31 protein-coding genes (2 of these 31 running past the window's edge) are annotated in these 57671 nt (G+C 74.0%); 11 read left to right on the top strand and 20 right to left on the bottom strand.

Annotation, left to right across the window (positions count from 1 at the left end):
- The 3 genes from ACFYXV_RS32835 to ACFYXV_RS32845 form a co-directional block, all read right to left on the bottom strand.
- On the bottom strand, positions 1 to 314 hold the 5' portion of the coding sequence (locus tag ACFYXV_RS32835; protein WP_389384910.1) for a papain-like cysteine protease family protein. Its footprint begins 250 nt before the window's first position; 314 of the gene's 564 nt are visible here — the first part of the coding sequence; the start codon lies at positions 312 to 314; its stop codon lies off the left edge, out of view.
- A 308-nt stretch (positions 315 to 622) separates the two neighbouring features.
- Positions 623 to 1417, bottom strand: coding sequence for a hypothetical protein (locus tag ACFYXV_RS32840; protein ID WP_389384911.1), 795 nt, complete (start codon positions 1415 to 1417; stop codon positions 623 to 625).
- 286 nt (positions 1418 to 1703) lie between these two features.
- Entirely contained in the window at positions 1704 to 2330 is a 627-nt protein-coding gene (locus tag ACFYXV_RS32845; protein WP_389384912.1) for a WG repeat-containing protein, read from the bottom strand.
- A gap of 228 nt (positions 2331 to 2558) precedes the next feature.
- On the opposite strand from ACFYXV_RS32845, the gene ACFYXV_RS32850 reads away from it, so the two are divergent.
- The 4 genes from ACFYXV_RS32850 to ACFYXV_RS32865 all read left to right on the top strand — a co-directional run bounded on the left by ACFYXV_RS32850 (position 2559) and on the right by ACFYXV_RS32865 (position 5719).
- Positions 2559 to 3077 carry a MarR family winged helix-turn-helix transcriptional regulator gene (locus ACFYXV_RS32850; RefSeq protein WP_389384913.1) on the top strand — a complete coding sequence of 173 codons (519 nt, stop codon included), beginning with the start codon at positions 2559 to 2561 and terminating at the stop codon, positions 3075 to 3077.
- A gap of 151 nt (positions 3078 to 3228) precedes the next feature.
- On the top strand, positions 3229 to 3702 hold the full coding sequence (locus ACFYXV_RS32855) for a hypothetical protein (protein ID WP_389384914.1): 474 nt from the start codon (positions 3229 to 3231) through the stop codon (positions 3700 to 3702).
- A 119-nt stretch (positions 3703 to 3821) separates the two neighbouring features.
- Positions 3822 to 4676 (top strand): NmrA family NAD(P)-binding protein, encoded by an 855-nt coding sequence (locus ACFYXV_RS32860; RefSeq protein ID WP_389384915.1) that lies wholly within the window; start codon positions 3822 to 3824, stop codon positions 4674 to 4676.
- Positions 4677 to 4903: 227 nt separating this feature from the next.
- Positions 4904 to 5719 (top strand): SAM-dependent methyltransferase, encoded by an 816-nt coding sequence (locus ACFYXV_RS32865; protein ID WP_385473957.1) that lies wholly within the window; start codon positions 4904 to 4906, stop codon positions 5717 to 5719.
- 114 nt (positions 5720 to 5833) lie between these two features.
- Here the strand turns inward: ACFYXV_RS32865 and ACFYXV_RS32870 are convergent, their stop codons facing one another.
- Positions 5834 to 6778: an alpha/beta fold hydrolase gene (locus ACFYXV_RS32870; protein ID WP_389384916.1), complete on the bottom strand. Its 945-nt coding sequence runs from the start codon at positions 6776 to 6778 to the stop codon at positions 5834 to 5836.
- Positions 6779 to 6868: 90 nt separating this feature from the next.
- Here ACFYXV_RS32870 and ACFYXV_RS32875 point away from each other — a divergent pair, with 90 nt between their 5' ends.
- Entirely contained in the window at positions 6869 to 7477 is a 609-nt protein-coding gene (locus ACFYXV_RS32875; RefSeq protein WP_389384917.1) for a TetR/AcrR family transcriptional regulator, read from the top strand.
- Between the two features lie 249 nt (positions 7478 to 7726).
- Here the strand turns inward: ACFYXV_RS32875 and ACFYXV_RS32880 are convergent, their stop codons facing one another.
- The 4 genes from ACFYXV_RS32880 to ACFYXV_RS32895 form a co-directional block, all read right to left on the bottom strand.
- Positions 7727 to 8863 carry a hypothetical protein gene (locus tag ACFYXV_RS32880; RefSeq protein WP_389384918.1) on the bottom strand — a complete coding sequence of 379 codons (1137 nt, stop codon included), beginning with the start codon at positions 8861 to 8863 and terminating at the stop codon, positions 7727 to 7729.
- Between the two features lie 48 nt (positions 8864 to 8911).
- A complete protein-coding gene (locus ACFYXV_RS32885) occupies positions 8912 to 9064 on the bottom strand; it encodes a hypothetical protein (protein WP_389384919.1) in 153 nt (50 codons plus the stop codon).
- Between the two features lie 43 nt (positions 9065 to 9107).
- Positions 9108 to 9812 carry a hypothetical protein gene (locus ACFYXV_RS32890; protein ID WP_389384920.1) on the bottom strand — a complete coding sequence of 235 codons (705 nt, stop codon included), beginning with the start codon at positions 9810 to 9812 and terminating at the stop codon, positions 9108 to 9110.
- 222 nt (positions 9813 to 10034) lie between these two features.
- Positions 10035 to 11405, bottom strand: coding sequence for an MFS transporter (locus ACFYXV_RS32895; protein ID WP_389384921.1), 1371 nt, complete (start codon positions 11403 to 11405; stop codon positions 10035 to 10037).
- Between the two features lie 427 nt (positions 11406 to 11832).
- On the opposite strand from ACFYXV_RS32895, the gene ACFYXV_RS32900 reads away from it, so the two are divergent.
- From ACFYXV_RS32900 to ACFYXV_RS32920, 5 genes are all read left to right on the top strand, one after another.
- A complete protein-coding gene (locus tag ACFYXV_RS32900) occupies positions 11833 to 19683 on the top strand; it encodes an amino acid adenylation domain-containing protein (RefSeq protein ID WP_389384922.1) in 7851 nt (2616 codons plus the stop codon).
- The gene (locus ACFYXV_RS32905) at positions 19680 to 30188 is read left to right on the top strand and encodes an amino acid adenylation domain-containing protein (RefSeq protein ID WP_389384923.1); all 10509 of its coding nucleotides are present in this window, start codon (positions 19680 to 19682) and stop codon (positions 30186 to 30188) included. Before ACFYXV_RS32900 ends, ACFYXV_RS32905 begins: the two co-directional genes overlap by 4 nt.
- A gap of 82 nt (positions 30189 to 30270) precedes the next feature.
- Positions 30271 to 30471: an MbtH family protein gene (locus ACFYXV_RS32910; RefSeq protein ID WP_389384924.1), complete on the top strand. Its 201-nt coding sequence runs from the start codon at positions 30271 to 30273 to the stop codon at positions 30469 to 30471.
- Between the two features lie 84 nt (positions 30472 to 30555).
- The gene (locus tag ACFYXV_RS32915; RefSeq protein ID WP_389384925.1) at positions 30556 to 31887 is read left to right on the top strand and encodes an MFS transporter; all 1332 of its coding nucleotides are present in this window, start codon (positions 30556 to 30558) and stop codon (positions 31885 to 31887) included.
- A gap of 175 nt (positions 31888 to 32062) precedes the next feature.
- Positions 32063 to 32311, top strand: a complete 249-nt coding sequence (locus ACFYXV_RS32920; RefSeq protein WP_385473976.1) for a hypothetical protein — start codon at positions 32063 to 32065, stop codon at positions 32309 to 32311.
- Between the two features lie 86 nt (positions 32312 to 32397).
- Here ACFYXV_RS32920 and ACFYXV_RS32925 read toward each other — a convergent pair whose 3' ends face one another.
- Together ACFYXV_RS32925 and ACFYXV_RS32930 are read right to left on the bottom strand one after the other, a co-directional pair.
- Positions 32398 to 32964: a hypothetical protein gene (locus ACFYXV_RS32925; RefSeq protein ID WP_389384926.1), complete on the bottom strand. Its 567-nt coding sequence runs from the start codon at positions 32962 to 32964 to the stop codon at positions 32398 to 32400.
- Positions 32965 to 33061: 97 nt separating this feature from the next.
- On the bottom strand, positions 33062 to 34096 hold the full coding sequence (locus tag ACFYXV_RS32930; RefSeq protein ID WP_389384927.1) for a LuxR C-terminal-related transcriptional regulator: 1035 nt from the start codon (positions 34094 to 34096) through the stop codon (positions 33062 to 33064).
- 244 nt (positions 34097 to 34340) lie between these two features.
- On the opposite strand from ACFYXV_RS32930, the gene ACFYXV_RS32935 reads away from it, so the two are divergent.
- Entirely contained in the window at positions 34341 to 34568 is a 228-nt protein-coding gene (locus tag ACFYXV_RS32935; RefSeq protein WP_385473715.1) for a response regulator transcription factor, read from the top strand.
- Here ACFYXV_RS32935 and ACFYXV_RS32940 read toward each other — a convergent pair.
- The 10 genes from ACFYXV_RS32940 to ACFYXV_RS32985 form a co-directional block, all read right to left on the bottom strand.
- Entirely contained in the window at positions 34562 to 35875 is a 1314-nt protein-coding gene (locus tag ACFYXV_RS32940; RefSeq protein WP_389384928.1) for an MFS transporter, read from the bottom strand. The two genes, ACFYXV_RS32935 and ACFYXV_RS32940, sit on opposite strands and share 7 nt — an antisense overlap.
- 47 nt (positions 35876 to 35922) lie before the next feature.
- The gene (locus ACFYXV_RS32945; RefSeq protein ID WP_385473711.1) at positions 35923 to 37464 is read right to left on the bottom strand and encodes an amino acid adenylation domain-containing protein; all 1542 of its coding nucleotides are present in this window, start codon (positions 37462 to 37464) and stop codon (positions 35923 to 35925) included.
- A 125-nt stretch (positions 37465 to 37589) separates the two neighbouring features.
- On the bottom strand, positions 37590 to 40832 hold the full coding sequence (locus ACFYXV_RS32950; RefSeq protein ID WP_389384929.1) for an amino acid adenylation domain-containing protein: 3243 nt from the start codon (positions 40830 to 40832) through the stop codon (positions 37590 to 37592).
- Between the two features lie 19 nt (positions 40833 to 40851).
- A complete protein-coding gene (locus ACFYXV_RS32955) occupies positions 40852 to 44061 on the bottom strand; it encodes an amino acid adenylation domain-containing protein (protein WP_389384930.1) in 3210 nt (1069 codons plus the stop codon).
- Entirely contained in the window at positions 44058 to 45866 is a 1809-nt protein-coding gene (locus tag ACFYXV_RS32960; protein WP_389384931.1) for a condensation domain-containing protein, read from the bottom strand. Before ACFYXV_RS32960 ends, ACFYXV_RS32955 begins: the two co-directional genes overlap by 4 nt.
- Entirely contained in the window at positions 45859 to 46083 is a 225-nt protein-coding gene (locus tag ACFYXV_RS32965; protein WP_383499449.1) for an MbtH family protein, read from the bottom strand. The genes ACFYXV_RS32960 and ACFYXV_RS32965 overlap by 8 nt, the downstream gene beginning before the upstream one ends.
- Positions 46084 to 46157: 74 nt before the next feature.
- Positions 46158 to 48425, bottom strand: coding sequence for a pyridoxal-phosphate dependent enzyme (locus ACFYXV_RS32970; protein WP_389384932.1), 2268 nt, complete (start codon positions 48423 to 48425; stop codon positions 46158 to 46160).
- A gap of 2 nt (positions 48426 to 48427) precedes the next feature.
- Positions 48428 to 49408, bottom strand: a complete 981-nt coding sequence (locus ACFYXV_RS32975; protein WP_389384933.1) for a kinase — start codon at positions 49406 to 49408, stop codon at positions 48428 to 48430.
- Positions 49374 to 50942, bottom strand: a complete 1569-nt coding sequence (locus ACFYXV_RS32980; RefSeq protein WP_389384934.1) for an argininosuccinate lyase — start codon at positions 50940 to 50942, stop codon at positions 49374 to 49376. Before ACFYXV_RS32980 ends, ACFYXV_RS32975 begins: the two co-directional genes overlap by 35 nt.
- Before the next feature lie 135 nt (positions 50943 to 51077).
- On the bottom strand, positions 51078 to 57671 hold the 3' portion of the coding sequence (locus ACFYXV_RS32985) for an amino acid adenylation domain-containing protein (protein WP_389384935.1). 792 nt of this gene lie beyond the right edge of the window; only the last 6594 of its 7386 coding nucleotides appear in the window; its start codon lies off the right edge, out of view; it ends in the stop codon at positions 51078 to 51080.

The following is a 57671-nucleotide window of genomic DNA, read 5'->3' on the forward strand; positions in this document are numbered from 1 at the left end:
AGGCCCGAGCCGGTGTGGGCCATGCCGAGGCTGCTCCAGCCCCTGGCCATGTCGTCGAGCGTGGCGGGCTGGTTGTTGCAGCCGTAGTAGGGCTGGGCCCGGTTGCAGAAGTCCGTCTGCGTGGAGCCTAAGCCCTGGAACTTGGCGATGGTCAACCCGGAGGCGACCCAGCACCACTGGGTCTTCTCCTGCTTCAGCATGCTGATGGCGTCCTGGCCCGCTTCGGCGTGAGCCGTGCCGGCCTCGGCCGCGAGCGATCCCAACGTGGCCAGCACGATGGCCGACGCCGCGGTGCCATACCTGGATTTGCCCATGTTCCTGCCTTCCCCCTGATGGGTGCAACGAGATGAGCGGAACGATCTGATGCGAATATGACAGCGCTGAATTCCGAAGGCATAGGAGCCCACTGTCAATTCAACCCGTACTGATTACTTGTCATGTAATCGTGCCAATAACGGCTGTTTCATTTGGGGCGGGCGCTGTCCCGTGATGCACGGCCGAGCGGAGTGCACGCCCGAGGTCTCCGGTGAGGACCGCTTTGGCCTGAGGGGTCCAGAGCCGGTCGATGTGGTCGTCCGGCAGGATCAGTGCGCGACGCGCGCGGACGCATCGGTCGATTCTGTTAGTGCGGTGCTGGGTCCGTGACGGCGGCGAGCCAGAGCTGGATCTCCACGTCCCCGTCGCCGCAGCGCAGGGACAGCTCGGCTCCGGGGAGCGGCTCACCGAAGCGGGCGGTGAGCCGGCCGGCCGCGTCCGTCTCGATCTCGCCGAACCGTTCGACCGCCCAGTCCTGGAGGAAGGAGAAGTCGTGCTGGTGCTCGGCGTAGAGGAAGGCCTCTGCGACCACGCTCATGGCACCCCACCAGGCGTCGTCGTCCGCCTCCGGATCGTCCTCCGGCTCGGCGGGCTCGTACGGGTCCTGCCTGGAGTCGAAGATCAGCGAGCAGGGCTCGAACCAACGGGGCTCGGCGGCCAGCAGCTCGACCGCGAGCTCGCCGATGTCCCGATGCGGGGCACCGGGATAGACCAGGTAGGAATGCGCCTCCCCGCAGTGGGCGGGGTCGACGCGCGGCTGGCTGCCTGCGGACGTGGTGGTTTCCCACAGGGTCTCTCCGGCCGGGTCCATCAGCCGCAGGGCGGCGCCGTCCGAGGCGGCCACGACCCGGCAGACGTCCCGGCGGTCGCGGTCCACGTGGGCGACGCCGCCGTCACGGGTGACGAAGGCGGCGAGTCCGGTCCCGGAGCCGAACCCGAGAACCCGGCCGTCGGCGTCGGTGAGGGGCTCCAAGTGGTGGACGGGGATGAACCGTTCGTCGGAGCGCAGAACGCCCCATGCCCGGCCGGAGGGACGGTCGGCGGCGGCAAGGGCCCCCTCGGAGCCCTCCTCCAGGTGCCAGGCAGTGGGCCACCGCGGCACCGGCGAAGTCGAAATCCTCCGCCCGTTCGTAGACACTGCGCGATGGCCTCCTCCCCGGTGGCGTCGAGGTAGCCGTGTGCGTAGCCGTCGTCGAAGCGGACCAGGCCGCACCGGAAGTCCTGCGCCAGCCGGTCCGCCGCCTTGATCACCACTTCGCCGCAGGCGTTCAGGAAGCCGCGGAAGTGGTTGCCGACAGAGCCGCCGAGGACGTAGGCGAGGCCGTTCTCGTCGAAGGGGCCCGGCATCGGGAAGGACGGTTCGACGATCCACGCGCCGTTCTCGCCGATCAGGCCCCACAGGTCGCCCACCCGCACGACTGCCGCCCCGTCGGGGCCGAAGGCTTCGCGCCGTCGAAACGCGGCCCGATGACCATACGGCCCGTGCGGTCGACGTATCCGCAGCGGCCGCCGTCCGCCATCCGCACGCCGGCGAGCCCGTTCGGCGCGAACGGGCCCGCCGCGGCGTACTGCGGGCGGATCACGAAGCCGCCCGAGGTGTCGATGAACCCGACCCCGTCCTCGGTACGGGCGGCGGCCACGCCCTCGCGGAACACGCCGGCCTTCGTCCAGGTCGCCGCGATGACGGGTATTCCGTCCGCCCCGGCGTACCCCCAGTGGCCGTCCGGAGCCTGGAAGCGGGACAGTCCGCCGTCCTCGAACGCGCCGGTGCACGCGAGCGCCGGTGCGCCCGGCCAAGCACCGCGGTGATCGACGTAGCCACAACGGCCCTCGTCATCGGCGGCGGGCGCGACGAATCCGCCCCGGCGATCCGGGTGGAGCGGCCCGACCGCGCTCAACTCCGGTGCCCGCACCAGCCGTCCGTCGGCGGACACGAGGGCGTACCGCTCCGCGGAGCCTGACGGCCCCGGGCAGGGGACGGCGTACGGCGGCGAAGCGGTGGTGCCGGCCGGCATGCTGCGGCCCCTCGCCGGGGGTCGCGGCGGCGTCGCCCGACCGGGACCGCGGATGATCAGGAACGGCCCATGCCAAAGGGTGTCGCAGAAGCCCTGGGGGCGTGGCATCCCTCGTACACGGTGGGGCGTTGCGGGGTCGAGTCGTGGCGGGCGGAGCGTTCAGCGGATGACGACGGCAGAGACCGAGGCGCCTTGACAGCCCAAGTGATTAGCCGCCATATTACTTACATGACGAGGGACGGCATCGACGGCGAGGCACCCACGCTGGACCAGGCCAGGCGGCAGGTCGAGCACTACGGCCTGGAGGTCGATCCACAAGCCGTACTGGTCGCGGTGCGGCTGATCTCGGCGGGCGCGAGGGTCGGCCGGGCGGCCGAGGCGCACTTCGCCAGGTTCGGCCTGTCGACCGGGCGTTACCGTCTGCTCGCCGACCTCGAAGACCACGGCGGGGAGAAGTCCCCCTCGCACCTCGCGGCCGATCTCGATGTCTCCAGGGCCACGGTCACCGGCCTGCTGGACGGCCTCGAACGCGAGGGCTTGATCGCCCGCCGCCCGTCCGCGGAGGACGGCCGGGGCACGGTGGCCGTTCTGACCGCGCGCGGTGCGCAGCGCTTGCACGACATGGCGCCCGAGCACTTCGGGCGGCTTGAGGCGATGGTGGGCGCGCTTTCCATCGAGGAGCGCGCGGTGTTCCTGGATCTGCTCGCCCGCGTCGTGCGCGGAAGTACTGCCCTGGTCGCCGACTGACCCGACTCTCAGCCGATGTGGCCCCACCTTCCAGGTAGGGCCCCATTTTTACGGTGTAGTAGTTAGCCACCTAATTACATTGGGGGGTAGGCCATGCCGTCTCCGCCGCGCCCCCCTTCGCTTCCCTGACACGCATGAGAAAGAGGCCAGCATGCCCGCAACGAAGGACAGGACCAGCCGAAACCGTGCAGCCTCCCGGACAACTCGACCGTTCACCTTGTGGCGCGAGGTGCTGACCGCCTACGCCGCCCCCGCGGTGATGGCCGGTACCGCCGGAGTGGTCACCGGGCAGCAGGACCTGGCCGTGGCCGCCTGCACCTCCATCGCCGGCACCTCCGCCGTGGTGGCGTTCCTGGTCGGCACCTGGCTGCGGCACGGCGGGCAGCCCCGACCGTGGACCACCGCCATGCCGCGCGTCGTCCTGACCGCCGCACTCGCCATCACCGCAGCCGGCTCGGCGGCACTGCTGGGATGGTTCACCGGCCAGTGGCTACCCGCCCACAGCCCGATCCCCGCAACCCCGTGGCTGGAGCGCCTGCGCATCGATCTGCCCGTCTCCGCGGCCCTCGCCACCACCGTCGTCACCCTGCGCTGGCGCAGCACCACCACAGCATCCCCGGCATAGCCCCTCCAGGCACCGGGCCCACCCGCCTCACGGGCCCGAGCCCGAATCCCACCACACCCACCCCGGCAGCACCCGCCGCCGTGAAGTCAGCAAGGAATGAGCACACGATGATCGTTGTCATGGGATCGACCGGAGCGACCGGAAACGCCCTGCTCCACAGCCTGCTCCCACTCGGCACACCCGTCCGCGCACTGACCCGCACCCCGCACAAGCCGATCCCCGGCATAACCGGTGCACGCCACACGCCCGTCGAGGTTCAGTACGCGGACGCCACCGATCCCCACTCCCTGCACGCCGCCTTCAAGGGCGCCGGCCAGCTCTTCCTCGCCATGGCCAACAGCCCCGCACAGGTCGAACTCGAAACCCGCGTCATGGACATCGCCGCCCACTCCGGCATCGGACACATCGTCAAGGTCTCCGCACCCGCCGCCGAACCCGACTCCCCCGTCGCCATCTCCCGCGGGCACCACGCCGTCGAGGAACACCTGAAGGCCGGCGGCCTCGCCCATACCGTTCTGCGCCCTTACGCGTTCATGCAGAACCTCCTGCGGCTGGCCCCCACCGTCACCCAAGGCGTCATCTTCGGCACGTCGGGCGACGCGCCTTTCAACCACATCGACTGCCGCGACATCGGCGACGTCGCCGCAGCCGCCCTCACCGACCCGGGCATCGCCGGCGGCACCTACGCACTGACCGGACCCGAAGCCGTCTCCTACCCCGAACTCGCCTCCAGGCTGACCACCCTGACCGGCCATCGGGTCCGTTACGTCAACCTCACCCCGAACGAACTGCGCGACCACCTCATCCACCGCGCCCACATGCCCAGCCGGCTCGCCGACCACGTGACGGAGATCCAGCAACTCGCCGTTGCCCGACCCGAAACGCCCACCACCACCGTGACCGACATCCTCGGGCGCCCGCCCCGCACCCTCGACGCCTTCCTGGACGAACACCACGCCCACTTCCGCCGATAGGGAGCCGCCTCGACGTCCGGGCGGAGGCCTGATCCTGCCGCGGCGGGGTCGGCCCAGGACGGGTGGGTCGGCGCGCCGCACAGCTCAGCCCCAAGGTTGGCGACCGTATTGGTCACACCATCGGCTGGATTCCGGTGCGTCATCGGAGTCGGTGCCCCGTTCGGCCTACCGGTCTCACTAGTGTCCGGTGGCCGACCGATCCCATCGAAACCGCCCGCGAGGCCCGCATGTCCAGTACAACGACCCAGATCGATCCGACGAAGCCCAGTATCGCCAGGGTGTACGACGCGTTCCTGGGTGGGACCGACAACTACGAGGTGGACCGCGAAGTGGTCCGGAGTGTGCAGAAGGCCGCTCCGGAGGCTGCGGACCTGGCGGTCGAGAACCGCGCCTTCTTGATCCGTGTCTGCCGCTTCCTCGCCGGCCAGGCCGGCATCACCCAGTACCTGGACTGCGGGTCGGGCCTGCCGACCGCCGAGAACACCCACCAGGTGGTACAGCGCGTCAACCCAGGCGCCCGCATCGTCTACGTGGACAACGACCCCCTGGTGCTGGCCCACAGCCGCGCGCTGTTGGACGGCAACGAGAGCGCCGTCATCACCGCCGAGGACATCTTCGAACCGGAGAGGCTGCTCGGCAACGAACTCGTACGGTCCCATCTGGACTGGGACCAGCCGATCGCGCTTCTCCACATGGGCACACTGCACCACCACAACGGCGAGGACACGCGCACGCGCACGGACATCATGCGCGCCTACCTCGACGCCCTTCCGTCCGGGTCGTACGTGGCGATCAGCCACTTCCTGGATCCCGAGGACGAATACAGTCCGACCGCCCGGAAGATGGAGGACATGTTCCTGCACAGCATGATGGGCAGCGGCACCTTCTCCACAAGGGCCGAACTGGAGGAGCTGTTCAACGGGTTGGAGATGGTCGACCCGGGCCTGGTGCGGTGCGCCGACTGGTGGCCGGACGGCCCGCGGCTCAAGTCTTTGAGCGCAGCCCAGCGGTGCATCGCCGGCGGCGTCGCCCACAAGCCGTAGTCCGCACGCACCACACCGCGCGGAGTCCGGCACACGCCGCCATGGGTTCCGCGCGGCCCCGCCCGGAAGTACTCGCGAACGGAGGTGGGTGGCCGCTGAGCAGCGCGTCGCGGACTACCCGACACGCTCGTGATCGATGAACGCGGTCAACGCGTCCACCGTTGCGTCGGGCTGCTCGTCGGGAATGAAGTGTCCGGCTTGCGGGATGACGACGCCGCTCGCGTTCTTGGCCCATGGACTCAGGGAGGCGGCCATGTCGGGGATCGAGCCATGGGAGCTGGAGATTCCCAGGACCGGGACGGTCAAGTGCCCCCGTTCGAGAGCGGCATGATTCTTGCGCGCCGATTCCGCGGCGTCGCGGTAGTAGGCGAGAGACGCCGAAAGCCCTCCCTCTGCCGCGATGGCGGCGGCGTAATGGCCGATCTCGGCGCCGTCGAAGGTGTTCGGTGACAGGGCCTTGACCTTCAAGAACCAGCCGACGTAGTCACGCTCGCGGCCGGCGAGCAGGGTCTCGGGCAGTTCCGGCACCAAGTGGAAGGCGAAGTGCCAGGTCTTCCAGGCCCGGTCGGGATCCGTTGGGATGGAGTCCGGGAGGCTGATTCCGGGGATGCCGGCGTCAAGCAGAGCGACACCATGCAGGCGCTCTTCGTACTCCAGGGCGAGCGAGAAGGCGACCCAGGCCCCGATGTCGTGGGCGACGAGCCAGTACTTCGGCACGTTGAGCGCGGTCAGCGCGGCCTGGACGCGCGAAGCGACGGTGTACGTGTCGTAGGCCCCTTGAGGGCGGTCGGAGTGGCCCTGGCCCGGCAGGTCGATCGCGATCACGTGGAATCGCTCGGCAAGACCCGGCATCACCTTTCGCCAAGCCCACCAGGTCTGTGGGAATCCGGCGAGCAGGACGACGGCAGGACCGGCCGGCCGGCCGCCTTCCACGGCATGGAGTCGGATTCCCTCCGCGTCGACCCAGCGGTGAGTGAAACCCGCCAGGTCGTACAGCGGCAACCCGGGGACCGGGTTCTGGTCGCCGGAGCGGTCCGGGGCCATGGCGTCGTCGGTCATGTTCGGGAGCCTACTGCATCTTGAACTGATCAGTTCAAGATAGGATGAGCAGGGCCCCGACGGCTGGTACGAGAACGAGGTGCACGCGTGATGGCCGGGAAGAAGCAGTTCGACGTGGACATCGTGCTCGACGCCGCGATGGTCCAGTTCTGGCGGGCCGGATACGCCGACACGTCTCTCGACGACCTCTCCAGGACGACCGGACTGAACCGCAGTTCCATCTACTCCTCGTTCGGCGACAAGGACGCGCTCTATCTGCGCTGTCTGGACCGGTACGCCGCGCGGTACGGAAACGAGTACGACCAGGCGCTTTCATGTGCGTCCGAGGAACCGCTCCAGGCGGTACGGGCGTTCTTCGAGGTCACCCTGCAGCGCATCGCCGACCCTGACGTACCTGATGGATGTCTGATCGCCCAGACCGCGATGGCGGCGCCGGCGCTCAGCCCCACCATCGCCGCACGCGCGATCGAAGCTCTGGACTCTCAGCACGCACGGCTGCGGACCGCCTTGAACGCCGCGCAGTTGACCGAAGGCGATGCCGACGACTTCGCGGTTCACATCACGGCGGTCAACCAGTCGCTGGCCGTGATGAGCAAGACCCGGGCGAGCCGGAAGCAGCTGCGCACGGTCGTCGACATCAGCATGAGTGCGCTCTCGCACGCCTTGCGCGCCCCGAGCCGGCCTCGCCGTTTCGCCTGAGTACGGCGGATGTTGGGGCGGAAACGCGAAGGCACCAGGTTTCCGCCGGTCGCCGAGCTGACCGTGCAGCTGCTGCGCGGCTTGGCGATCTCGATGTGCTCTACCGCGACCACACCGCCCAAGACGCCCTGACGGCGCGGGGCCGTCAACGCGCGACTGCGCCCCGGCGCCCGGCCCCTGTGCGGGGTCGGGCGGCGGGGCGCAGTCGTCGAAGGCGCTCCAGGAAGGCTTCGACGGCCGTGTCCGGTGTCAGCCGGACTTGGTCTTGGACTTGGACGTCGACGTGCCGACGAACGTGGCGTAGACGGAGCCGTTGCCGCCGGTGTTGCCGTTGGAGATCACCGGGACGCTCGTGATCGTGTCGGTGTTGGCAGCCGCCCAGCTGCCGCCACCGCCGCCGCCACCGCCGGTGATGGCCTCACCGCCGCCACCGCCGCCGCCCCCGCCACCCCAGCCACCGCCGCCGCCTCCGCCGCTGCCGTAGTTGGTGCCGTTGGTCCGCCACTCGCCCTCGCCGCCCTGCCCGGCGTTGCCGAACAGGAGGGAGGTGTTGTTCGTCCAGCTCGCCCCCGCGTTGGGGCCGTTGCTGGTGTGGACCGGGCCTCCCAGGCCGCCGATCCCGTCGATGCCGCTGGTACCGGCCTTGTGGTCCACACCGGAGCCGCCCCGGCCCCCGTCGCCACCGTCACCGTTGCTGCCACCGCTGCCGCCGGCACCGGTACGGGTGAGACCGGTGGTCGCCTTGCCGTTGCCGCCCTTGGATCCGGCCGAGATGATCTGCCCGGAGACCGCGGTGCCGCCGTTGCCGCCGGCGCCGCCGTTGCCGTTGGCGTTGCCCTGGCCACCGCCTCCGCCACCGGCGGCGTCGGCGAGCAGTGTGGTCGTGGTGCAGGTGCCGTAGCCGGAGATGCACGGGTTCTGGGTGGTCAGGTCCACGCCGGAGACCAGGGTCGAGGCGCCGCCGCGGCCGCCGGCGGAGGTCGCGCCGAGCTGCCCGACGTAGTAGTACAGCGTTTGTCCGAACGCCGATTGGAAGCTCGATACCGACGTCACGGTCTGCGCCTTGCCACCGTTGCCGCCGTCGCCGCCGCGGTAGAGGCCGCCGCCGTTGCTGCCGTACCGTCCGGCACCCCCGTAGGCGGTGATGACCAGGGGGGTGGTCGTGGACAGCGACGTCTCGGTCGCCGCCTGGGCGGCCGCCAGCAGGGCCGTGGTGTCGTACGAGGACGCACCGTCCGGCAGCAGGCAGGACACCACGCCGGTCTGGATCTCACCGCAGTCGATGTCGGTGGTCGTGGCCGAGGCGGTCGGTGCGGAGAGCGCCAGGACGGAGACCAGGCATGCGCCGGCCCCCAGGACCTTGACGGCCCTTTCCGATCTGAGCATGAAATTCCCTTCAGGGGCGGGCGGATGGGCCCGGCGTACGATCTACGATCACGAAGCGCATGGCGCGGCGGCCGCCACGATGGCGTTCGCCGTCGAGGTGTTCGGGACGGTGGCCGTCCGGCTGTCGAGGGTGCTGTCGGCGAGGCCGGCGGAGAACACGGTGACCTCCTCGCCGGGGCCGGAATCACGGGTCTGTGGCATGGGTCGGACCCGTCACTCACCACGGCGCGGCGGCGCAACCCGGTCAGTTCCGGTGGGGCTCCCCGTGCGAGTCCTCGTACGAGTCCTCAGGTGAGTCCTCGCGGGGTCCCTGTCCCTGCTCCTTGCGCGGATCCTGTGCCTGCTCCTCGCGGGGCCCCTGTCCCTGCTCCTTGCGCGGATCCTGTCCCTGCTCCTCGCGGGGTCCCTGCCCCTGCTCCTTGCGCGGATCCTGTCCCTGCTCCTCGCGGGGACGATGGCCGGGCTTCTTCCCGCCGCTGCCGTCCTCGGCCGCGATCACCCGGAACGCGATCGACTGCCACAGCTGGGAGCCGTGCCCGGCGAGCTCCAGCTGATACTCACCCCTGAGGAGGTGCCGGCCGTGCCGCTCGGGAACCCTGACCGTGCCGGAGACCTCTCCGTCGGCGTCGGCGAGGAGGATGGCCAGGGTCACGATGCGCCGGCCGGCACGCCAGTCTCCGTCCCCGTCGAATCCCTGCAGGGCGCGGGCATCATCGTCGGCACGCCCCCGCGGGACCAGCCGTACGTACACCTCCTCGTTCGGCCAGTAGCGACTCGCGGACACAGTGAAGCTCTCACCGTGTGCCACGGTGCTGCGGTCGACGACGATGGTGGAGTAGGGGGCCGGGTTGACCGCGGACGACGGCGCTGCCGACGCCACGGCCGAGCCCCCGCTCAGCACTGCGGCTCCCGCCGCCAAGGCGACGAGCCATCGCGGGTTTCTGGGCATGGTGGGAGATCTCCTTCAGAAGCGGAGGGTCACGCCGGCATGTCCTTCGAACACCGGCCCGCGATCCGTAGACATTTGCGCCACGAGCCAAACAACCACGCCGCACCATCCCCTGGACGGCGTCGGCCTTCCACCCGTACGGCCGACGTCGCGCACCACGTCCGACGCGGGAGCCGGTCGGGCCAGGTCCCCGGAACGCGCGAGAGCACGGCCGCAGGGGCTTCAGGAGGCCGTGCGGGGGTTCCGGTTCGGCGGGATGCAGTAGAGCGCGAGGACGGCCGCTGTCAGGTAGGCGGCCGCGCCGATGCCCATGCTGATGCGCAGTCCGGTGGTGAAGTCGGCGGTGGAGGCGAGCAGTGAGCCTCCCAGTGCGACGCCTGTGGCACTGCCGATCTGGCGGGTGGTGTTGAACAGGGCCGAGGCGGTACCGGAAAAGCCATGGGGTGCGGCTGCCATGACGGTGGTGGTCGAACCGGTGAGGGCGAAGGAGGTGCCGAAGCCCGCGGCCATCATGGGCGCGATGAGCAGCGGGTAGCCCGGGTCCGCTCCGGCGGCGGCCCAGCCTGCCAGGCCCGCTGCTCCCAGCAGCATGCCGGCGACCACCAGGGGGCGGTCTCCGGTGCGTCGTGCCAGTTTCCCGGACAGGACGGAGGCGAACATCGTCATCGCCACCGCGGGGAACAGGGCGAGCCCGGTGCGCAGGGCGCTCAGGCCGCGGTGCTGCTGGAAGTAGAGGCTGGCGGTGAAGACCATGCCGTAGAAGGCGAGGTTGAACAGCAAGCCGATCACGGCACCGCCGCTCAACGCACGGGAGCGCAGGAGCCGCAGCGGCAATACGGGTGCCGCGGCCAGGTGCTCGCGCAGGACGAACGCGGCGGCGGCCACAAGGCACAGGCCGGCTCCGGTCAGGATCAGGGGGTCTGTCCAGCCGCGCCGTCCGGCCTCGTTCAGGACGGCGGTCAGCAGGGCGACGGTGGCGACGACCGCGCACTGGGCGGGCCAGTCCAGTGAGCGGCCGGACTGCCGGGGTGAGGGGGCCACGTGGCGCAGGGTCAGCAGCAGGCAGGCGCATCCGATGGGCAGGTTGATGAAGAACACCCAGCGCCACCCGATGGTGGTGACGATGAGGCCGCCGAGGAGTGGGCCGGCTGAGGCTGCGATGCCGGCCATCGAGCCCCAGAGCCCGAAGGCGCGGGAGCGTTCGGCGGATGAGGGGTAGGCCTGCTGGAGGAGGGCGAGCGAGCCCGGCACGGTCAGCGCCGCTCCGGCCCCCTCCAGCAGCCGGGCAGCGATCAGGGTGCCGGTGTGCTGAGCCAGCCCGCATCCTGCCGAGGCCACGGTGAACACCACGACCCCGGTACAGAAGACCCGGCGGTTGCCCAGCCTGTCCCCGAGCGCGCCGCCGGTGAGGAGGAGGCCGGCGAAGGCCAGGGTGTACCCGTCGGTGATCCACTGGATCCCGGTGAGCGAAGCCGACAGCTCCCGTCCCACGACGGGAACGGCGACGTTGACGATGGTCACGTCCAGGATGACCATGAAGTAGCCCGCACAGACCGCGAGCAGCGGCACCAGGGACCGGGGTTCTGCCGGCATCTGCCCCCAACTCTCAGAGGCACCTTGGCCTGAGACGTCCTGCGGATCGTCCTTCATCAATGTTGTCAGGATCGCGGGACCAAGCCCTGCCGACACGACAAGGCTCACCTCCCCGGCCGCCACCGCTCCCGGTGTCGTTTGCGCCCGCCGACGCCCCGCGCGGCCCGTGCGGCCCGCGCGCATGCCTCGACGTCGATGTCAGGATCCGCGCCCGCACCGTCGGCCCCTCCCGGGTCCGCGGAGTGCGCAGCCGACCTCGTTGCCCGGATCCAGCTGTCACGGGATCGCGGTACCGAGGATTTCTCCGGGCTCATCGGGCGTCGTCAAGAGGCGTATTAGTGGGACTTTCGGGACCCTCCGGCCGTCGCGGACAGTGGCCTCACGTCGTCGTTGATCGACCGATCCGACTGAGGAGACTGACCACCGCATGGCCACTCACGACCGCGGGCCGCTGCCCCTGACCCCGCCGCAGAACGGCGTCTGGTTCGCGCAGCAGCTCGACCCCGCCCGCCTCGACTACACCATCGCCGAGTACCTGGAGATCCGCGGGGCGGTGGATCCGGAGCTGCTCGCCGAGGCGGTGCGCACGACGGTGGCCGAAACCGAGACGTTGTGCGTCCGCTTCGCCGAGGTGGACGCGGTGGTCCACCAGATACCCGCCGGGCCGCCGCCGCTGCGGATGGAGACGGTCGACGTCAGCGACCACCCGGACCCGGACGCCGAGTCCGAGCGGCTGATGCGCGCCGAGCTGGCCCGGCCGACGGACCTGGCGTCCGGGGACGTGTGCCGGCACCTCCTGGTGCGGACCGGTCCGGCGACCTACCGCTGGATGCAGGGCTACCACCACCTCGTCGCGGACGGGGTCACCGGCTCGATCCTCGCGCGGCGGACCGCGCAGGTGTACTCGGCGCTGGTCGCGGGCGAGCCCGTGCCGGCCGTCGAAAGCGCGCCGTGGCAGCGGATCGTGGCCGAGGAGGAGGAGTACGCGGGCTCCGAACGGTGCGCGAACGACCGGGAGTTCTGGCGGGCCCACCTGGACGGGGCTCCCGAGCCCGTCTCCTTCACCGGCAGCGTCCCGGCGCCCGCCTCGGGTACGACGGTGCGGGTGAGCGGCGACCTCGACCCCGCCGACGCCCGCACCCTGCGCGAGGCGGCGCGCCGGTACGGCACGCGCTGGTCGGCGCTGGTGATGGCCGCGGCCGCCGCCCACCTGCACCGCGCGGGCGGCACCGAGGACGTGGTGCTGGGGCTGCCGGTCACCGGCCGCACCACCCCGGACGCCCGCCGGACACCCGGCATGTTCTCCAAGGTGCTGCCGCTGAGGCTGACGGTCACCGCGGACACGACGGTCGGCGAACTGCTGCGCGGCACCTCGGCCGGCATCAAGGAGGCCCTGCGCCACCAGCGGTACCGCATCGAGGAGTTCACCGGGACCGGACCCCGGCTGTGGGACGCCGCCGTCAACCTCATGTCCTTCGACTACGAGCTGTCCTTCGCCGGCGCTCCCGCCTCCGCGCACAACCTCTCGGTCGGCCCGGTGGAGCACGTCTCCCTCAACGTCTACGACCGCGGCGGCGACAGCCCGCTGACCGTGCAGGCCGAGGGCGACGCCGCCGACCTCGATCGGATCGAACTCGACGCGCTGCGCGTGCGGTTCACCCGCTTCCTGGTCGCCCTCGCCTCGGCCGAGGACGAGGCTCCGGTCGGCTCGCTGCCCTTCCTGACCACCGAGGACGAGGAGCGGCTCGCCGCCTTCGCCGAGGGCGGCGTCGACCCCGTGGCAGGGGACGCGTCGCTGCACGCGCTCTTCGAGGAGGTGGCGGCGCGCACCCCCGAGCAGGCCGCCGTGATCTGCGCCGGCCAGGAGGTCACCTACCGGGAGCTCGACGCCTGGGCCGAGGACATCGCGGACCGGCTGCGGGCGGCCGTCGAACCGGGCACCCCGGTCGGCGTCTGCGTGGAGCGCTCCCCGTCGATGGTCGCGGCCCTGCTCGGCGTCCTGAAGGCGGGCGGCTGCTACGTACCGCTCGACCCCGGCCTGCCGCCCGAGCGCATCGCGTACATCGTGCGCGACGCCGGGCTGCGCACGGTCGTCGCCGGGCCGGGCAGCCGCGACCGGCTGCCGCACGACCTGCCGAGCGTGGTCGACGCGAGCGCGCCGGCCGCCGGCTCCGCCTTCGGCCGCAGGTCCGTACCGATGCCGGCCGCGTCCGCCGCGTACCTGCTGTACACCTCGGGCAGTACGGGCGAGCCGAAGGGCGTCGTCGTCCCGCACGCGGCGGCCGTCGACTTCGTACGCGGCCACCTCGCGCTGTGCGGCGCGGGCGACGGCCTCGGGTCCGGCGACGCCGGCGGTTCCGGTGGGTCCGGGCGCACGGAACGGTTCCTCGGGTTCGCCTCGCTGTCGTTCGACGTGTCGGTCCTGGACGTGTTCGGTTCTCTGCTGAGCGGTTCCACCCTGGTCCTCGCCACCGACGCCGAGCGGGTCGACGTCGACCGGCTCCAGGCGTTGCTCGCCGAGCACGCGGTGACGGTCGCCGACCTGCCGCCGGCGCTCCTGCCGCTGCTGGACCCGGCGGGACTGCCGGCGCTGCGGTTCCTGTCCACGGGTGGTGAGGCACCGTCCGGGGACGCCGTGGACCGCTGGGCCACGGAGGGCCGCGAGGTCTGGAACGCGTACGGGCCCACCGAGGCGGCCGTGTCCGTGACCATGCACCGGGTGGTTGCGCCCTCGCACGGCCGGATCCCGCCGATCGGGCGCCCGATGGTCAACCACCGTGCGTACGTGGTCGACCGGGGGCTGGGGCTGTTGCCGCCGGGAGCGACCGGCGAGCTCTGCGTGGCCGGTGCCGGCCTCGCCCACGGGTACGCGGGGCGCGCGGCCATGACCGCCGACCGTTTCGTGCCGGACCCCTTCTCCGGGGTGCCCGGTGCGCGGATGTACCGGACGGGCGACCTCGTGCGCTGGACGGCGCGGGGCGAACTGGAGTTCCTGGGGCGGGTGGACCGACAGGTCAAGATCAATGGCCACCGGATCGAGCTGGGCGAGATCGAGGCGGTGCTCGGCCGGCAGCCCTCGGTGGGGCAGGCCGCGGTCGTCGTGCACGCCCCCGCGGGCGGATCCCGCCGGCTCGTCGCCTTCGTGGCACCGCCGGCCGACGGCGGCCCGGCGCCCGAACCGGATGCGCTGGCGACGGAGTTGGGTCGGGTCCTGCCGGGCTACATGGTGCCCCGCACCTTCGTGGCGGTGGACCGGCTGCCCCTCACCCCGGGCGGAAAGGTCGACCGCGCACGGCTGCACGTACCCGAGGTCGCGGCCCGTCCGGAGCACCCCGAGCGGGTGTACGGCGCCACCGAGCAGACCCTCGCGGCCCTGTTCTCCGAAGCCCTCGGCACCACCGCGACCCCGGACGACAACTTCTTCGAGCTCGGCGGCGACAGCATCACGGCCCTCGGCCTGACCAGCCGGGCGCGGGCCCGGGGCTTCTCCTTCACCCTGCGCGAGGTGTTCGCGCACAAGACCCCGGCCGCCCTCGCCGCGGCCGTCGGCGAGCCCGGCCACGGGGCCTCCGCGGCCACCGCCGCTCCCACCGTCGCGGAGTGCGGTCCGCTCCCCGCGACACCGGTCATGCGCTGGCTCCTCGACGGGCCGGGTCCCATCGGCCGGTTCAGCCAGTCCATGGTGCTGACCCTGCCCGAGGGCGCGGACGACGCGACGCTCGTACGGGTCCTGGAGTCGGTCGTGGACCGGCACGGGGCGCTGCGCCTCGGCGTCACCACCGGCCCGGAGGGCCGGCTGTGCACGGTCGGCGAGCCCGGTTCGGTCGACGTGTCCCGGCTGTACCGCACCGTCGACGTGGCCGGGTCGGACGAATCCGCCCGCGCCGCGATCATGGCTGACGCGGCCCGGGAGGCGTCCGGACAACTGGACCCCGCGACCTCGGCGATGCTCCGGGCCGTGCGCTTCGACACCGGTGGGGCGGCGCCGGACCGGCTGCTGCTGTGCGTGCACCACCTCGCGGTGGACGGGGTGTCGTGGCGGATCCTGACGGCCGACCTGGCCACGGCCTGGGAGGCCGCCGTCGCCGGGCGTCCGCTGCCGGCCGCGGAGGGGGAGGTCTCGTTCCGCGCGTGGGCCCACCATCTCGAACTGCAGGCAGGTTCCCCCGAGGTGCAGGCCGAGCTCCCCTTCTGGCGCTCGACGCTGGACTCCCCCGGGGACGCCACGGAACCGCAGGAGCCCTGGCAGCGGATCCCCGACCCGGTGCGGGACACCGCCGGCGCCACGCGCACGCTGACGCTCGGCCTGCCCGCCGAGGTCGCCGGCCCGCTGCTGGCCGGGGTGCCCGGCGCGCTGCGCACCGGCCCGGCCGAGGTGCTGCTCGCCGGACTGGTCCTCGCGGCCCACCGCCTGCGCTCCCCCGGCAGCGCCCCGGGGTCGCTGCTGGTCGACCTGGAGGGCCACGGCCGCGTCGACCGCACCGGCCGGCACGACCTGGCACGCACCGTGGGCTGGTTCACCACCCAGTACCCGGTCCGGTTCGATCTGGACGGCCTCGACCTGGACGCGGCGGCCCGGGGCGGCGACGCGCTCGCCGAGCTGGTCGCGCGGATCCACTCGACGATCGCCTCCGTACCGGACCACGGCACCGGGTTCGGGCTGCTGAGCAGGCTCGATCCGCGAACCGCCGCAGAGCTGTCCGGGCTCCCGCGCCCCCGGATCCTGTTCAACTACCTGGGCAGGTTCGCCGGCGGCGGCGAGGCGCCGTGGAGCCCCGCCCCCGAGGCGGGCGGCCTGCGGGCCGAGGTGGATCCGGCGATGCCCGTCGAGCACGCCCTGCAGATCGACGCCATGGCCGTGGACGGCGCCGACGGTACCGCCTTCACCGCGGTCGTCACCCATCCCGCGGACCTGTTGACCGAGGCCGAGGCGGACGACCTGGTGGCGGCCTGGGGCGAGTCCCTGCGGCTGTTGGCCGGCTGGACGGGCGCCCCCCGACCGCGCCGCCTCACCCCCCGTGACCTGCCGATGGTCCGTCTGACGCAGCCGGAGACGGACGCCCTGGCCGCGCGCTACGCCGGGCTCTGCGACGTGCTGCCGCTCTCGCCGCTCCAGGAGGGGCTCTTCTTCCACTCCGCTTTCGACACGGGGGCGATGGACGCGTACACCGGCCAGATCGTCCTCACCCTGGCCGGCGCCCTGGACGAGGACACCCTGCGGGCGTCCTGCGACCGGCTGCTGCGCCGCCACACCGCGCTGCGCTCCGCCTTCACCGACCGGGATCTGGACGGGCCGGCGCAGATCGTCGTCGAATCCGTCGCGGTGCCGTGGGAGGCCGTGGACCTGGGCGGACTCGGCTCCGCGGACCGGGAGCGGGAGTGGCAGCGGCTGCTCGCGGCCGACCGGGCCCGCCGCTTCGACCTGGAGCGGCCGCCGCTGGTGCGCTTCACCCTGGTCCGGTTCGGCGCGGCCGAGCACCGCCTCGTCATGACGAACCACCACATCGTCTGGGACGGCTGGTCCTCGGCGGTGCTGCTGCGCGAACTGCTCACCGGATACGCCGAGCAGGCCCCGGGCGCCGGGTCCGGTCCGGTCGCGGAAGGGGTCCCGTACCGCTCGCACCTGGACTGGCTGGCCCGCCAGGACGACGCCGCGGCCGAGACCGCGTGGAGCACCGCGCTGGCCGGGCTGGAGGAGCCGACCCTGCTGGGCGCGGCCGATCCGAACCGGATCGACGCGCTGCCCGAGCGGGTCCCGGTGGAGCTGTCGGCCGAGCTGACGGCCCGGCTCACCGCGCGGGCCCGTACCGCGGGCGTGACCCTCAACAGCGTGGTCCAGGGAGTCTGGGCGATGCTGCTGGGCCGGGTGACCGGGCGGGACGACGTGGTGTTCGGCGGGACCGTCTCCGGGCGGACCGCGGACGTCGCGGGCATCGAGGACATGGTCGGCCTGCTGATCAACACCCTGCCGGTGCGGTTCCGGATCCGCGAGGACGAGCCGCTGCTGGCCGCGCTCGGCCGGTTCCAGGACGAGCAGGCGGAGCTGATGGACCACCAGCACGTCGGGCTCGCCGGCATCCAGCGGGCGGCCGGGCTGGGCGCCCTCTTCGACACCACGGTCGTCGTCGAGAACTACCCGCTCGACCTGGAGTCGATGCGGGAGCTGGCCGGCGGACCGCGGCTGGCCGGGGTGGAGGGCTCGGACGCCACCCACTACACCGTCAACCTCATCGTGCTGCCCGGTGAGCGGCTGCGGCTGCACCTCGACCACCGTACGGACGTCCTCGACGCGCGGACGGCGCGCAGCCTGGGCGAGGCGCTGGAGCGGCTGCTCACGGCCGTCGCCGACGCCCCCGCCACCGCGGTCGGGGAGGTGGACCTGCTGTCCGCGGAGCAGCACCGGCTGATCCGCGAGTGGAACGGCACCGCCGTGCCGGTTCCCGACACCACGCTGGTGGAGCTGTTCGAGCGGCAGGTGGCCCGGACGCCGCAGGCCCCGGCGACCGTCTTCCGCGGCGAGTGCCTGACGTACGGCGAACTCGACGCCCGCGCCGAGCGGTTGGCCCGGGCCCTGCGCGCCCGGGGCGCCGGTCCGGAGGAGATCGTCGCGGTCGCCCTGCACCGCTCCACCGAGATGGTGGTCTCGCTGCTGGCCGTGCTGAAGGCGGGGGCCGCCTACCTTCCGGTGGACCCCTCGCTGCCGGCGGACCGGATCGCGTACCTGCTGTCCGACGCCGGGCCGGTGCTGCTGCTCGCGGACGACGAGGTGGCGGCGGCACTGCCGGTCCCGGCGGACGTGCCCCGGCTGGATCCGGGGGCCGTCCACGACGGGGATCCCGGTGCGGCGGGGCCCGCGCCGCTGCCCGCGCACCCCGCGTACGTGATCTACACGTCCGGGTCGACGGGGCGGCCCAAGGCCGTCGTCGTGGAGCACTCGGCCATCGTCAACCGGCTGCTGTGGATGCAGGACCGGTACCGGCTGGGCGCGGACGACCGGGTGCTGCAGAAGACCCCGTTCGGCTTCGACGTGTCGGTGTGGGAGTTCTTCTGGCCGCTGATCACCGGCGCGGCCCTGGTCGTCGCCGAGCCCGGCGGGCACAAGGACCCCGCCTACCTCAGCCGGGTGATCCAGGAGGAGTCGGTCACCACAGTCCACTTCGTCCCGTCCATGCTGGCGGCGTTCGTCGAGGATCCCGGGGCGGGCCGCTGCCGGTCGCTGCGGCGGGTCGTGTGCAGTGGCGAGGCCCTGCCGGAGGAGCTGAAGAACCGGTTCCTCGATGTGCTCGACGTGCCCCTGCACAACCTGTACGGGCCCACGGAGGCAGCCGTGGACGTCACGCACTGGGACTGCCGCCGCGAGGACGCCGGGCCCGTGCCGATCGGCCGGCCCATCTGGAACACCTCGCTGTACGTGCTCGACCCGCGGGGCCGGCCCGTCCCGGTGGGGGTCGCCGGCGAGCTGTTCCTGGCGGGCGCGGGCCTGGCCCGCGGATACCTGCGGCGCCCGGCACTGACCGCGGAGCGCTTTCCGCTCGACCCCTTCGGCCCGCCGGGCTCGCGCATGTACCGCACCGGGGACCTGGCCCGCCACCGGGCCGACGGCTCGGTGGAGTACCTGGGCCGCACCGACGACCAGGTGAAGATCCACGGCTTCCGGATCGAACTCGGCGAGATCGAGACGGCGCTGGGCCACCTCGGCGGCGTCGGCCGGGCCGCGGTCGTCGTCCGCGAGGACGTCCCGGGCGAGCGCAGGCTCGTCGGGTACGTCGTCCCGGAGGCCGGGGCGGACCCGGCGCCGGACACCGAGCCGATGCGTGCCGAACTGGCCCGCTCCCTGCCGGAGTACATGGTGCCGGTGCTGGTCGTCGTGGACGGGCTGCCCGTCACCCCGAACGGCAAGCTCGACCGCAGGGCGCTCCCGGCGCCCGCCGCGGCGGCCGCCACCGGGTACGAGCCGCCCGCCGGGGAGACCGAGGAACTGGTCGCCATGGTGTGGGCCTCCGTACTGGACGCGCCGCGGATCGGCCGCCACGACGACTTCTTCGCCCTCGGGGGGCACTCGCTGAGCGCCACCCGGGTGGCGGCCCGGCTGCGCCAGTCCCTCGGCCTGGACCTGCCCCTGCACACCCTCTTCGAGCAGCGGACCGTCGCCGCCCTCGCCATCGCCGTCGAAGCGGTGCTGCTGGCCGAACTGGAGGCCGAACCCGCCCCGTTCGCCGCCACCGACGCCACCGACGCCGCCGTTCCTTCACTCGTACTTCAGGGAGAGACCTCGTGACCACCCAGGACAGCCTGCCGGCCACCGGCACGGACAGCCGCCTGGCCGCCGCCCGTGAACTGCTGCGCCGCCGTGTGCGCGCCGCGCTGGACGACACGGCGGCCGGCCCGGCCGCCGCGCCGGCGCCGGTCCCCGCTCCGGCCGCCGACGGGCCGGACAGCGAGCCCGTCGCCTCGTTCGCCCAGGAGCGGATGTGGCTGGTGGACCGGATGGCGGACGGCACCCCCGGCTACGCGATCCCCGAGGTCGTGCGGCTGCGCGGCCGCCTGCACCCGGAGCCGCTGCGCCACGCCCTGACGGCCGTCGTGGCCCGTCACGCACCGCTGCGCACCGTCTTCGAGGAGCGCGACGGCGCCCCGCACCCCGTGGTCCTGCCCGCCCCGGCGGCCGTCCCGCTGCCGGTGCTGGACCTGGGCGACGCCCCCCTCGCCGAACTGGAGGAGCGGGCCCACGCCCTGGCCCGCGAGGAGGTCCGCAGACCCTTCGACCTCGCGGCCGGCCCGCTGCTGCGCGCCCTGCTGATCCGGCTCGGCGCCGAGGACCACCTGCTGGTGCTGGTGGTCCACCACATCGCCACCGACGGCTGGTCCATGGGCCTGCTGTGGCGGGAGCTGTCCGAGGGCTACGCGGCCCTGCTCGCGGAGCGGCCCCTGGCGCAGGCGCCGCTGCCGCTGGACTACCAGGCGTACGCCCGTACCCAGCGCGACCGGTTCGCGAGCGGCGCGATGGACGGTCAGCTGCGCTGGTGGGAGAAGTCCCTGGCGGGGCTGGAAGCTCTCGAACTGCCCGCCGACCGGCCCCGTCCCACCCGTCGCAGCGGCGACGGCGCGAGCCTGGAGTTCACCCTCGACGCCCACCTCACCACCCGGCTGCGCGGGATCGCCGAGGGCGCCGGCGCCACCCTCTTCATGACGCTCCTGGCCGGCTTCCAGGCCACCCTGGCCCGCTGTGCGGGCAGCACGGACATCGCCGTCGGCACCCCGGTGGCCGGGCGCGACCGGGTGGAACTGGAGCCCCTCGTCGGGTTCTTCGTCAACACCGTGGTGCTGCGCGCCGATCTGTCGGGCGAGGTCGGGTTCCGTGAGCTGCTCGGCCGGGTCCGCCGGGCGACGGTGGACGCGTACGACCACCAGGAGGTGCCCTTCGACCGGCTGGTGGAGCACCTGAGCCCCGAGCGGGTCGGCGACCGCAACCCGCTCGTGCAGGTGATGTTCGCGTCGGCCCAGGACGAGACGGCCGGGCTGCGGCTGCCGGGCCTGGACGCGCGGGCCGTACGGACCGACTTCGGCGGTTCCCTCTTCGACCTGAGCGTCTTCGTCTCCGAGGGCGCCGAGACCTGCTCCGGCTCGCTGGTCTTCGACACCGACCTGTTCGACCGGGCCACGGCCGAACTCGTCCTCGGCCACTACCTGGAGCTGCTGGCCTCCGCCGCCGAGGAGCCCGACCGTCCCGTGGCCGAGCTGCTGCCCTCCGCCCCGACCGCGGCCCGGCTCGCGGCCGAGGGGCACGGCACGGTCCGCCCGGACCTGGCCCCGGCCTCCCTGGTGGAGCTGTTCGCCGAGCAGGTCCGGCGCACCCCCGGCGCCGAGGCCGTCGTCTGCGGCACCGACCGCCTGAGCTTCGCCGAACTCGACTCCCGGTCCGACCTGCTGGCGGCCCGGCTGGCCGCCGCCGGGGTGGAGCGCGAAACCCCCGTCGCCCTGCTGATGGAGCGCTCGGTCCACCTCCCCGTGGCGATCCTTGCGGTCCTGAAGGCCGGCGGACTCTACGTCCCGCTCGGCGAGGGATTCCCCGTCGCCCGGCTGCACTGGATGCTGGAGCGGACCGGCGCCCGCCTGCTGCTCGCCGATCCCGCGACGGCCGGCCACGAGGCGGTCCGCACCTCGCCCGTTGCGGTCCTCGACGCGACGGCCCCGGCGGACGGGGCTGCGGCCGCCGCACCGGCCCCTTACCCGCCGTGCTCGCCGGCCCAGTTGGCCTACGTGATGTACACCTCCGGTTCCACGGGCGAGCCGAAGGGCATCGGCGTCACCCACGCCAATGTCGCGGCGCTCGCCCGTGACACCGCCTTCGGCGCCGCGCACCGGCGGGTGCTGGCCCACTCCCCGCTGTCGTTCGACGCTTCGACGTACGAACTGTGGGCGCCCCTGCTGTCCGGCGGGCTGGTGGTCATGGCCCCGCCCGGCCGGGTGGACACCGCCGCCCTGGCCCGGCTGGTGGAGGAGCACCGGATCACCTCGATGTTCCTCACGGCCGCCCTGTTCAACCTGGTGGTCGAGGAGTGCGTGGAGCTGCTGACGCGGGTGCGGGAGGTGTGGACGGGCGGCGAGGCCGCCTCCCCGCACTCCTTCGCCCGGGCCCTGGAGCAGGCTCCGGACACCGTCCTCGTCAACGTCTACGGGCCCACCGAGACCACCACCTTCGCCACGCGCCACCGGCTGGACCCCCGCGCCGGCGCCGTCGTGGACGGCAGGGTCCCGATCGGCACCGCCCTGGACGACACCCGCCTGTACGTCCTGGACGGGCGCGGCCGCCCGGTCCCGCAGGGCGCCGTCGGCGAACTGTGCGTCGGCGGTACCGGCGTGGCCCGCGGCTACCTCGGCCGACCCGGCCTGACCGCGCGGCAGTTCACCCCCGACCCGTACGGCGCTCCGGGCGCCCGGATGTACCGCACGGGCGACCTGGCCCGGCGGCGCCCCGACGGCACCGTCGACTACCTCGGCCGGAGCGACCAGCAGGTCAAGATCCGCGGCCACCGGATCGAACCGGGCGAGATCGAGGCCGAACTGGCCCGCAGCCCGCGGGTCGGACACGCCGCGGTCGTGGTCCGCGAGGACACCCCCGGCGAGCAGCGCCTCGTCGCCTACGTGGTGCCCTCGGAGGGCCTGGTGGCGGACCCGGCGGAGCTGCGCCGGGCGCTCGCCGACCGGCTGCCCGCGTACATGCTGCCCTCGGCGATCGTGTCGCTCGCGGCGCTGCCGGTGACGCCGAACGGCAAGCTGGACCGGCGCGCGCTGCCCGCGCCCCCCGAGGAGGGGGCGCTCCGGGCCGAGTTCGCGCCGCCGGCGACCGCGACCGAGGAGCTCGCCGCGGCCGTGTGGGGCGAGGTGCTGGGCACCGGGCGGATCGGCCGCCACGACGACTTCTTCGCCCTCGGCGGCCACTCGCTGCGGGCCACGCGCGCCGTGTCGCGGCTCGGCGCCCGCCTGGGCAGGGGCGTGCCGCTGCGGGTGCTGTTCGAGCACCCCACGCTGGAGCGGTTCGCGTCGGCGCTGGACGCCCTGCACGGCGACGGCCCCGACGCCGCCGCTCCGGCGGCGCCCCCCGTCACCGCGATCGGCGCCCGGCCGGCCGGGGAGCCCGCGCCGCTGTCGTTCGCGCAGCAGCGGCTGTGGTTCCTGGACCAGCTCCAGCCCGGCCGGCCCGACTACAACATTCCCGTCGCGGCCCGGCTGCGGGGCGCGCTGGACGCCGACGCGCTGGCCGCCGCGCTGTGCGCGGTGGTGACCCGGCACGAGGTGCTGCGCTCGCGGATCGCCGAGGGCCCGTCGGGCCCCGTACAGATCGTGGAGGCGCCGGGGGTCTTCGTCCCCGTCCGCACCGACCTGGGCAACCTGCCCCGCGAGGAGGCCCGTTCGCGGGCGCTCGGCCTGGCCCACGCCGACGCCGCCGCGCCGTTCGACCTGGGCTCGTCGCCGCTGCTGCGGGCCCGCGTGGTGCGGGTCGCGGACGACGAGCACCTCCTCGTCCTGGTCCTGCACCACACCGTCGGCGACGGCTGGTCGATGCCGGTGCTGTGGCGGGAGCTGTCCGGGGCCTATGCGGCCCTGCGCCGCGGCGAGCGTCCGGTGCTGCCGGAACTGCCGGTCCAGTACGGGGACTTCGCGTACTGGCAGCAGCGCCGGCTGGCGGACGGGGAGGCCGACGCGGGCATCGCGCACTGGCGGGCGGCCCTCGGCGGGCTCCCGGCCCTGGAGCTGCCCACCGACCGGCCGCGGCCGCAGGTGCGCTCCGGCGCGGGCGACGCCTTCGTCTTCGAGGTCCCGGCCGAGCTCGCCCAGCGGCTCGGCGCGCTGGCCCGGGAGCGCGGCGCCACCCTGTTCATGGTGCTGCTGGCCGGTTTCCAGGCGCTGCTGGCCCGCTATACGGGCCAGGTCGACATCGCGGTGGGCTCGCCCATCGCGGGCCGCGACCGCACCGAGCTGGAGCCTCTCGTCGGGTTCTTCGTGAACACCCTCGTGCTGCGCACCGACCTGTCCGGCGACCCGGCCTTCGGTGAACTGCTAGGGCGGGTGCGCCGGACCGCGCTGGCCGCGTACGAGCACCAGGACGTTCCCTTCGACCGGCTGGTGGAGGAGCTGCGGCCGGAGCGCGACCTCAGCCGCAACCCGCTGTTCGACGTGCTGTTCCAGCTTCATCCCGAGCAGCTCGACGCGCTGCCGCTGGACGGTGTGGAGGTCGAGAGCCTCGACACCTCCAACGGGACGGCCAAATTCGACCTCAGTCTGGCGATGACCGAGCACCCCGGCGGTCTGACCGGCACCGTCCAGTACGCGACGGACCTCTTCGACCGGGCCACCGTCGAGCGGTTCGGCGCCCACTACCTGCGGCTGCTGGCCGGTGCGGCCGAGACCCCCGACGCGCCGCTGTCCCGACTGGACGTCCTGTCCCCGCGGGAACACGCCGCCCTGCTCGGGGAGGACCCGGGTCCCCGGGCGGACCGGCCGGCGGCCGGGACCCTGCACTCCCTGGTGGCGGAACAGGCCCGGCTGCGGCCGCACGCCCCGGCCGTGACCTGCGAGGGCCGCACCATCGGTTACGCGGAGCTCGACGCGGCCGCCAACCGGCTGGCCCACCGCCTGCGGGAGCTCGGCACCGGCCCCGAGACCCGGGTGGCCGTACTGGCCGGCCGGGACCCGCGGATGCTGGTGTGCGTCCTCGCGGTGCTGAAGGCCGGCGGCGCCTACGTGCCGCTCGACGCGGGACACCCGGCCGAGCGGGTCCGGACGGTCCTCGCCGACAGCGGCGCCCACCTGGTGCTGACGGCGGGCCTGCCCGGCGGGCCGCCCACGGACCTGACCGGCGACGTACCGGTCCTGGACCTGGACGCCGAGCAGCACGTGGTGGACACGCTGCCCGCCACGGAGCCGCCCGTCCCGGCCTCCCCCGCGCACCTGGCCTATCTGCTGTACACCTCCGGGTCCACCGGCCGCCCCAAGGGCGTGGCCGTCACGCACGGCGCCATCACCGGCTACCTGGCCGCGCTGACCACCACCTTCGGCCTCGGTCCCGAGGACTCGGTGCTCGCCCGTACCGCGCTGACCTTCGACCCTTCGGTGCGTGACCTGTTCGCCCCGCTGACCACCGGCGGGCGGATCGTGCTGGCCTCGCAGGACGAGGCCGGGGACCCGGAGGCGCTGGCCCGGCTGCTGCACGGCGAGGGCGTGACGGCGCTGCTGTCGATCGTCCCGTCGATGCTGGAACCGCTGGTCGCCGCCGTCACCGAACCCGCCGCCGCGCTGCGGCTGGTGATGACCACCGGCGAGGCGCTGACGCCCGGACTGGCGCGCGCCGCCCACGCCCTGGGCTCGCCCGGGCGGCTGCGGCTGGTCAACCAGTACGGTCCGACGGAGTGCACGAACACCACCACGTACCACGTGGTGACGGACGCCGACATCGAGGCGGGCCGCATCCCCATCGGGCGGCCGCTGCCCGGCGCCCGGGTCCTCGTGCTCGGCGAGCACCTCGAACCGCTGCCCCGGGGCGCGATCGGTGAGCTGTTCATCGCCGGCCGCGGGGTGGCCCGCGGCTACCTGGGCGATCCGGCGCGCACCGCCGAGGCCTATCCGCCGGACCCGTACGGGCCGCCCGGCGCGCGCATGTACCGTACCGGCGACCTGGCACGACTGCGCTCCGACGGGGTGCTGGAGTTCCACGGCCGCCGGGACAACCAGGTCAAGGTCCGGGGCCACCGGATCGAACTGGGCGAGGTGGAGGCCGCGCTGCTGCGTCATCCGGACGTGGCCCGGGCCGTGGCCGCCGCGCACGGCGAGGGCGCCGACCGGCTGCTCGCCGGGTACGTGGTGTGGCGGGAGGGCGGCGGTGATCCGGCCTCCGTACTGGACTTCGTCCGCGCGGCCCTGCCGGCGGCGATGGTGCCGTCCGCGCTGGTGGTGCTGGACGCGCTGCCGCTGACCCCGAACGGGAAGACCGACCGCCGCGCGCTGCCCGCGCCGGAGGCCGGCACCACCGGCGGGCACCGGGCGCACGTGGCCCCGCGCACCCCGCTGGAGCGGACGGTCACCGAGGTCTGGGAGGAGGTGCTCGGCGAGGGCCCGATCGGGGTCCGCGACCACTTCTTCGAGCGCGGCGGGCACTCCCTGCGCGCCACCCGGGTCATCTCCCGGCTGCGCGCCCTGCTGGAGCTCGACATCCCGATGCAGCTGCTCTTCCGCCACCCGGTGGCCGAAGACCTCGCCCGGGCGCTGGCCTCGCTGGGCGCCGCCGGGGCGACGGGACCGGCGATCCCCGCGCTGCCCGAGGGGCCCGGCCCGCTGTCCTTCGGGCAGCAGCGGCTGTGGCTGCTGGACCGGCTCCAGCCGGGCCGGCCCGACTACAACATGCCCGGCGCCGTACGGCTGACCGGGGAGCTCGACACCGCCGCCGCCCTGGGCGCGCTGACGGACGTCGTCGCCCGGCACGAGGTGCTGCGCTCCCGGATCGAGGAGACCGGGGAAGGCCGCGGTGAAGGAGCCTTCGCGGCCCGCGTCGTGCCCGGTCCGGTCTCCCTGTTCACCCCCGGCTTCACCGACCTCTCGGAGCTCGGTGCTCCGGCGGCCGAGGAGCGGGCGCGGGAGCTGGCCGCGCACGACGCCGCGCTGCCCTTCGACCTGACGGCCGCGGGCCCGCTGCGGGCCCGGCTGGTGCGGATCGCGGAGCGGGAGCACCTGCTGGTGATCGTGGCCCACCACATCGCCTTCGACGGCTGGTCGGTGGGGGTGTTCTGGCGGGAGTTCTTCGCCGCCTACCGGGCCCGCACCGTCGAAGGGTCCGAGCCGCTGCCCGAACTCGCCGTCTCTTATCGCGAGTTCGCCTCCTGGCAGCGCGACCGCCTCGGCGACGACGCGCTCGCGGACACCCTGGGGTACTGGCGCGGGCGCCTCGGCGGCCTGGCCCCGCTGGACCTGCCCACCGACCGGCCCCGGCCGGCCACCCCGTCCGGGCGCGGCGAGCAGTTCTCCTTCGAGCTGCCCGAGCCGCTGCTGCGGCAGCTGCGCGACCTGGGGCGCCGGCACGACGCCACGCTGTTCATGGTGCTGCTGGCGGGCTTCCAGGCCCTGCTGGCACGCTGGTCGGGCGGCGAGGACGTGGCCGTGGGCTCCCCCATCGCCGGCCGCGACCGCACCGAACTGGAGCCGCTCATCGGCTTCTTCGTCAACAGCCTGGTACTGCGTACCGACCTGTCCGGCGACCCCGCCTTCGGCGAGCTGCTGGACCGGGCCCGGGAGACGGCGCTGGGGGCCTACGCCCACCAGGAGGTCCCGTTCGAGCGCCTCGTGGAGGAGGTGCGGCCGGAGCGCGACCTGAGCCGCAACCCGCTGTTCCAGGTGATGCTCGTGCTCGACGAGGAGGCCGCCGCACCGCCCGCGCCGGCCGGCCTGGACGTCGAACCGCTCTCGCTGGCCAGCGGTGCCTCGAAGTTCGACCTCTCGCTGTACTTCGTCGAGGAGCAGGGCGCGCTGCGCGGCGAGGCCGTGTTCGCCACCGACCTCTTCGACCGGGCCACCGTCGAGCGCATGACCTCGGCGCTGACCGAACTGCTCACGGCCGCGGCGGCCGATCCCACGACCCCGCTGGGCGCCCTTCCCCTGATGGGTCCGGTCGAGGAGCGCCGGATCCTGTGCGCGGGTGCCGGGTCCGCCGAGCCGGCCGCCGACCGGCCGCTGCCCGTGCTCGTCGGCGAGCAGGCCTCCCGTACCCCGCGGGCGGTCGCCGTGGACGACGGCGACCGGAGCCTGACGTACGCCGGACTGTGGGAGGTCTCGGGCCGGCTGGCCCGGGAGCTGACCCGCCTCGGCGTCGGTCCGGAGGCCGCAGTGGCGGTCTGCGCGGAGCGCTCCGTGCTGCTCCCGGCGGCGCTGCTGGGCGTGCTGCGCTCCGGCGGCCTGTACGTGCCCGTGGACCCCGGCTATCCGGCCGACCGCATCGGCTACATGCTCGCGGACAGCGGCGCCCGGGTCATGGTGGTGTCGGGGCTGTCCGATACCGCGCAGGTCCCGGACGGGGTCACCGTGGTGGACCTCGACGCCCTGGCCGCGGACGGGAGCGTGCCGGCCGACCTCGCACCCGTGCGGCTGGAGCCGGAGCAGCTGGCGTACGCCCTCTACACCTCGGGCTCGACGGGACGCCCGAAGGGGGTCACCGTCCCGCACCGGGCGCTGGCCAACTTCACCCGGGACATGGTCCGCAGGCTGGAACTGACGGCCGGTGACACGGTCGCGGCCGTCACCACCGCCTCCTTCGACATCGCCGTGCTGGAGCTGCTGGTCCCGCTCGTGTGCGGAGCGACGGTACGGGTCGTCGACCGCGAGACCGCGCGGGACGGCAACCTGCTCGCGAAGGAGCTGGACTCGGCGCCGGTCACGGTCGTCCAGGCCACTCCGGCCACCTGGCACCAGCTGATGGAGTCGGGGTGGCGGGCGCCGCACGTACGGGCGCTGTGCGGCGGCGAGGCGCTGCCGTCGGCTCTGGCCGAGCGGATGCGTACGGCGCTGGGCACCGTCTGGAACGTGTACGGGCCGACGGAGACCACCGTCTGGTCGACGGCGCACCGGCTGTCCGGCCCCGTCGGCGACGGGCCGGTGCCGATCGGCACGGCGCTGGCCAACACCCGGCTGCACGTACTGGACGCGGGGCTGCGCCCGGTGCCGGTGGGTGTGTTCGGCGAGCTCTACATCGGCGGTGACGGGGTGGCCCGCGGCTACCACGGGCGGCCGGGGCTGACTGCGGACCGGTTCGTACCCGATCCGTACGGGGCGGGCGAACGGCTGTACCGCACCGGTGACCTCGTACGCCGCCTCGCGGACGGCACGCTGGAGTACCGGGGCCGGGCCGACGGCCAGGTGAAGGTGCGCGGCCACCGCATGGAGCTCGGCGAGATCGAGTCCGCGCTCGCCCGCCACCCGCGGGTGCTGGCGGCGGCCGTGGCCGTCCACGGCACGGGGGTGGACGCCGTCCTGGCCGGCTACGTGACCTGGCGGGACGCGGAGGGCGACGTGCGCGAGCTCGGCGACTTCCTGCGCCAGGACCTCCCCGAGTACATGGTCCCGGCGGTCCTCACCGCGCTGGAGCGGCTCCCGCTCACCCCGAACGGCAAGCTCGACCGCAAGGCGCTGCCCGCGCCGTCGGCGGAGGCGGCGCGCGGTGACGGCGCGGGCCGGATCGCCCCGCGCGACACGAGCGAGCTGCGGATGGCGCGGCTGTGGGAGCAGACCCTGGGCACGGCCCCGATCGGGGTGCGTGACGACTTCTTCGCGCTCGGCGGCCACTCGCTCAAGGCGTTCTCCCTGATGGCGGCCGTGCGCAGGGAGTTCGGGGTGGAGCTGCCGCTGAACCTGGTGTTCCGTCGGCGCACCGTGGAGCTGCTGTGCGAGGCGCTGCCGGACGCGGGGGCGGCCGCCGCCAGGCTGCTGGTACCGCTGGCCGACGGTGACCCGTCCAGGCCTCCGCTGGTCCTCGTCCACCCGCGGGGCGGTGACGTCGTCTGCTACCGGGACCTGGTGCGGGACCTGTCCGCCCGCCCCGGGGGCGACCGGCGGATCCTCGGTCTGGAGTCGGTGGGCTACAACACCGGCGAGAGGCCGCTGGAGACGGTGCCCGAGATGGCCGAGCGCTACCTGGCCGCCCTGCGCGAGGAGCAGCCGCACGGCCCGTACCTGTTGGCCGGCTGGTCGTTCGGCGGGACGGTGGCCTACGAGATGGCCGCCCGGCTGGAGGCCGCAGGCGAGGAGGTCGCCTTCCTGGGCCTGATCGACGCGGCCGCGCCGGGGGCGGCTCCCGGGAACCGGTCCGGTACGGCTGCCGGGCCGGGCGATCCGGACCTGCTGCGGTACGGCATCGCCGCCGGGATCGAGGCCGACTCGGCGCGCGAACTGGACGAGGAGGAACTGCTCGACGTCCTGGTGCGCCGGGGCCGCGCGGAGGGCACCCTCCCCCGTACCGCCCCCACGGAGGCCCTGCGCAGGGTGTTGCGGGTCGCCGAGGCGAACGGAGCGGCCTCCGCCGCTTACCGCACCGACGCCGTCCTCGGCGTCGGCCTGCACCTCTTCACCGTCGACGAGCGGCACCCGGAGCTCGGGACCCCGCTGGTGGACCCGGTGGCCTGGCACGCACGCACCGCGGGCGACGTCCTGCGAGCTGCGGTCCCGGGCAACCACCACGACCTGGTGGACCCCCCGCACTGCGCGGCGCTGGCCGAGCTGCTGGCCGCGGCCCTGCCCTCCTGACCCGTTCCAGCCCCGCTCCACCCCGCTCCACCCCGCTCCACCACCAACCCTTCCGCATTCCCGATCCATCGAGGAGATCACCATGAACGACGCGTCCCCGCAGCAGTACCTGGTCGTGGCCAACGCCGAGGAGCAGTACTCCCTCTGGGAGGCCGGCCGGGCCGTCCCGCTCGGCTGGCACGACCAGGGCGTGCGCGGCACCAAGGAGGAGTGCCTCGCGCACATCGAGCGGGTCTGGACGGACATGCGCCCGCTCAGCCTCCGCGTGAGCATGGCCGGCTGACCCGACGATCCCCGGGCACCACGCCGCCCGGCAGACCCCACCGCGGGCTGCCGGGCGGCGCGGCGGTGCCGGAAGGAACCCCGTATGACCAGCTCGTACCCCGGCGGCTCCGCGTCATCGCGCCGCCGCACCCCGCTGGGCGCCCTGGTGGCGGCCTCCGGGATCTCCTCCCTCGGCATGGCGGCGACTCTCGTCGCCGTGCCCTGGTTCGTCCTGCACAGCACCGGCAGCGGCACCCGGACGGGGCTCGTCGCCACCGCCGAGGTGCTGGGGCTGCTGTGTTCCGCCGTGCTCGCGGGTCCGGTGGTCGACCGGCTGCCCGTCCGTGCGACCAGCGTCGGAGCGGATCTGCTGACGGCCGCGGCGATCGGCCTGATCCCGCTCCTGCACGCCTGGGGCGCCCTGCCGCTGCCCGTCCTGACCGTCCTGGTCTTCCTGGTCGGGGCGGCCCGCGGCCCCTCCGACACCTCCAAGCAACTGCTCCTGCCCGGCGCGATGGAACGCGCGGGCGTCACGGCGGAGCGGGCCACGGGAGCGGTCGAGGGGGCCCGCCGGATCGGCATGATGGCGGGCGCGCCGCTGGCCGGCCTGCTCATCTCGACCGTCGGCCCCGTACGCACCCTGTTCGCGGACCTGGCGGCAATGGCGCTGTGCGCCCTCGTGGTGGCGACCCTGGTACCGGCGACAACCCGTCCGCGCCCCGTCGGCGACGGGCAGCCACGCGGTTCCTACACGCGCGAACTGCGCTTCGGAATGGGACAGTTGCGCGGGGACCGGCTCCTGGGCGCGATGGTGGGGGTCCTGATGCTGACCAATGCCCTGGACGGGGCGCTGAACGGGGTGCTCTACCCGGCGTACGGGACCCAGGTGCTGCGCAGCAGCGCCCTGTTCGGGGCGATGGTGACCTCCATGGGGGCCGGCGCGCTCCTCGGGGCGGCCCTGTACGGCTGGGCGGGGCACCGGATGCCGCGGCGCGCGGTCTTCGTCGGGGCCTTCGTCCTGGTCGGGGCGGTGCGGTGTGCCGCGCTGGCGGTCCAGCCCCGGGCGGCGGTCCTGCTGGCGGTCCTGGCCCTGTCCGGCATCGGGTCGGGGATCGTGGGCCCGCTGATGATGTCGGTCGCCTACGAGCGGGTGCCCGAGGCGGTACGGGGGCGGGTGTTCGGCCTGCTGGTGGCCGCCGCGCTGGCGGCGACGCCGCTGGGCATGCTCGGTGCGGGGCTGGCCCTGGACGCGGCGGGGCTGGTGCCTGCGCTGCTGGGGACGGGGGCGCTGTACCTCACGGTCACCCTGGCCCCGTTGGTCTTCCCGGTGTGGCGGGAACTCGACGGCCGGGGCCCGGCGGAGCGCGCGGAGCCGCCGGCCCGGCGGGAGCAGGACTCTCCGGCCCCCGTAGGCGCGGGAATCATGACCGAATAGCATTGATCCATACGCTTTTGCGGCCCCTCACCATCGCGCCAGGCAGCTTGATGAGCAGCCTGATCGATCACCGAGGGGCCCTCTGCACGGCAAGGTTGGTCCTGCACCGACCGGCGCGGACGGCCCACAAAGTGGTCCGCGCCCGGACCAGACCGCTCGTACTCCTGGGGATCCCATGCTCAAGCGTTACGTCTTCGCCCTGACCGTAGCCGCGTCCGCGCTGCTGCTGCCCGCTGCCGGCGCCGCGCAGGCCGCCGACGGCGACACGGCCACGACCACCGTGGCGACCACCACCGGGGGCGTTGGCAGCACCACCACCCAGACGGCGCGTCAGATCGTCCTGTCCGACGGCCGGGTGGTGACGGTCGGTGCCACGGTCGGCGGCCGGAACCGCGACACGGCCGACAGCTCCTGGGGTGGCTGATCCCACCGGCCCGTAGGGGCCGTCGAAAGGGGGGAGGGAGGATCGCATCGCGATCCTCCCTCCCCCCTTTGTCACCTCTCGCGCCGTCAATCACCCTTGCTGCCGAGGCAGATGACCGCGTACCGGGCCTGCGGCGTGCCGACGCGGCGACGCGACCAGCCGGCCGGTACGTACAGCAGCTCGCCGGGCCGCAGCCGGCACTGGAAGGACTCGGGCCGGCCGCTCTCGCCGGTGCCGCCCAGCTGCCAGGTCACGGCGCCGGCCATCTGGTGGATCAGCAGGTGCTCCCGGCCCCCGGGCTGCCCGGTCCAGGCCGCGTCCGCACCGACCCCCGGAAGGGCCCCGGCCGTCTCCACCCGGTCCAGCCGCACGGACAGGCCCGTCAGCGAGGCCAGTTCGGCGGTGAACCGGTCCACCTGCGCCGGGCACACAGCGCCGCCCGCCGAGCCCGCCCCGGTGTCGCCGGCGTCCTCGACCTCGTCGACTTCCTCGGCGTCGACGGTGTCGTCACCGTCGTCGATGTCACCGAACGCCGGGTTGTCGTACTCGGGCCACAGCACACCCGGCGTCCGGTCCAGGTGGACCGAGAGGAACAGGACGATCTCCCGCAGGTGCGGGGCCTCCCGTTCCCAGGCTTCATCCGGCATGTCCATCACGTGCACCTCTTGTTCGGCGGCTCGACGGGTCGCATACCAGCAGCATGCGACACGCCCGCCGACCGCGACAGACACGAGAACGCGTGACACCAGGTCAGGAAGGCTGTACCGGCTCTCCGGCGGCCTCCTCTTCCAGGTCCAGCAGTCCGCGCGCGGCGGCGGCCACACCGGCCTGGAAGCGGCTGCCCGCACCCAGCTCCTGCATGATGTCGGCGATGTGGCGCCGGGCGGTGCGCAGCGACATGCCCAGACGACGGGCGATGGCCTCGTCCTTCAGCCCCGCCGCGAGCAGCCGGATGATGGTCTCGTGGATCTCCCGGGCCACCTCCTCAAGCCCCTGACCCGCGGCGGCCGAGAACGGGGAGGCCAGGTCCCACGTCTGGTCGAAGATGCTGCACAGATAGGCGACGGTCGACGGCTCGCGGATCACCACGGCGCCCCAACTGCCGTCGGAGACGGGTATGAAAGCCAGTTCCCGGTCGAAGGCGATGAGCCGGCCGAACAGTTCGTGCGCGGTGCGGTACTGCGCCCCCAGGACGGACGTGGCCGCGACGTAGGCCTGACTCGGTCCGTTGAAGCGGGCCGTGTGGTGGTAGAGGGTCCGGATCGAGATCCCCCGCTGGAGCATCGTCTCGTCCCGCCGCAGCGCCTCCTGCATCGCCTCCGGCACCCTGCTGCCGCCTCCGGGCTGCGAGCTGAGCATCTCGGTCGCGCAGTTGAGGGAGGCCCGGTTGAGTGCCCCGCGCACGTCCTCCAGGCTCTCCAGGACCTCCAGCGACTCCCCCGTGGAGCGGCGGCCCAGATAGTGCGGCAGGAAGCGGCCCAGGTCCTCGCGGATCCCGCTGATCGCCCGCTGCTGGTCGCGGATCTGCGCCTCCAGAGGCGCGATGAGTTGCTCGGCGGCCGTGTCCGGGGCCACCGCGAAGGCGACCGCCGGGTCGCTCGGGCTCACGTGCAGCAGGCGTGAGGCGCGCAGGCGGGACACACTGCGCCGGACCTCGTCCGCCTCGCGCCCCGTACCGGCGGCCACCGCGTCCACGTCCACCGTGCGGTGTTCGAGCACCCAGCCGTAGATATCGATGTCAACATCGGCGTTGTTCGGATCCGGCACCACGTCAGATGTTTGCATTGCCCCACTTTGCCTTTTTCGCCCCTGGTCGCTTTACTGCCAGGCACTTTGGTGAGGTGCCCGCCCCCTGGCGCCAGGATAAGCAGGACGAAAGGCTGGACCCCACGAACAGCTGCGGGTGTCCGGCCACTTCAGGCCCCGGACGTCCGAAACGGTGCGATCACACCCAAAGTGATCGCACCGCTGCCGGGGTGCCGAGCCCCGCTGCCTTCCTTCTCCTTCGATCCGGAATCCGGAGCCCCACATGCTGCACACCACGCTCACCGCCCACGCGCCGGAGCTGCCCGCCCTGACCCCCCGCGAGCAGGAGGTCCTCGCCTACCTCGCGCAGGGGGACACCTACCGGATGATCGCGTGCCGGATGGGGCTGAGCCCGCACACCGTCGACACCTACCTGCGCCGGCTGCGCAGCAAGACCGGCGCGGTGAACCGGACCCAGCTCACCCACATCGCCTTCCGGATGGGCTACTGAGCCGACCGCTCGCCCGTGGCCTCGGCCTCGGCCCCGACCACCGGGGCATCGTCCTCGAACGTGCGCATCCGCCGCAGCGGGGAGCAGAGCAGGACCAGCGGGGCCGCCGACAGGGCCGCGGCGCACACCCACAGCGCGTCCCGCACGCCAAGGAGTTCACCGAGGAATCCCGCCAGCAGGCCGCTCAGAGGCAGTACGCCCCACACCAGGAAGCGCATGGTGGCGGTCATCCGACCGAGCAGGTGCGGCGGGCAGACCGTCTGCCGGTAGGTGACCTGGCAGATGTTGTACAGGGTGACGCCGGCCGACTGGACGAGCGATCCGAGCACGAACATGCCGATCCGCCAGTCCTTGTCGGCCAGCGGGAGCAGCAGCCCGAAGGGCATGGTCACCAGCAGGGACAGCCACGTGAGCCGGGCCGCGCCGACGGCCCGGGTCACCCGGTCCGCGGCGGTGGCGGCCAGCACCGAGCCGATCGTGGCCGTCGTCAGCACCCAGCCGACGGCCGCGGGCGGCAGCCCCACGGTCCGGGTCAGGAAGAGCACCTCGATGGCCATCACCGCGCTGAGGAACAGGTTCACGGCGGCCGTGTTCAGGGCGATGAGCCGCAGGATCCGGTGGCTCAGGACATAGCTCAGCCCCTCGCGGATGTCACGCAGCAGGTGCCGGCGCGGGGCCGGTTCCGGCTTCTCCTCCCGGGCCCCGATCCGGCCCAGCAGGACCACGGAGACCAGTGAGGTGACGGCCTGGCCGGCCAGCGTCCCCGCCGCGCCCAGCAGTTGCACCAGGAAGCCGGCGATGCCGGGGCCGGCGAACTCGGCCCCCGAACGCACGGTCTCCAGCTTCGAGTTGCCCGCGATCAGGGTGTCCTTGCCGATGAGGGTCGGCAGATAGCTCTGATCGGCGACGTCGCCGAACAGCCGGGCGCAGCCCAGCAGCAGGGCGACCACGTACAGCAGTGGCATCGAGTGCAGGTCCAGCAGGTAGGCCACCGGCAGCGCCGTCAGCAGGACGGCGCGCGCGAGGTCGGCGGCCATCATCACGCGGCGCTTGCACATCCGGTCCACCCAGGCCCCGGCGGGCAGGCCCAGCAGCAGGAACGCCGCGTGTTCCGCGGCGGACAGCAGACCCGCCTGCATCGCCGAGGCGTCGAGGGTGAGCACCGCCATCAGCGGCAGGGCCACGTACGTGATGCTGCCGCCCAGCTCGTTGCAGATGTGCGAGGACATGAAGAGACGGAAGTCCCTGCGCTGCCGGCGCTCCACGGCCTGACCGGTCTCGGTGGACTCGTCGGTGGTGACGGACACGGGTGCGTTCCTTGTCTGGTCGCGGACGGGGTCCGCTGGGTGCGGGTTCATCGGGGGGCGGGCGCCGGGAGCGCCTTGGGGTCGAGCTTGCCGCCCGGGGTACGGGGCAGCCGCTCCATCAGTGTCACCACGGCCGGTACGAGGTACCCGGGCATCTTGGCCAGAAGGTGACGCCGCAGTGCGTCCGGGGTGAGGGGGCTGCCGACCGTGACGGCGGCCCAGGCGGCGAGCTGCGGTCCGTCGGCCGCCGCGACGGCGCGCACGACCACGTCGACGACGTCGGGGTGGGCGGCCACGGCTGCCTCCACCTCCTTGAGTTCGACGCGGTGGCCGCGGATCTTGACCTGGTCGTCCGCGCGCCCGAGGAAAACGAGCGGGCCGCTGCCGGAGGCGCGGGTGACCCGGTCGCCCGTGCGGTACATGCGCTCGCCCGGGGCATCGGCGAAGGGGTCGGCGACGAACCGCTCGGAGGTCAGGCCCGGCCGGCCGTGGTAGCCGCGCGCCAGGCAGGAACCCGCCAGGTACAGCTCCCCCGCGGCGCCGGGGGGCGCCTCGCGCAGTTCCTCGTCGAGGACGTACGCCCGTACGCCGGCCAGGGGTTCGCCGAGCGGGATCAGCTCGCCGCCGGTGAAGCCGGCGAGTTCGGCCGGTGTCGGCTCGTAGGAGGTGGCGGTGATCGTGGACTCGGTGAGGCCGTAGCAGCTGATCACCGGGGGGTGGCCGGCCGTCGTCCAGCGCGTGAGGTCCGCGGTGCGGCCCGCGTCGCTGCCGATCACCACCCGGCGCAGGGCGGACGGCAGCGGCCGGGGGGCGCGCTCCAGGTCCTTGGCCCACTGCGACCAGTACGGGGTGGGCAGGTTGACGACGCTGATCCGCTCCGCGGCCAGGAACGGCTCCAGTTCGGCGGGCGAGAGGACGTTGTCCTTGACGAAGACGGCCGCGCCGCCCGTGCACCAGGTGGGCAGGGCCTCCTCCAGGCTGACGTCGAAGGCGGGGGCCGCGAACTGCAGGACCGCGTCCTGGTCGGTCAGCCCGTAGCGTTCGGCCAGGGTGGCGACCTGCGCGGCGAGTCCGGCGTGGCCGACCGCCACGGGCTTGGGCTGCCCGGTGGATCCGGAGGTGAAGAGCACGTAGGCGAGGGACCCCGGTGCGACGTCGGCGGGCGGGGCCGCCGACGCGGGGGCCGCGGTCGTGGTGGAGGCCCAGAACAGCTCGCTCCCGGTCCGGCGTTGCAGCATCGCGGCGGCATGGGTGTCCGGGGCGACCGCGTGCCGGGTGCCGGCGGCCCGCAGCAGGGTGCGCAGCCGCTCGTCGGGGGCGTCGAGGTCCACCAGGAGGGGGGCCGCGCCGGCGTACCAGATGCCCAGCAGCCCCACCGCCCAGTGGACGCCGCGGCGCACCCCCAGGAGCACGGTGTCCTCCGGCCCGGCGCCGGCCGCGCGCAACTCCTCGGCCACCGCCCGCGCCCGCCGGTCGAACTGGCGGTACGTCAGCTCGCCCTCGGGTGCGCGGACGGCGGTGGCCCCGGGTGTGAGCCCCGCCCGGTGCGCGATGCGCAGGGGCACGGGGGTGGTCTCGGTCGGGCTCATGGTGGTGGTGTCTCCTGGGGGTGCGGTCGGGCTCTTCGCGGCGCGGTCGGACCTGGTCGGTCCTGGCGGGGCCCGGTGGGGCCCGGTGGGGACCGGTGGGGCCCGGTGGGGCCCGGTGGGGCCGGTTACGCCCGCTCACGGGAGCGGGGGCGCAGCGCGGGGCGGGCGGGGGCGGTGGCGGCCTCGGCGAGGCGGGCGGCGATGCCCGCGGGGGTGGGCGTCTCGAAGAGATCGCGGATGCCCAGCCGTACGCCGAGTTCGGTGCCGATGCGGCCGGTCAGGCGGGTGGCGAGGAGCGAGTGGCCGCCGTGGGCGAAGAAGTCGTCGTCCATCCCGGCCTCCTGGAGGCCGAGGACGGAGGCGAAGACCTCGCAGACCGTCTTCTCGGTGGGGGTGGCGGGCAGCCGTCCGGCGGGGCGGTGCACGGTGGCCGGGTCGGGGAGCGCCTTGCGGTCGAGCTTGCCGTTGACCGTGAGCGGGAACCGCGGCAGGTGCAGGAACAGCGACGGGACCATGTAGTTGGGGAGGTTCCGGCCCAGTTCCGTGCGGACCTCCTCGGCGCTGGGCGTACCGGTGAAGTAGCAGATGAGCCGCTGCTGGCCCGCGTGGTCCCGGTCGACGGCGACGACGGCCTCGCCGACGCCGGGCACGGCGCGCAGCGCGGTCTCCACCTCGCCCAGTTCGATGCGATTGCCGCGGACCTTGACCTGGTGGTCCTGGCGGCCGAGGAAGTCGAGCTGGCCGTCGGCCCGCATCCGGGCGAGGTCGCCGGTGCGGTACATGCGGCTGCCGGGCACGGCGGAGAACGGGTCGGGGACGTAGCGCTCGCTGGAGCGGCGCGGGTCGCGCAGGTATCCGGGGCCCACGCCGGTGCCGCCGATGAAGAGTTCGCCGGGCACACCGGGCGGTACGGGGGCCAGCGCGGCGTCCAGCAGGTAGAGGGAGTTGTTGCGCAGCGGGCGTCCGACGGGCAGCCGGCCGTGTTCCAGCTGGGCGTGCACTTCGGGGCCGATGAAGGCGTGCGTGTTGTCGTCGGAGCACTCGGTGAGGCCGTAGGCGTTGACGATCGCGGCCTGCGGGTGGCGCGCGTACCAGCGGGTGCACAGTTCGGGCGGCAGCACCTCCCCGTTGACGATGAACCAGCGCAGCTCGGGCAGGGACGGCGGCAGCACGCCGGTGTCCCACAGGTCGACGGCGGCGCGGACGAAGGAGGGCACGGTCTCCAGGACGGTGATCCCCCGGCGGGCGGCATCGTCGAACAGGGCGGCCGGGTCGCGGGCGGTGTCCCGGGTGACCAGGTGGACCTGTCCGCCGGTGATCAGCGGGGCGAGCATCTGCCACACGGAGATGTCGAAGGTGAGCGGGGCGTTCATCACCACGCGGTCGCCGTCGCCGAGACCGAGGTCCTCGACCTTGGCCAGGAGGTGGTTGTTCATGCCCCGGCGGTGGACCATGGCGCCCTTGGGCTTGCCGGTGGAGCCCGAGGTGAAGCAGACGTAGGCGAGGGCGTCGGGACCGCCGGCCGGCGCCGGGCGCTCGCCCGGAGCCGCGGCGGCCGCGTCGTCGATCACCAGGACGGGCAGCCCGCCGGGGACCGCGGCGGCGATCTCCTCGGCGCGCGCCCGCTGTTCGGGGGCGGCCAGCAGGCGGGCGATCCCGCCGCTCGCCAGGAGGTCGGCGGTACGGGTGACGGGGCCCTCGGGGTCGAGGGGGACGTAGGCCGCACCGGAGCCGAGGATGCCGAGCATCGCGACGGGGACGCGGGCGGTGGGCTCGCTGAGTACGGCGACCAGGTCGCCGGGGCGCACCCCGTCGGCGAGGAGGGCCAGGGCGAGGGCGTCGGCGCGGGCCACGAGGTCCGCGTAGCTCAGTTCGCGGCCGGTTTCGTCGGTGGTGGCGACGGCGTCGGGGCGGAGGCCGGCCTGCTGCCGGACGCGCTCGACGACCTCCGCGTACTCCTCGTCACGGGCCGTGTCGTTCCATTCGACCAGGACGCGGTGGCGTTCGGCGGGCGAGAGCAGGTCCACGGTGCCCACCGGGCACGAGGGGTCCTCGGCGACGGCTTCCAGGAGCCGGGCGAGGCGTTCGATCAGGGCCTGGGCGGTGTCGCGTTCGAAGACGTCCGGCCTGTAGTCGATCTGCAGCCGCAGCCGGTCGCCGGGGATGGCGGTCAACGAGAGCGGGTAATGGGCGGCGTCGTACGGGTCCACTCCGGTGACCCGGAGCCCGCCCGCGCCGAGTGCGGCGAGGCCGGCCGCGTCGACCGGGTAGTTCTGGAAGGCGACGCAGGAGTCGAAGAGCTCGCCCGCTCCCGCGAGCCGCTGGATCTCGACCAGCCCCAGGTGGTGGTGGTCGATCAGGCGCGCCTGCTCGTCCTGGAGCCGCTCGAACAGCGCGACGAGGGACTCGGCCGGGTCGATGCGTACGCGGACCGGCACGGTGTTGATGCACAGGCCCACGATGTCGGCGACGCCGGGCAGTTCGGGGTCGCGACCGCTGACGATGGCGCCGAAGACCACGTCCTCGGAGCGGATCTGCCGGCCCAGCAGAAGTGCCCACGCGCCTTGGAGCAGGGTTCCGGAGGTGATCCGGTGGCCGCGGGCGAGGGCGCCGAGCCGTTCGGTGAGGGACTCGGGGAGGTACGTCTCCACGCGGTCGGGCAGCACCGAGCCGGGCGGCGGGGACACGGGCGCGGTACGGGTTCCGCCGGGCAGGCCGTCCAGGGCGCGGGTCCAGGCGTCCTGGGCGGCGGCCGTGTCGCGGCTGTGGAGCCGGCTCAGGAAGGCGGAGTAGGGGGTGACGGGTCCCAGCGGGGCGTCGTCGGCGTGGTGCAGGGCGAGGAGTTCGCGGACCAGGACCGGCCAGGACCAGCCGTCCATCACGATGTGGTGGTAGGTCAGCAGCAGTCGGTGGGACAGCGGGCCGGTGCGGACGAGGGTGAAGCGCAGCAGCGGCGGCCGGGCGAGGTCGAAGCGGGTGGCCCGGTCCTCGGCGAGGAGGGCGTCGACGGCGGCGGTGCGCTCGGTCTCGTCGAGCCCGGACAGGTCCGTCTCCTGCCAGGGGGCCCGAACGCCGCGCTGGACGACCTGGGCGGGTTCGCCGGTGGCGCGGCGCAGGAAGCCGGCGCGGAGGTTGGCGTGCCGCTCCAGGACGGTGTCGGCGGCGGCGCGCAGACGGTCCGCGTCGAGGGGGCCGTCGAGGTCGAGGAGCAGCTGGGCCACGTAGACGTCGCGTTCCTCCTCGTCGAAGAGGGCGTGGAAGAGGATGCCGTCCTGGAGCGGGGACAGGGGCAGGACGTCCTCGACCAGCGAGCGGGCGGCCGGGGCGGCGACGGGGGTGGCGGCGGGGGTGGACGGCGGGTGGTTCACGGTGGTGTTCCTTCGGTGGTCAGGCGGTCTGGGTGCGGCGGGCCCGGCGGACGATCGGCGGGTCCTCGGCGCCGGCGGCCGCGGCCGAGGCGGCGGGCAGGGCGGCGGCCAGTTCGGCGACGGTGGGGCCGGTGAAGAACCGGCGGATCGTGACGGCGCCGCCGAACCGGTCCCGGACCTCGGCGAGCAGCTGGGTGGCGAGCAGGGAGTGTCCGCCGAGGTCGAAGAAGCTGTCGTGGACGCCGATGCGCGGCACGCCCAGGACCTGTTCCCACAGGGCGCACAGGGCGCGCTCCTCGTCGGTGCGCGGCTCCTGGTGGGCCCCCGCGGTGCCGGCCGTCGCCGGGCCCGGCACGGGCAGGGCGGCCAGGTCGGTCTTGCCGTTGGCGGTGACGGGGAAGGCGTCGAGCAGGGTGAGGGTGGCCGGCACCATGTAGTCGGGCAGCCGGGCGCGCAGGTGCTCGCGCAGTTCCCGCGGATCGGGTGCGGGGGTGCCCTCGGCGGGGACGGCGTAGCCCGCGAGCGCGGGACCGGCGGCCGTGTCCACGACGGTGACGGCGGCCTGGCCCACCGCCGGGTGGCCGGCCAGGACGTGCTCGATCTCGGCGGGTTCGATGCGCAGTCCGCGGATCTTGACCTGCCGGTCGGCGCGGCCGAGGTATTCGACCTGGCCGTCGGTGCTCCAGCGGGCCAGGTCGCCGGTGCGGTACATCCGGCTGCCCCGGGGGCCGTAGGGGCAGGCGACGAAGCGTTCTGCGGTCAGCCCGGCCCGGCCGAGGTAGCCCTGTGCGAGTCCGGCGCCCGCGATGTAGAGCTCGCCGACGACGCCGGGCGCCACGAGGCCGAGCCGCTCGTCCAGGACGTACAGCTGCGTACCGTCGAGGGGGCGGCCGATCGGGACCTGTCCGGCGGGGGCCTCCTGGCCCGGCCCGACGGCGAAGGTCGCCGCGAAGGTGGTGGTCTCGGTGGGGCCGTAGGCGTTGGTGACGGTGGTGCCGGGGCAGGCCTCGCGGACCCGGCGGACCATGGACGGCGAGGCGGCCTCGCCTCCGGTCATCACCTCGTGCAGCGTGCCGAGCGCGGGCAGGCAGCGGTCGGCGAGGACGTTGAAGAGAGTGGCGGTGAGGAAGGTCCCGGTGACCTTCTCCTCGGACATCAGCCGGGCCAGCGCGTCGACGTCGAGTTCGCCGGGCGGCGCGACGACGGCCAGGCCGCCGTTCAGGAGCGGCACCCACATTTCGTAGGTGGAGGCGTCGAAGGCGTGCGGGGAGCGGAACAGCACCCGCTCGTGCGCGCCGCCGCGCCAGCGCCGGTCGGTGGCGAGGGCGACGACCTCGCGGTGGGAGACGGCCACGCCCTTGGGGGTGCCGGTGGAGCCGGAGGTGTACATCAGGTAGGCGAGCGCGTCGGCGTGCCCGCCCGGTCCCGCGGCCGCGGTCGTCCCGGCCTCCGTGGCGGGCCGCCCGTCCGGACGCAGTACATGGCGCGGACCCGCCGGCACGGGTTCCCCGTCCGGGACGTCGGTGACGAGGACGGCGGCCCCGGCCGCGGTGAGCACGGCCTCGGTACGGGCGCGCGGAGCCCGCGCGTCCAGCGGCAGGTAGGCGGCGCCCGCCTTGAGGATGCCCAGGCAGGCGGCGACGAGGTCGGATGAGCGGTCCATCAGTACGGCGACGGACTCGCCCGGTCGGACGCCGAGGGCGCGCAGCCGTCCGGCGATCCGGTCGGCCCGGGCGTCGAGTTCGCCGTACGTGGTCTCCCGGCCGGCGCAGACCACCGCGGGGCGGTCGGGGTGGGCGGCGGCCCGCTCCTCGAAGGCGCCGTGGACGGTGCGGGCGTCGGGGGCGACGGGGGCGCCCTGCCAGTGCTCCAGCAGGTCGGCGCGCTCCCCGGGCAGCAGGACGTCGAGTGCGGAGAGCGGGACGCCGGGCTCGCGGACGACGGCGCCGATGAGGTGGACGAGACGGTCCAGCAGGCGCCGGGCCGTGGCCTCGTCGAACAGGTCGCTCGCGTACTCCAGGCCGAGGAGCAGGCCCAGGGGTTGCCCGGTGGCCGGGTCGTGGAGCTCCTCCACCTCCAGGGTGAGGTCGAACTTGGCGGTGTCGGTGCGCACCGCCTCGACCTCGGCCCGAAGGCCCGCGAAGGCGGGGCTCCGCGGCTCGCCGCGCTGGGCGGAGACGGCGACCTGGAACAGCGGGTGGCGGGCGGCCGAGCGGGCCGGGTTGAGGCGTTCGACCAGCGATTCGAAGGGCAGTTCCCGGTGGGCGTACGTCTCCAGGGCGGCGGTGCGCACCCGGCCCAGCACCTCCGTGAAGGTGGGGTCGCCCGAGGTGTCGGCGCGCACGATCAGGGTGTTGACGAAGAGGCCCACGAGGTCGGTGAGGGCTTCGTCGTCCCGGCCGTCGACGGGGCAGCCCAGCGGCAGGTCGGTGCCGGCCCCGAGGCGGGTGAGCAGGGCCGCGAGGGCGGCCTGGACGGCCATGAACGGGGTGGCGCGGGCGCCTTGGGCCAGCGCGGCCAGTCCGGCGTGGGCGGCGGCGTCGGTCCGTGCCTCCACCAGTGCGCCCCGGTGGCCGGCCACGGCCGGGCGCGGCCGGTCGGCGGGCAGGGCCAGTTCCTCGGGCAGACCGTCGAGGACGGTCGCCCAGTGCGTGAGCAGCCGGCCGTGCAGGGAGGCGGGGTCCTGGGCCGGGCCGAGGAGTTCACGCTGCCACAGCGCGTAGTCCGGGTACTGGACGGGCAGTTCGGGCCACTCCGGCGACCGGCCGGTGCACCGGGCGGTGTAGGCGGCGGCGAGGTCGCGGACCAGGATGTTCACGGAGTGGCCGTCACCCGCGATGTGGTGCAGGACCAGGAGCAGGTAGTGGTCCTCGGCGCCGTCGGTGAACAGGTCGGCGCGCAGCGGTGGTTCGACGCGGAGGTCGAAGGCCCGCGACGAGGCTTCCCCGGCCAGCCGGGCGCGTTCGGCGGGCGGGCAGTCGGTGACGGTGAGCACCGGGGCGGCGTCCGCGGGGTCCAGGACCCGCTGGTGGGGGCGGCCAGCCTCCTCGGGGAAGACGGTGCGCAGCGCCTCGTGGCGGCCGCTCACGTCCGCGAGCGCGGCACGCAGGGCCGGGCGGTCGAGGGCGCCGCGCAGCCGCAGTCCGACGGGGATGTGGTAGAGCGCGCCGTCGGCGCCGTCCCGGGCGTGGAACCACAGCCGCTGCTGGGCGTGGGACAGAGGGATCACAGCAGGGCTCCGAGCTGGGATTCGAAGGTGTCGAGGTCGGCCTGGCTGACCTGGGCGAGGGAGACGTCGGAGGGGGTCAGCCCACCGGCGTCGGGGCGGGCGGCGTGGGTGACGACGGCGCGCAGCATGGTGAACCACTCCCGCGCGAGGTCGTGGACCCACGGCCCGGGGAAGGCGTTGCCCGCCCATGTCCAGGTGGCGCTGAGGGTGAGGCCGTCGGGGCCCTCGTGGGCGGCCGCGTTGACCTCCACCGCGTGGGCCATCGGGAGGCCTTCGTCGGCGTCGTCGAGGGCGAAGTCGTGGCCGGGCGCGGCGTCCCAGGGGGCGTCGCCGCCCATCGGGAACCGGCCGAGGTAGTTGAAGCCGATCTGGGGGATGCCGCGCGCCGCGAGACGGGGCCCGGTACGGGAGTTGAGGTGGCGCAGCAGTCCGAAGCCGATTCCCTTGTCGGGTACGGCGCGCAGTTCCTCCTTGACCAGCCGCAGGGCGGCGCCGACCGCGGGTCCGCCCGTGCGGGCCTCGTCGAGGTCCGGGCGGCCGAGGGCGAGGCGGACGGGGAACACGGTGGTGAACCAGCCGACGGTGCGGGACAGGTCGGTGCCGTCGGCGACGTCCTCCCGGCCGTGGCCCTCGACGTCGATGAGGACGGCGCCCTCCCCGTCGGCACCGTCGGCGTCCGCACCGTCGGCGCCATCGGCGCCGCGCCGGCCGAGCACGGCCAGAGCCAGGGCGGTCAGCAGCACGTCGTTGACCGTGCCGTTGACGAGTCCGGGCGCGGTGGTGAGCAGGGGGCCCGTCACCTCCGGCCCGAGGGTCAGGGTGAGGGTGTTCTCCGGGCTCTCCGGGTCGAGCCCACCGGGCGCGCGGACCCCGGCCAGGGGCTGGGGGGCTTCGCGCAGGGCGGCCGCCCAGCGGTCGGCCTCGGTGGTCCGGCGGCCTGAGGTGGCCTCCGCGCGCAGCAGGTCGGCCCAGTGCGCGAAGGGGGTCGCCGCCGGTTCCAGGACGGGCTCGCGGCCCTCGTCGAGCGCCGTCCAGCAGCTGCGCAGGTCGTCCTGGAGGATCCGCCAGGAGACGCCGTCGACCACGAGGTGGTGGATGACGAGCGCGAGCCGTCCCTGCTGTCCGGCTCCCCGGTCCAGGAGTACGGCGCGCAGCATGTGGCCGTCGCGGGGCGAGAGCAGGCGCCGCGCGGCCCGCATCCGCTCCCGGGTCAGGGCGGGGAGTTCCGCCTCGGCGGTCCCGCGGGCGTCCACGTGCTCCAGCAGGTCCGCCGCGGCGACGGAGCCCGCGGGCGGTACGACCGGTTCCGCGCCGGTGGCCCCGATCCCGTCGGGCAGCCGCAGGCGGAGCATCTCGTGGGTGTCCAGGAGGGCCTGGACGGTGCGTTCGGCGGCGGCCGCCCCGAAGCCCGGAGGGGTGCGCAGGACGAGCGACTGGTTGTACGTGTCGACGGGACCGCCGAGTTCGGCGAGCCAGCCCATGATGGGGGTGGGTGCCAGCGGGCCCAGCCGGCGCGGGGGCGTGGTCGGTCCGGCGTCCTCGCCCACCCGGCCCTGGGCGCGGGCGGTGGCGGCGAGCGCGCTCACGCTCTCCGCGCGGAGCACGTCCCGGGTAGTGACGACCAGGCCGGCCGCGCGGGCACGGCTGACGACCTGGATCGCCTGGATGCTGTCGCCGCCCAGCCCGGTGAAGCTGTGGCCCGCGTCGACCTCGGCGCGGCCGAGGACCTCGGCGAAGAGGGTGCGCAGGGTCCGTACGGGGTCGGGTCCGGCCGGGTGCTCGGTGCGGTGGACGGGCTCAGCCACGGGGCGCGTTCCCGGCGAGGGCGGCCACCAGGGAGGCGGGGCGCATGTCGGTCCAGACCTGCTCGACGTGGTCCAGGCAGGCCTGGCGGCCGTCGGGGCCGTGGACCACGGTCCAGCCGGCGGGGACGGGGTTGGCGGCGGGCCACAGGGAGTGCTGGAGCTCGTCGTTGCGGACCACGACGTAGGAGGCGTTGTCGTTCTCGAAGGGGTTGCTCATGGCGGTTCGCCTTTCGGGTCGGGTGTGGCCGTACGGGTCGTACGGCGCTTCCTCGGTACGGATATGACGGTGGATCAGGAGTTCGGCACGGCTTCGATGTCCAGGCGGAACAGGCGGTGCGCAGCGTCCAGGGCTGCGTGTACGCCCTCGGGCTCCGCGTGGCGGGCGATCACGTGCCCGAGCCGGTCGGATGCGCTGCGGGGCCTGTGTACGTGCGTGCCGGGGGCGGCGGTGACCAGCACCGATTCGACTCCCTCCACGGCCGCCGCGGCCTCGGCGCCGTGGACGGCCGTGAGGGTGCCGTCGGTGTCGGCGAGGAGGAACCGGATCCCGGCGTGGCCGGCCTCCTCGGCCTTGAGGTGCGGGGGCAGGCCGAGGGCGGCACGCAGCTGCGCGTCGAGGAGGTCGACGCCGGTGGCGAGCCGGATCAGTTCGGGGATCATGCCGCCGGCCGGGCGCGGGTTGATCTCGACGAGGGCGGGCCCGGCGGCGGTCAGTTTGACCTCGGTGTGGGTGGCGCCCAGCCGGATCCCGGCCGCGTCCAGGGCCGCCGTCACCGTGTCGGTGATCAGCTGGGCGGTGGCGGCGGGCAGTGGGGCGGGGAAGAGGTGACGGTGCTCGACGAAGTGCGGTCCGGCGGTCACGGACTTGGCGGTGATGCCGACGCACACGGTCTGCCCGTCCCCGCCGAACATCTCGACGCTGTACTCCGGCCCGTCCAGGTACTCCTCGACGAGGACGGTGCGGGCGGTGGGCATGCCCCGCACGTTGGTGTCGATCGCGAGGATCCGCTCGATCTGGGCGCGGACCTCGGCCTCGTCTGCGCAGAGCAGGACGTTGGTGGAGCCCGAGTCGTCGGCCGGCTTGACCACGCAGGGCAGTCCGGTGCGGGCGACGGCGGCCGCGGCTCCGGCCGGCTCGCGGACCAGGGAGTAGAGGGGCTGGCGGACGCCCGCGGCCCGCAGCCTCTCGCGCAGGGCGGACTTGTCGCGGCAGACGGCCACCGCCTCGGGCGCGTTGCCGGGCAGGCCGAGCCACTGGGCGATCCGGGCGGCGGCCGGTACGTAGAAGTCGCTGGTGGTGGTGACCCCGGCGATCTCCTCGCGGCGGAACCGCTCCTGTACGGCGGCGCGCAGGGAGGCGTCGGAGTTGGTGTCGCAGCGCACCACCTCGGCCCCGGTCTCGGCGAGGCCCCGGTAGCGGTCGGGGTCGCCGGTCAGCAGGACGGGGACGGTGCCCAGTTCGCGCGCCCGTTCCAGCGCGAGCATGCCGGTGCCGGTGGTGTTGGACTCCACGAACAGCAGGTGGCGGACGATCCCGGCGGGCGGACCGTAGGCGACGGTGGACCAGGTGCGGGCGGTCCCGTCGGGTCCGAGGACGGCCGGCGCGGTGGCGGTGGGCACCTCGCGCAGCCGGTTCGCGTCCCAGTGCTCGTCGTTGTAGACGGTGTCGGCGTAGCGGTCGCCGCGGTCGGGGAGGATGCCGACGATCCGGGTCCCGGGTTCGGCGCGGTCGGCGAGGCCGGTGAGGACGCGGTAGACGGAGCCCGAGGTGTTGCCGCCGAAGATCTGCTGCTCACTTGCGAGGTCCCAGGTCGCGGCGAAGGCCTCGTGGTCGTTGAGCCAGTGCACCTCGTCGACGAGGGTGCGGTCCAGGTTCTTGGGCAGCAGGCTGTTGCCCAGCCCGCTCTGCAGCCGCTGCGGCACGTCGGGCTGGCCGAAGAGCGCGCTGCCCACGCAGTCGACGCCGACGACGTGCAGGGCGGGCAGCCGCTCGCGCAGCGCCCGGGCGGTGCCGCACAGGGAGCCGCCGCTGCCGACGGCTCCGACGAGGGTGTCGAACCGGCCGAGGTCCGCCAGGAGTTCACCGGCGAGGGTGCGGTAGGCGCCGGGGTTGTCGGGGTTGGTGTACTGCTGCGGCCAGAAGGCGCCGGGCAGTTCGCCGAGCAGCTCCGCGAGCCGCTCCAGGCGGGCGCTCTGCCAGCCGTGGCTGGTCATCGCCTCGACGACGTGCACCCGGCAGCCCAGGGCTCGGAGTTTGGCGAGGGTGACGGGGTCGATCCGCGGGTCGGTGACGATGTGCACCTCGTGGCCCAGCGATCGGCCGACGAGGGCAACGCCGAGGGCCATGGTCCCCGAGGAGCTCTCGATGACCGGGTCGCCCGGCTTCAGGGTGCCCAGCCGCCGGGCCTCCAGCAGGATGTTGCGGGCGACGCGGTCCTTCATCGCGAACAGGTTCTGCAGTTCCAGCTTGGCGTAGACCTCCACGCCCCGGGCCTCGCCCAGACGCAGCCGGACCAGCGGGGTCCCGCCGATCGCGTCCGTCACGGTGTCGAACAGCATGCTCAGATCTCCAGCTCGGTGGGGTGGGCGGGTGGGGCCTGCGGGCTCCAGCTGTCGTCGGCGCCGAGGGAGCGGTGTACGGACACCTCGCCGCCGAGAGCGGCGCAGCCGGCCCGGATGTGCTCGGTCTTGCCGGCGAGGGCGGGGTCGTTCGCCTCCAGGAGGACACCGAGCATGGTGCCGCTGTGGGCGAGGACCAGGCCCAGCCCGTCGACCTCGCGGCACAGGGCGTGCAGTTCCGCGAATCCGGCGCGCCGGCGGCGGTGGGCGTTCATCTCGGCGCTGCGCGTGGCGACGGCACCGACCTCGGCGAGGTCGCCGCGGGCCACGGCGTCGGTGAGCCGGTCCAGCAGGCGCGCGTACTCCTCCCGGTCGGCGGCGTCGATGGCCCGGGCGCCCCGGTTGTGCGCGACGGTGTCGACCTGGCCGCCCTCGTCGTGGGCGACGACGGTGAGGGGCGGCAGCACCCCGAGGCGGCGGCCGAGGCGCACCTCTCGGTGGTGGAAGGCGACGATCTCGTCGTACATGACCCCGTCGGCCGGTTCGATGCCGCGCAGGAAGTCCTCCGTCTCGGCCGGGGTGAAGGCGCGCCCGTGGGCGGCCCCGACGGCCCGTACGGTGGCGACCAGATCGGCGGAGGAACTGGCGAGGCCCTTGCCCTCGGGCAGGTCCCCGGCGACCTCCAGCAGGCCGCCGTCGGCCGTGTCGAGGGCGGCCAGGACGGCCTCGGCGACACGGCGGGACTTGGCCTTGTGCGCCGGGCGCACCCGGACCTCGCGGCGGCCGGGCTCGGGATGGAACACGGCGGTGGCCCAGCGGGCGAGGGGGAAGGTGACCAGGAAGTCCCCCTGCGGGTGGGGCAGGGCGCCCTGGAGCAATTCGCCGAAGGTGCCGAAGGCGCTGCCGGAGCCGGGGCCGACGGGGACGGTGGTCGCCCCCGCGGCGGTGTCAGTGGGCGTGCTGTACGCGGGTGCGGGCGCCATCGCCGTCCTCCTCGTGGATCTTGTCGTCGGGCGCCCCGTACAGGGCGCGGTCGCCCTCCTCGGCGCCCGCGCGGAGCGCGGCGGCGCGCGCCTGCCAGTCGGCGCGCAGCTGTGCGTACGTCTCCTGCTGGCCGCGCAGGACCGCGCGGACGGCGTCGGGGCGGGCCGACCCGGCGGACACCATGCGCTCCAGGCCCCGGTCGACGTCGAAGGCCTCGTCGAGGAGCCGGGCGGGGTCGGCGAGGGTGATGCCGTGTCCGGCGGCCGCCTCGGCCAGCAGGGCGGGCTCGCCCGGGGCGGGGGCGGCCCCCGCCGTGGCGGCGAGCACGACGTACTTCCCGGCGACGACCTGGGCGGTGCGCCAGGGCACCCCTTCGGTGAGGCAGAGGGCGTTGGCGAGGCTGAAGCCGCCGAGGAACTCGCGTTCGCACACCTGGCGCATGCGGTCGGCGCGGAAGGTCAGCCGGCGCAGTACCTCGGTGAGGAGGCGGACGGTGCCGTGGGCCGAGTCGAAGGCGTTCAGGAGGTGGGTGCCGGCCTCCTTGGACACCTCGACGAGGTTGCAGAAGGGGGTGTTGCGCTGGCCCAGGAGCACGTCGAAGTGGAAGGCCGTCAGGTGGGCGGTGCGCCCCCGGATGCGCTCCAGGACCGGGTAGTTCTTCTTCTGCGGCATGGCGGAGGAGATGCCGGACAGTTCGTCGGGCAGTTCGATGAACCCGTACTCGCTGCCGCCCCAGGTGAGCAGGTCGGTGGTGAAGCGGCTCAGCGCGGTGCCCAGCAGGCTGAGTTCCGCGGTCAGTTCCGCGCTCCAGCGGCGCGAGGCCACGGCGGTCAGGGCATGGGGCTGCGGCCGGGAGAAGCCGAGCAGCCGGGCCATCCGGTCGCGGTCCCAGGGCAGTTCCTGTCCGGCCATGGCACCGGCGCCGAGCGGGCAGGTGTCGATGCCGTCGTACGCGTTCAGCAGCCGGGCGTGGGTGTGCAGCAGGTGTTCGGAGAGCGCGGCGAGGTGGAAGCCGGGGGTGATGATCTGGGCGGCCTGGAAGTGGGTGTACCCCGGCATGGGCAGGTCGCAGGACTCCTGAGCCAACTCGTGTACGACGGAGACGAGTTCCAGGAGGGCGCCGGCGAAGCGGGCGAGCTGGTCGCGGCCGTACATCACCTGGGCGCAGGCCTGGAGGTCGTTGCGGCTGCGGTCGGCGTGCCAGTGCGTGACCGGGGCGGGCAGGCCCGCCTCGACGTGCCGTTCGAGGGCGAAGGCGATGTCCGACATGTTGGCGCCGGGCTGCGCGCTGAGGGTGTCGGACCCGACGGCGTCCAGCAGGGTGGCGATCCGGTGGGCCTCCCCGGCGGTGATCAGGTCCATGCGGACGTACTCGGCGGCCAGGGTCTTCTCGATGGCGACGTAGTGGCGCAGCAGGTGGCGGGACTCGAACCCGAACTGCGGGGCGAGCACTTCGTCGTGGAGGAGTTCGGCGGGACCGCCGCGGATCCGGCCGCTCAGCTCGGGGGCGGACCCCGGGGTGTCACTCGTCACGTGGTGTGTTCCGTTTCCTGTTCTGGTGCGGGGCGCGGGGGCGTGCCGGGGCACGCCTCGTCGGCGCACGGCGCGCGAAGGGCTGGGGCGGGGTGGAGGGAGGCGCGGGCGCCCCGGGCGGGCCGGGGCGCCCGTTCAGCGGTGGTCGGCCTCGGCGAGGGCGGTGCGCAGCAGGGCGGCGGCCGCGGTGCTGTGCGGCGGCCGCATCAGCCCGTAGTGGTCGGTGGCGGCGTCGTGGCGGGTGAGGCCCGCCTCGGCCCGGGCCGCCCATCGGTCGGCAGCGTGCTCCCGGGCCCCGGTCGTGCTCTGGAGGAACAGGACGGGGCAGGGCGCGGCCGGGGGCTCGTACGCGGCGGCGGCGCGGATCCCGGTGCGGAAGACCGCGTAGTGCCGGGCGAGGTCACGCGGGTCCAGGCCGGGGGCGAAGCCCTCGCGTTCCACCTGCTCGGCGAGGACGGCGAGCCGGGCGGGGGCGTCGGCGACGCTCCGCAGGGCGCTCCGCAGCTCGGACAGGCTCTCCTCGGTGGGGTCGAACCCCGCGGAGCGGGCCAGGTCCTCGTGGAACCACTCCAGCAGCTCGTTCTCGTCGTCGGGGACGTGTCCGGGTGCCGGGTAGCCGGTGTCCAGCAGTGCGAGGGTCGCCACCTCTTGTCCGGCGGCGCGCAGTTGGACCGCCATCTCGTAGGCGAGGAGCCCGCCGAAGGACCAGCCGGCCAGGTGGTGGGGGCCGGTGGGGCGGATCCGGCGCAGGGCCTCCAGGTGGGCGGCGGCCAGCTCCTCGACGGTGGCGTCGGGCGTGGCGTCGGATGCCGGTTCGGGGTCGGTCGGTCCGGGCGCGGTCAGCCCGAACACCGGTCGTTCGGGGCCCAGTTCGGCGGCCAGGGCGCGGTAGCACAAGACGTTGCCGCCGATCGGGTGGACCAGGACGAGCGGGTCGAGGGTTCCCTCGGTCCGCAGGCGCACCACCGTGTCCGGGACCGCCTCGACGTGGCGGCCGCGCAGCAGAGCGGCCTGCCGGGCGACGGTCGGGTGCTCCAGGACGGCCGACACGCCGAGGCGTTCACCGAAGGCGCGGTTGATCCGGCCGATCAGGCGCAGGGCGTCGATGGAGTGCCCGCCGGACCCGAAGAAATCGTCGTGGACGCCGACCGGCCCGGCGGCCAGGAGGTCCTCCCAGATCCCGGCGAGGCGGGATTCGAGGGCGTCGCGGGGCGGGGTCGGCTCGACACCGCCCCGCAGGTCTGCGGGGTCCGGATCGGGCAGGGCGGCGCGGTCCAGCTTGCCGTTGGCGGTCAGCGGGAGGGCCGCCAGGCACACCCAGGCGGAGGGGACCATGTACTCGGGGAGCCGCTCCCGGGCGTGGCGGGCCAGTTCGCCCGGTTCGGGCGCGCAGACCGGGCCCGGGGCGGTCTCCGGGGCGGCCGCCTCGGGGACGAAGTAGCCGACGAGGCGTTCGCCGCGGGGCAGGACCGCGCAGTCGCGCACGCCGGGGTGTTCGGCGAGGACGGCCTCGATCTCCCCGGGCTCGACGCGGAATCCGCGGATCTTGAGCTGGTGGTCGGTGCGGCCCGCGTACTCCAGGGCTCCGTCGGGGCGGTGCCGGGCCAGGTCGCCGGTCCGGTAGAGGCGCCGGGTGGTGCCGTCCGGGCCGGTGTGCTCGATGAACCGCTCGGCCGTCAGTTCGGGTCGTCCGTGGTAGCCGTCGGCGAGGCCGACGCCTTCGAGGAAGAGCTCACCGGTGACGCCGAGGGGGACCTCGGCCAGGCGGCGGTCCAGGACGTGGGTGCGCATGTTGGCGATGGGCCGGCCGATGGGCACGGTGTCGCCGCCGTCCGGCCGGCACTGCCAGTAGGTGACGTCGACGGCCGCCTCGGTGGGCCCGTAGAGGTTGTGCAGCTCGACGCCGGGCAGCCGCTCGAAGAACCTGCGCTGGACCTCGTACGGCAGGGCCTCGCCGCTGCAGACCACCCGGGTGAGGCCGGCCGCGCCGGCCACGGCCGCGGGGTCGTCGAGGAAGACGCTCAGCATCGACGGGACGAAGTGCACCGTGCTGACGCCGTCGGCCCGGATCAGTCCGGCGAGGTAGCCGGGGTCGCGCTGGCCGCCGGGGCGGGCGAGGACCAGGGTGGCGCCGGTCAGCAGCGGCCAGAACAGCTCCCACACGGAGACGTCGAAGGTGTACGGCGTCTTGTGCAGCACCCGCTCCCCCGGGGTCAGCCCGTATTCGTCCTGCATCCACAGCAGCCTGTTGGCGATGGCGCGGTGCGCGACCACGACCCCCTTGGGCTTGCCGGTGGATCCCGAGGTGAAGATCATGTACGCCGGATCGGACGGCTCGGGCGCCCGGGCGGCAACCGCGGTGCCCGTCGCGGCCTCCTCCGGCCTCAGGACGGTGACCCCGGAGCCCTCCAGCCGCTCCGCCCACGCGCCCTCGGCGACCACCAGGCCGATGCCGGACTCGGCGAGAAGCGACCGTACGCGCGGCGCCGGGTGCTCCGGGTCCAGCGGGACGTAGGCGGCGCCGGACTTGAGGACGGCGAGGAGGACGACGGGCAGGGCCAGGGAGCGTTCCAGCAGCAGGCCCACGAACGTGCCGGGGCCGGCGCCCCGTTCCCGCAGTGCCGCGCACAGCCGCTCGGCCTCGGTGTCGAGGGCGCGGTAGGTCAGCTCGGCGCCCTCGAAGCGGACGGCGGGGGCGTCGGGCGTCAGGTCCCGCTGCTCGTCGATCAGCCGGGTCAGGACGTGCGGCCGCGGATGGTCGACGGCGGTGCGGTTCCACTCGGCGTAGCGGTGGTGTTCGGTCTGCGGCAGCAGGTCGGCGACCGTGCAGTCACGGTCCGGGAACTCGGCGAGGTCGCGCAGGGCGGCCGTGTAGGAGGCGTGCGCGCTCGCCATCTGCTCCTCGGAGAACTGGGCCGCGTCGAAGCGCAGGCCGAGTTCGAGCAGGGCGCCGTCGGGGCTGCGGGAGAACTCCGCGCCGAAGGCGAAGTCGGTGCCGGCCTCTCCGATCTCCTCCAGCACGGTGAACGCGCCGTCGGCCGGCCCGTCCCGCTCCACGTGGAAGTGGGTGTAGTTGAAGAAGGTCTCGAAGAGCGGGCCGCCCCCGGACAGGCGCTGGATCTCGGCGAGCGGGAAGCGGCGGTGCGCGTGCAGTTCCGCCTCCGCGGCGGCGACGTGCCCGACGAGGCCGCGCCAGCTGAGCCCGGTGACCGCGACGCTCAGCGGCAGGGTGTTCAGGAAGACGCCGACGACCTTGTCGCCGTCGGTCTCCTCGGCGCGGCCGTTGTGGACCACTCCGGTGGTGACCGCGTCGCCGCCGCCGAGCAGGGCCATGGTCCTCAGGTGCGCGGCGAGCAGGACGGTGCGCAGCGGTACGCCGCATGCGGCGGCCAGGGCGGTGAGTCGGGCGTGCAGTTCCCCGGGCAGGGGCGCGAGGTACCAGGACATCCGGGCGGGTCCGCCGGTTGCCGCCGGGCGGGCCAGCTTGGTCGCGGGGGCGTCGGCGGCCTTGCCGGTCCAGAAGGCGCGCTGCCCGGGGTCGGCGAGCGCGGCCCGTTCGAGTGCGACAAAGGAGGCGAACCGGGAGCGGGGGCCGGCCTGCGGGGAGGGGCCGTCCGCGGGGGTCCGGGCGGCCAGCGCCTGGGTGTAGCAGGAGGCGAGTTCGGTGAGGAGCGAACGTTCGCTCCAGCCGTCGAGTACGGCGTGGTGCTCGGCGACGAAGAGCTGGAGCCGGGTGGCGGAGAGGCGTTGGACGTGGAACCGGATCAGCGGGGGCCGGTCCCAGTCGAAGGGCCGGTCGCGCTCGGCGGCGTAGCGGGCGGCGACGGCGGTGCGCTGCGCCTCGGCGTCGAGGCCGTGCAGGTCCTCGAAGGTGAGCTCCGGCCGGGCGCCGCGGTGGACGAGTTGGAGGGGCTCGGTGAATCCGTGCGGGTCGAAGGAGGTGCGCAGCATCTCGTGCCGGGCCGCGAGGACCTCGACGGTGGTCCGCCAGGCGTCCTCGGAGAAGGGCGCTTCGATCAGGTACGAGGCCACGTTGTGGTAGACGCGTCCGCCGGCCGACGGCAGGTCGCTGTGGTAGAGCATGCCGGCCTGGAGCCGGGTCATCGGGTAGGCGTCCTCCAGTCCCTCGGGCAGGGCGGCGCGGTCCGCGGGGGTCAGCAGTGCGAACGGCTCGTACGGGGCAACGGCTGCGGCCGCCGCCTGGTCCCGCTGGGTGACGTGCGGGGCGAGGGCGCGGGCCGTCGAGGAGCTCATGAGGTCGGCGACGGTGAGGTCGAGGCCTCGTTCGCGGACCCGGGCGAGCACCTGGAGGGAGCGGATGGAGTCCCCGCCGAGGGCGAACCAGTTGTCCAGGGCGCCGACCCGTTCGTGCCCGAGGACCTGGGCGAAGACCTCGGTGAGCACGGTCTCGACCGGCCCTCGGGGTGCCTCGTAGGCAGCGGTGGGGGTGCGGCCGGCCGAGCCCGGGGCGGGCAGCCGGCGCCGGTCGGTCTTGCCGTTGGCGGTCAGCGGGAAGGCGGGCAGGGTGACGAACGCGCCGGGGATCATGTAGCCGGGCAGCCGCCGCGAGAGGTGCTCGCGCATCTCCTCGACGGTGGGGCCCGCCCCGTCGTCGGCCCCGGTCACGGCCAGGTAGCCGACCAGGACGTCGTTCCCCGCGGGATCCGGTGCGACGAGTGCGACCGCGGCGTCGACGAGGGGGTGGGCGGCCAGGGCGGCCTCGACCTCGCCGAGTTCGATCCGGAATCCGCGCAGTTTGACCTGGTGGTCGATGCGGCCGAGGTACTCCAGGTCCCCGTCGGGCAAGGCCCGCGCCAGGTCTCCGGTGCGGTAGAGCCGCTCACCGGCCGAGGGCCCTGCGGGTGCGTCGCCGACACCGCCGGCGGGTGCGGTGGGGAAGCGCTCGGCGGTGAGTTCGGGTCGGCGCAGGTAGCCGCGGGCCAGGCCCGCTCCGGCGACGTACAGCTCCCCGACGGCGCCGCGCGGGACGGTCCGGCCGCGCGCGTCGAGCAGGTGCAGGCGCAGATCGGGGATGGGCACGCCGATGACGCTGCCGCGGCCCTCCTCGGCGTCGCGGGCGGTCAGCGGCCGGTAGGTGACGTGCACGGTCGTCTCGGTGATGCCGTACATGTTGACCAGGCGGGGTGAGGTGTCGCCGTGCCGGGCGAACCACCCGGCGAGGGCGGCCACGTCGAGGGCTTCCCCGCCGAAGACGACGTGGCGCAGGCCGAGCCCGGAGCCGGCCGGTCCGGCCGTGCGGTGGTGTTCCTCGTCGGCCCGGGCCAACTGGTAGAAGGCGGAGGGGGTCTGGTTGAGGACGGTGACCCGTTCGGCGCGCAGCAGCCGGTGGAACTCCTCGGGCGAGCGGCTGGTCGCGTACGGGACGACGACGAGGCGGCCGCCGTGGGCGAGGGCTCCCCACAGCTCCCAGACGGAGAAGTCGAAGGCGATGGAGTGGAAGAGGGTCCACACGTCGTCGGGGCCGAAGCCGAACCAGTGGTCGGTGGCGGAGAACAGCCGGGTGACGTTGGCATGGGGCACCAGGGTGCCCTTGGGGAGGCCGGTGGACCCGGAGGTGTAGATGACGTAGGCCAGGTGGTCCGGGGTCACGCCGGTGTGGGGGGCGGTGTCCGGTTCGGCGGCCAGGAGCGGGGCGTCGGCGAGCAGGTCGACGGTGTGCAGGCCGGGGGCGTCCCACAGGGCCCGGGTGTCGGTGGTGCCGACGACGTGCTCCAGGCGGGCGTCCTGGACGATGTGGCGCAGCCGCTCGGGCGGGTTGTCGGGGTCGAGGGGCAGGTAGGCACCGCCGGCCTTGAGGATGCCGAGCAGGGCGACGACGAGGTCGGCGGAGCGGGGCAGGCACAGTCCGACGAGGGTGTCGGGGCCCACGCCGAGGGCGCGCAGCCGGTGCGCGAGCCGGTTGGCGCGGGTGTCGAGCTCGCGGTAGGTGAGGGAGACGCCCTCGTGGACGAGGGCGACCGCGTCGGGAGTGCGGGCGGCGTGTCCGGCGAAGATCTCGTGGACGCAGGTCGGCTCGCCCGGGGTGTGCGGGAGGGAGGCGCGGTCCGGGAGGGAGGCGCCGTCCGGGAGGGAGGCGCGGTCCGGCAGCGGCGAGCCGATGCCGGTCCGCTCGTCGGCCGACAGCATCGGCAGTCCGCCGATCGGCAGTTCGGGGTTCTCGGTGGCGGCGTCCAGGAGGCGGGCGAAGTGCCGGCCGAGCTGTCGGACGGTGGCGGCGTCGAACAGGTCCGCCCGGTACTCCATCCGGCAGCTCAGCGCGCCGCCGGTGCGTACCACGTCGAAGGTCAGGTCGAACTTGGCGGTTCCGGCCGGTCCTTCGAGCAGCGTGGCCTTCGGGCCGGGCAGGCCGTCGGTCATGCCGTCCTCGTCGTGCAGGCCGAACATGACCCGGAAGGGGGCGGCCTCCTCGCCGGTGCGTCCGGAGGCGATCCGGTCGACGACGCGTTCGAAGGGCAGGTCCTGGTGGTCCTGGGCGTCGAGCACGGTGTCCCGTACGCGCTCCAGGTGGACCCGGAAGGCGGGATCGTCGGACAGATCGGCGCGGATCACCAGCGTATTGACGAACAGGCCGACGGTGTCCTGGAACTCCTTGCGGTTGCGGCCCGCCACCGGCGTCCCGACGAGTACGTCGTCGGTGCCCGTGTAGCGGCCCAGCACGATCTGGAAGGCCGCCAGCATCAGCGTGTACGGGGTGCTGTGGGTGTCACG

It is taken from the genome of Streptomyces sp. NPDC002181 (genome assembly GCF_042890485.1).
In the GTDB taxonomy this organism is placed as follows: Bacteria; Actinomycetota; Actinomycetes; order Streptomycetales; family Streptomycetaceae; genus Streptomyces.

Excerpts from the sequence above, each read along its gene's own strand:
- ACFYXV_RS32895 (WP_389384921.1), bottom strand. The coding sequence starts at position 11,405 with ATGCCGGCAGAACCCCGGTCCCTGGTGCCGCTGCTCGCGGTCTGTGCG.
- ACFYXV_RS32850 (WP_389384913.1), top strand. The coding sequence starts at position 2,559 with ATGACGAGGGACGGCATCGACGGCGAGGCACCCACGCTGGACCAGGCC.
- ACFYXV_RS32855 (WP_389384914.1), top strand. The coding sequence starts at position 3,229 with ATGCCCGCAACGAAGGACAGGACCAGCCGAAACCGTGCAGCCTCCCGG.
- ACFYXV_RS32875 (WP_389384917.1), top strand. The coding sequence starts at position 6,869 with ATGGCCGGGAAGAAGCAGTTCGACGTGGACATCGTGCTCGACGCCGCG.
- ACFYXV_RS32845 (WP_389384912.1), bottom strand. The coding sequence starts at position 2,330 with ATGCCGGCCGGCACCACCGCTTCGCCGCCGTACGCCGTCCCCTGCCCG.
- ACFYXV_RS32885 (WP_389384919.1), bottom strand. The coding sequence starts at position 9,064 with ATGCCACAGACCCGTGATTCCGGCCCCGGCGAGGAGGTCACCGTGTTC.
- ACFYXV_RS32880 (WP_389384918.1), bottom strand. The coding sequence starts at position 8,863 with ATGCTCAGATCGGAAAGGGCCGTCAAGGTCCTGGGGGCCGGCGCATGC.
- ACFYXV_RS32865 (WP_385473957.1), top strand. The coding sequence starts at position 4,904 with ATGTCCAGTACAACGACCCAGATCGATCCGACGAAGCCCAGTATCGCC.
- ACFYXV_RS32965 (WP_383499449.1), bottom strand. The coding sequence starts at position 46,083 with ATGAGCAACCCCTTCGAGAACGACAACGCCTCCTACGTCGTGGTCCGC.
- ACFYXV_RS32930 (WP_389384927.1), bottom strand. The coding sequence starts at position 34,096 with ATGCAAACATCTGACGTGGTGCCGGATCCGAACAACGCCGATGTTGAC.
- ACFYXV_RS32975 (WP_389384933.1), bottom strand. The coding sequence starts at position 49,408 with ATGGCGCCCGCACCCGCGTACAGCACGCCCACTGACACCGCCGCGGGG.
- ACFYXV_RS32945 (WP_385473711.1), bottom strand. The coding sequence starts at position 37,464 with ATGAGCCCGACCGAGACCACCCCCGTGCCCCTGCGCATCGCGCACCGG.
- ACFYXV_RS32860 (WP_389384915.1), top strand. The coding sequence starts at position 3,822 with ATGGGATCGACCGGAGCGACCGGAAACGCCCTGCTCCACAGCCTGCTC.
- ACFYXV_RS32915 (WP_389384925.1), top strand. The coding sequence starts at position 30,556 with ATGACCAGCTCGTACCCCGGCGGCTCCGCGTCATCGCGCCGCCGCACC.
- ACFYXV_RS32970 (WP_389384932.1), bottom strand. The coding sequence starts at position 48,425 with ATGCTGTTCGACACCGTGACGGACGCGATCGGCGGGACCCCGCTGGTC.
- ACFYXV_RS32925 (WP_389384926.1), bottom strand. The coding sequence starts at position 32,964 with ATGGACATGCCGGATGAAGCCTGGGAACGGGAGGCCCCGCACCTGCGG.
- ACFYXV_RS32900 (WP_389384922.1), top strand. The coding sequence starts at position 11,833 with ATGGCCACTCACGACCGCGGGCCGCTGCCCCTGACCCCGCCGCAGAAC.
- ACFYXV_RS32935 (WP_385473715.1), top strand. The coding sequence starts at position 34,341 with ATGCTGCACACCACGCTCACCGCCCACGCGCCGGAGCTGCCCGCCCTG.
- ACFYXV_RS32920 (WP_385473976.1), top strand. The coding sequence starts at position 32,063 with ATGCTCAAGCGTTACGTCTTCGCCCTGACCGTAGCCGCGTCCGCGCTG.
- ACFYXV_RS32890 (WP_389384920.1), bottom strand. The coding sequence starts at position 9,812 with ATGCCCAGAAACCCGCGATGGCTCGTCGCCTTGGCGGCGGGAGCCGCA.
- ACFYXV_RS32910 (WP_389384924.1), top strand. The coding sequence starts at position 30,271 with ATGAACGACGCGTCCCCGCAGCAGTACCTGGTCGTGGCCAACGCCGAG.
- ACFYXV_RS32870 (WP_389384916.1), bottom strand. The coding sequence starts at position 6,778 with ATGACCGACGACGCCATGGCCCCGGACCGCTCCGGCGACCAGAACCCG.